Raw genomic sequence first — 57,298 nt, 5'->3', positions numbered from 1 at the left:
GGGATTGATGTTCCAGAGGCGTGGCCAGAGCCAGGGCTCGGCCAGGTATTGGCCCGAGATGTCCCAGAGGGTATCCCCTTTCTGGACGACATAGCTGTCTGGATAACCGGGTTTTAGCGTCAGCTGGTCGGCCATGGCACCACCGGCCAAGGCTGTCGCCAGAGAGGCGAGGATGATTTGCTTCAGATGCATAACACTCCCTGTTACTTCTGCACGCAAAGTGTTGCTGTTTTTTGTCGACGTAAATGACTAGAATTACGTCAATATTGACTGCGTTTATATGAAACTAAAGAAAAAACTATGGCCATTCTAGATGTATTGCGTTTCCCCGATGAGCGCCTGCGTACCGTCGCAGCCCCTGTCGAGACCATTACACCCGAGTTACAACAGATTGTAGATGATATGTTCGAAACCATGTACGCGGAGGAAGGCATAGGCCTGGCCGCGACTCAGGTCGACATTCATCAGCGCATCATCGTCATCGACGTCTCTGAAGACCGTGAGGATCAGCTGGTGCTGATCAACCCGGAGATCCTCGAGCAATCCGGCAGCACCGGCATCGAAGAGGGTTGCCTCTCCGTCCCCGGCAGCCGCGCTCTGGTGCCGCGCGCCGAGTGGGTCAAGGTGCGGGCACTGGATCGTAACGGCAAGCCGTTCGAGCTGGAAGCGGACGATCTGCTCGCTATCTGCATACAGCATGAGATGGATCATCTGGTCGGCAAGCTGTTTGTGGATTACTTGTCCCCGCTCAAACGCCAGCGCATCCGTCAGAAGCTGGAAAAGATGGCTCGTGAAGATCGCAAAGCCCTCTGAGGATCTGCCCCATTGAATAAGCTGAAACTGATTTTTGCCGGTACTCCCGACTTCGCCGCCCGTCACCTGGCGGCGTTGTTGTCTTCCGACCACGAGGTCGTCGCCGTCTATACCCAGCCCGACAAGCCGGCGGGCCGTGGTCAGAAGCTCAGCGCTAGCCCGGTCAAGGAGCTGGCCCTAGCCCACAATCTGCCGGTCTACCAACCCGCGTCCCTGCGCAACGAAGCCGCCCAGGCCGAGCTGGCCGCCCTCGGCGCCGACCTCCTGGTGGTGGTGGCCTACGGCCTGATCCTGCCCAAGGCGGTACTCGACACCCCACGGCTGGGTTGCATCAACGTGCACGGCTCCCTGCTGCCACGCTGGCGCGGCGCGGCTCCTATCCAGCGTGCCATCTGGGCGGGCGATGCCGAAACAGGCGTGACCATCATGCAGATGGATGTGGGGCTGGATACCGGCGCCATGATCCGCAAGGTGAGCTGCCCCATCGCCTTTGATGAGACCTCTGCCAGCCTCTATGACAAGCTGGCCGAGCTGGGACCGCAGGCGCTGGTCGAAACCCTCAACGCCATGGCCGCCGGTGATACCGCCGCCGAGGCGCAGGACGATGCCCTGGCCAACTACGCCCAGAAGCTCTCCAAGGAGGAGGCGCGCATCGACTGGTCCATGGAGGCCGTCGCCATCGAGCGCTGCATTCGCGCCTTTAATCCCTGGCCCATCAGCTGGTTTGAAGTGGCGGAACAGACCATCAAGGTCTGGCAGGCAGAGGTGCTCGAGCAGGAACACGGCCAGACTGCCGGCACTCTGCTCAAGGCCGACAAGCAGGGGATCGACATCGCCACCGGCAAGGGCGTGCTGCGCCTGCTGACCCTGCAACCGCCTGGCAAGAAGGCCATGTCCGTCTCGGATCTGCTCAACTCTCGCCGCGACTGGTTTGCACCCGGCACGCAATTGAATTGAAACAAGCGGGGCCCGGGCCCCGACTTGCGCATCTAAGGTAACTCTATGAAAACACGTGCACAGGCCGCTCTCGTTATTCAACAGGTGCTGGATCAGGGCCAATCCCTCTCCACTGTTCTGCCTGCTGCCCAGGAGAAGGTGGCGCCTCGCGATCGCGCCCTCCTGCAAGAACTCTGCTACGGCACCCTGCGCTGGCTGCCCCGCCTCGACGCGGCGGTGAGCGAGATGATGGACAAGCCGCTCAAGAACAAGAGCCGCATCTTTCACTATCTGATCCTGGTCGGTCTCTATCAGCTCATCTACACCCGCATTCCGGCGCACGCCGCGGTGGCCGAGACCGTCAACGCCGTCAAGCTGCTCAAGGGCACCTCCCTGCGCGGCCTGATCAACGGCGTGCTGCGTAACTTCCAGCGCAGCGCCGAAGTCATACTGCTGCGCATCGACCGCGTCCCCAGCATCCGGCTCGGCCACCCCGAGTGGCTCACCAAGCGGCTGCGTCAGGCCTATCCCGAGGATTGGGAGTTCATCATGGAGGCCAACAACCAGCGCCCCCCCATGTGGATCCGCAATAACGGCCAGCGCCAGAGCCGCGAGCAGATGCTGGCCCGCATGGCCGAGGTCGGCATCAATGCGGTGGCTGGCGAGGAAGGGGACGACTGCATCCTGCTGGAGCGCCCCTGCGACGTGACCAAACTACCCGGCTTCGAGCAGGGCGACTGCTCGGTACAGGACGGTGCCGCCCAGCAAGCCGCCCGCCTGCTCGACCCGCAACCGGGTGAGTGGGTGCTGGATGCCTGCGCCGCCCCCGGTGGCAAGACGGCTCACCTGCTGGAGTTGCAACCCGCCCTCGCCGGCGTCATCGCCGTCGATGCGGACGAGAACCGCCTCAAGCGGGTGCAGGAGAACCTGGATCGCATCGGCATCAAGGCCCGGGTGATCCATGGCGATGCCAGTACGCCGGACCAGTGGTGGCCACAGGGTCAGTTCGATCGCATCCTGCTCGATGCCCCTTGCTCCGCCACCGGCGTCATCCGTCGTCACCCCGACATCAAGTGGTTGCGCCGGGATCAGGACATCCGCGAGCTGGCCGAGCTGCAGCGCCGCATCCTCAACGCCCTCTGGGCCAAGCTGAAGAGCGGCGGCACCCTGCTCTACGCCACCTGCTCGGTGCTGCCGGAAGAGAACCGCGAGCAGATCCGTGCCTTCCTGGCCGACACCAGGGACGCCAGGCTGGTGCCCCTGCACGAGCAGGACACCCCGGCTTGTCCGGGTCGCCAGTTCCTGCCGGGTGAGGCCGAGATGGACGGCTTCTATTATGCCAAGCTGATCAAGCAGTAAGCGGCAACTGTCGAGGCTGTATCCGGGCGCCCTCCCGCTGGCTGGCGCCCTCTCTTCGAAGCAACAGCGTTGAGTAAGATTTCCCTATGCAGATCATCATGTCGGGCATCAGACTGGCTGGCCACCTCAGTAACGGAACAACCTTGGGTAAGATCTCCCTATGAAAATCATCATTCTGGGTGCGGGTCAGGTCGGCGGCACGCTAGCCGAGAACCTCGCGGGTGAAAACAACGACATCACCATAGTCGATACCGACAGCGACCGTCTGCGGGAGCTGCAGGACAAGTTCGATCTGCGGGTGGTGAACGGTCACGGCGCCCACCCCAGGGTGCTGCGCGAAGCGGGCGCCCAGGATGCCGACATGCTGGTGGCGGTCACCAACAGCGACGAGACCAACATGATCGCCTGCCAGGTGGCCTACTCCCTGTTCAACACCCCGAACAAGGTGGCGCGCATTCGCTCCCCGGCCTATCTGGTGGAGCGGGATCGGCTGTTCCTGCCGGAATCCGTGCCGGTGGATCACCTGATCGCCCCCGAGCAGCTGGTGACCGACTACGTGCGCCGGTTGATCGAATACCCGGGTGCGCTGCAGGTGGTGGACTTCGCCGGCGGCAAGGTGGGGCTGGTGGCGGTCAAGGCCTACTACGGCGGCCCCCTGGTGGGCAATGCGCTCTCCACCCTGCGGGATCACATGCCCAACATCGAGACCCGGGTGGCCGCCATCTTCCGTCAGGGCCGCTCCATCCGCCCCCAGGGCACCACCATCATAGAAGCGGATGACGAGGTGTTCTTCGTCGCCGCCGCCGGTCACATCCGCGCCGTGATGTCGGAGCTGCAGCGGCTCGAGAGCCCCTATCGCCGCATCATGATAGTCGGGGGTGGCAACATAGGTGCCGGCCTCGCCCGCCAGCTGGAGAAGCGCTACAGCGTCAAGCTGATCGAGCGCAACCAGAAGCGGGCGGAGCAGCTGTCGGAGCTGCTGGAGAACACCATCGTCTTCTGCGGCGACGCGGCGGATCAGGAGCTGCTGGCAGAGGAGCACATCGATCAGATCGACGTCTTCATCGCGGTGACCAACGAGGACGAGTCCAACATCATGTCGGCCCTGCTCGCCAAGAAGATGGGCGCCAAGAAGACCATGGTGCTGATCCAGCGCAGCGCCTACGTGGATCTGGTGCAGGGCGGCTCCATCGACATCGCCATCTCGCCCCAGCAGGCCACCATCTCGGCCCTGCTGACCCACGTGCGCCGGGCGGATATCGCCAACGTCTACAGCCTGCGCCGCGGCGCGGCCGAGGCCATCGAGGCCATCGCCCACGGGGACGAGAACACCTCCAAGGTGGTGGGCAAGACGGTGGGTGAGCTCAAGCTGCCGCCGGGCACCACCATAGGCGCCGTGGTGCGTGGCGACGAGGTGCTGATCGCCCACGATCGCACCCAGATCCAGCAGGATGACCACGTGGTGATGTTCCTGGTGGACAAGAAGTACATTCCGGAAGTGGAACGTCTGTTCCAGCCAAGTCCCTTCTTCCTGTAACCTGCCCATGCATCAGGCGACAGCACCCAGACCCGGATCTTTCCCCAAGGAATCGTCCGGGTCTTTTGTTAATCAACGATCAGGTTATCTCCGATGATCAAGCTGCGTCCCATCGTCTTCACCCTCGGGCTGGTGCTCTCCAAGCTGGCCCTGTTCATGTGGTTGCCCACCCTGCTGGCGCTGCTCACCGGTTCCGAGGGCTTCGTCGAATTTCTCAAGTCCGTGCTGCTCACCCACGGCGCCGCCCTGCTCTGCCTGCACTACGGGCGCAAGGCGGAATTTCACCTCGGGGTGCGGGAGATGTTCCTGCTCACCACCTCGGTCTGGGTGGTGGCCTGCATCTTCGGCGCCCTGCCCTTCTTCTTCATCAACCACATCGACTTCACCGACGCCTACTTCGAGACCATGTCCGGCGTCACCACCACGGGTTCCACCGTGCTGTCCGGGCTGGACGGCATGGCCCACAGCATCTTGCTGTGGCGCTCCATCCTGCAGTGGCTGGGGGGGGTGGGCTTCATCGTGATGGCGGTGGCCGTGCTGCCCTACCTCAACGTGGGCGGCATGAAGCTGTTCCAGACCGAAAGCTCGGATTGGTCCGACAAGAGCGCACCGCGTGCCAAGACGGTGGCCAACAACATAGTGGTGGTCTACCTGGTGCTCTCCATGCTCTGCTTCCTCGCCTACTGGGTGAGTGGCATGACGCTGTTCGAGGCGGTCAACCACTCCATGACGACGCTGAGCACCGGCGGCTACTCCACCTCGGATCAGTCCATGTCCCACTTCTCCAACTCGGCGCACTGGATCGGCACCCTGTTCATGTTCCTCGGCGGCCTGCCCTTCCTGCTCTACATCCAGAGCCTGAACCGGCGCGACAACAGCCTGCTCAAGGATGCCCAGGTGCAGGGCTTCTTCTGGCTGGTGGTCTGGGTGACCGTCATCGTCACCTTCTATCTCTGGGTCAGGGACATCTACGGCTTCATGGATGCCCTGCGCATCAGCAGCTTCAACATCGTCTCTGTGCTGACCACCACCGGCTTCGGCCTCGGTGACTTCGGCACCTGGGGGCCGCTCACCAGCATCATCTTCATCATTTTGCTGGCGCTCGGCGCCTGCTCCGGCTCCACCGCCGGGGGGCTCAAGATCTTCCGGGTGCAGGTGGCGTTCGCCCTGTTCAAGAAGCAGATGCGCCAGCTGATGCACCCCTCCGCCGTCTTCCCCCAGAAGTACAACGGCCGCCCGGTCAACGACGCCATCATCCGCTCCATGATCTCCTTCGTGCTGGCCTATTTCGCCATCATCTTGCTGATCGCCGCCCTGCTCGCCGCCATCGGCCTGGATCCGCTGACCGCCATCTCCGGCTCCATCACGGCTGTGGCCAACGTGGGTCCCGGCATGGGCCCCATCATAGGACCCAGCACCAACTTCGCCACCCTGCCGGATGCGGCCAAGTGGATCCTCTCCTTCGGCATGCTGCTGGGTCGACTCGAGATCCTGACCGTCGCGGTGATCTTCTTCCCCTCCTTCTGGCGGCAGTAAGGCCGGAGCGGCGGATCCTGATGACCAAAAGGGCAGCCCATGGGCTGCCCTTTCCATCTGCTTTCGACCATCTCAGTCGGCGGAGTCTTCCCGCTCCAGCGCACGGTTGATCAGCGGCTCCGGCAGCGGCTTGGTCACCTCCACTCCCAGCTCGCGAAAGCGCTCGGCCTGGGCGATCAGGTTGCCGCGGCCGTTGACCAGCCGACCCATCGCCTTGTCGTAGCTCTCCTGCGCCTTGTGCAGGCTGCCCCCCATCTGCTGCATCTCCTCCACAAACAGCCGCAGCTTCTCGTACAGCCGCCCGGCCCGCTCGGCGATCTGGCGCGAGTTCTGGTTCTGGCGCTCGTAGCGCCACAGGTTTTCTATGGTGCGCAGCGCCACCATCAGGTTGGTGGGGCTGACCAGCAGGATGTTGTGATCCAGCCCGTAGCGCACCAGGGAGGGGTCGGCCTCCAGCGCGGTCAGGAACGCCGGCTCCACCGCCACGAACATCAGTACATAGTCCAGGGTGCGCACCCCGGGCAGTTGCTGGTAATCCTTGCGACCCAGCTCGCGGATGTGGTTGCGCACCGAGGCGATGTGCTCCTTGAGCGCCACCGCCTTCTCCAGCGCGTCGTCGCTGTTGTACCAGCGCTCGTACGCGGTCAGCGACACCTTGGCATCGATGATGATGTCTTTCTCTTGTGGCAGGTGGACGATCACGTCCGGCTGGTAACGCTTGCCCTTGTCCACCTCGATATTGACCTGGGTGTGGTACTCGTGGCCCTCACGCAGGCCGCATTCGGAGAGGATCCGGGCCAGCACCACCTCGCCCCAGTTGCCCTGCTGCTTGCTGTCGCCCTTGAGGGCCCGGGTGAGCGCCGCGGCCTCCTCGGTCATGCGGGCGTTGAGCTCGGCGAGGCGCTCCAGCTCGAACTTGAGGCTGTGGCGCTGGGCCGTCTCCTGGGCGTGGGTCTCTCCCACCTGACGGCGGAACCCCTCCAGCTGCTCCTTGAGCGGGGTCAGCAACAGATCCAGGCTGTGCTGGTTCAGCTCGCGGAAGTTGCCGGAGTTCTGCTCGAAGATGCGGTTCGCCAGGTTCTCGAACTGCTGGCTGAGGCGGGCCTCGGCCTGCTGCTGCAGTTGCAGCTTCTCGGCGCTGGCGATGCGCTCGCTGCGCAGGGTGGCTTCGGCATCCTTGAGGCGGGCGGTGAGCTTGAGCAGCAGGGTTTGCTGTTGCTCAAGCTTCTGCTGGCCCAGCATCTTCTCGTCCTGCAGCTCGTCGAATCTGTCCTGCAGCGCCTGATGGCGCTCCTCGGTCAGCAGCGTCTCCTCCCGGGCCGCGCGGCGGCCCACCAGCCAGCCGAGGCCCAGGGCGAGCAGACCCGCCAGCAACGCAGGCAACCAGCTCGTCATCGGGATCATCGCCGACTCCGCTGGCGCAGGAAGAGTTCGAGGTAGCGGTTGAGCAGCAGCCAGAGCAGGACATAGATGAGGTAGGCGGCCAGCACCACCCACTTGTGGCTATTGACCCCGGTGTCGAGCTCGGCGAACTCGATACCCTTGATGCGGCAATAGGCCCACATCAGCAACGGGAAGACATAGAGCAGGGAGGCACGCCAGAGAAATAACCACATGTGTATGTTCGACCACGCAAAAAGATCTGCCTAGCTTACACAAGGCCAACCCGGCTTGCGATCCTGCGCCACGCTATTCTCTGGCTTGCCGGCGGAAATCTGGCTAAAATTAACCCCTAATGGGTATTCGGGGTAGGCATGACTCACTTTTTCTGTCGCTGGTTGATGCACGCACTGGGAAGCCCCGCCAAACCGGCCGTGGCTTGCCATGAGGCACGCCCGCCCTGGGCCATCGAAGAATCCCAATACCTCGCCCTCTGCAACCGTTGCGGTGAATGCTTCAAGGCCTGCCCCAACGGCCTGCTCAAACCGGCCTATCAGCCGGAATACGACGGCACCCCCATCGCCGGCACCCCTGTGCTGGATCTCGCCTGCGGCCAGTGCAGCTACTGCGGCAGTTGCGCCAGAGCCTGCCCCACGGGGGCGCTGGATCTGCGGCTCGGCCGCCAGGTGCAGACCCGGGTCAGGATCGAGGCGAGCTGCCAGGCCCGCCAGGGCTTCTACTGCCTGCTGTGCGAGGATGCCTGCCCCCAGCAGGCGATCAAGGCCAGCAGCGAGGGGGTAAGCGTCAACATGGCGGCCTGCGACGGCTGCGGTGCCTGTGGCCTCGCCTGCCTGCACGGCGCCATCACCCTGATCCCGCAACCCTAGCCCGCACAACCCCCGGATGCCAGAAAGCACAGAGGGGCCCTTGGGCCCCTTCATGGTCTGCCTCGGCCTTATGCCATGGCCAGGACGTTGTCTTGCTCTATCCCCAGCAGGTGGCAGAGCCGGGTCGGATCCCGCACCGCATCGGCCAGGGTGTATTCCCCCAGCACCTCGAGGAAGGCATTCATGGCGCGGCGCAGTATGCCCTGGATGCGGCAGCCGCCGGAGAGGCGGCAGTTCTCGCGCTTGCAGTCCACCGGACAGAGCACGTGCTCCATGTCCATCACCACGTCGCGCAGGTTGATGGAGACCGCGGAGCGACCGAGGCGGATGCCGCCGTGCTTGCCACGGATCGTCTCGATGTAACCCTTGATGCCGAGCTGATGCACTATCTTGACCACGTGGTTGCGGGAGATGGCGAAGGTGTCGGCCACCTCGGTGATGGTCGACAGGCGATCTCCCGGCTGGATTGCCAGAAAAGTCAGGGTCCGCAGGGCATAGTCGGTAAATCGTGTCAGTTGCATGGTCGCACTTGCCTCTTACTACAAGCCAGAAATCAGGACGACAACCAGAGGCCAAGGGACGGGGATGGTGCGTGCGCCCGCACAGGATCCGCATCTTGAGCCGAGTCGTGGAGTGACAAGGTTAAGAGCAGCCCGGACGGGTGTCGACGAAGATGTACATAAATCGACACTTTCTTTGATTGATCGCAAACTTGCCGGCTTGGGGTGGGGTTTCGGCCATTTCTGGCGACTAAATCCCACCGGCCGGCGCGGGGTCAAAGACGGGAGAGTAGGGTCGGAACGTCAGCTTCAGTGGGGCTGTCTCAGCCAGTTTTTCAGGGCCTGGGAGGGGATGGAGCTCTCCGACGCCACCGCGAAGGCGCCCCAGTCCACCGCGCACTGCAGGGCATCCTGGATCGCCATGCCACGGGCCAGGCCGTGGATGAGGCCACCGGCGAAGGCATCCCCCGCCCCCGTGGTATCCACCACCGACACCGGCCGCGCCGCGACCCTGATCTCCTCCTCGCCGTGGATGGCCACGGCCCCCGCCTTGCCCTCGGTCAGCACCAGCCACTCCAGCTGCTCCCCCGCCAGGCCGCGGGCATGCAACCAGGGATCGGCCACCTCCGCCAGATCGGCGCGGGAGGCCACCAGCACATGGCAGGGACGGCGGGCCTGGCCGCCCTTGGGGTACTGGGCCACCACGAAGCTCTTGCCGAGCATCTGGCGCATGTAACCTATGATGGCGGTGCCGGGGTAGTTGACGTAGAGGCAATCCACCCCCTCCACCGGCAAGTCGCCGGGCAGATCGGGGCGACGGGGACGGCGCAAGATGGTGCGCTCGCCGGTGGAGTCCACCAGGATCAGCAGTTCGCCGGTCTCGCCACCGAAGCGCTCCACCTGGCTGCAGTCCAGACCATGGCTCGCCGCCTGCTCAAGCAGCCAGTCGCCGGTCTCGTCCAGCCCGATGCGCGAGGCGATGCGCACCTCGTGCCCCGCCCACACCAGGCCGATGCCGGTGTTGGCGGCGCCGCCCCCCAGCCTGCGCCCCTGATCCAGGTACTGCAGACGGGCCCCCGCCACCAGCGGTTCGCCCAGGGAGAGCACATGGTCACAGTTGAGGTTGGCAAGCAGCAGGATGCGGGACATGGGTACCTCTAAGGCAGGAGGGCACAGTCGCATCATCGGCCGGGGCCGATGATGCGAGAGGGTCAGTAGACGGGCAGTTCCACCCCGGTCATCAGCTCGTCGATGCGCGCCTGGGTCGGCTGCTGCATGACGTTCTGGATCACCTCCTTGGTGAGGTGCGGCGAGAAGGAGCTGATGAAGTCATACATGTAGTTCTGCAACAGTATGCTCTTGCTGAAGCAGAGCTGGGCCGGGCAGGGCGCGAACAGGTACTCCAGGTTGATGGCCACCAGGCCGGGGGCATCGGTGTCGTCGGCCACCAGCGACGAGATGATGCCGATGCCGAAGCCCAGCTCCACATAGCGCTTGATGACGCCGGCATCCATCACCGTCATGTAGTAGTTGGGGGTGAGACCGGCGGCCTGGAACACCTGATCCTGCACCTGACGCCCGGTGGCGCCACTCTCGTAGCTGAGGATGGGGTACTGACAGAGCTGCTCCAGGCTCGGCTTCTTCACCTTGGCCAGCGGGTGATCCTGCGGCACCACCAGCGACAGGGTCCAGAGGTAGGCGGGCAGTGCGATCAGCTCCTTGTCGAAGCCGATCTCGTGGGCCACGATGGAAAAATCGGAGTAGCCCTTGCTGATCTGCTCCTTGTTGGCCGACATCACCGGGTGCAGATGGAACGAAATCTTGGGGTACTTCTTGGTGAAATAGGTGACGCTCTTGGGCAGCAGGTAGCGCGCTATGGTGTGGGTGGTGTGGATGTTGAGCGTGCCCACGGTCGGATCCAGGTACTCGCGGGAGATGGCCTTGATCTTGCCCTCGATGTTGAGCATCGCCTCGGCACACCTGATGATCTCCTCGCCCACCGGGGTGATGCGATGCAGGTGCTTGCCGCGGCGCTCGAAGATACGCACCCCCAGCTCGCTCTCCAGCAAGCCGATCTGCTTGCTCACCCCAGGCTGGCTGGTATAGAGCGCATCGGAAGCGACGGAAACATTGAGATTGTGGTCCCGCACCGCGATCAGATACTTCAACTGCTGTAGTTTCAAGGCTTCACCCTCACAGGCTGGCGCGGCTGTCATTGGATGGACAAGGCCGCCACAAATGGCGGCCAGTGTATCATCCGAACTTGGCATATCACCGCTTGATCCTTCATTTTGCTACAAAATCTAGCATCTGCAGGGGTTATATGACAAACGGGGTTCAGCGCACGGCGGGCCCGACCGGCAGCATGCCGAGAAACTGCAGCAGCCACTGCATCATGGTGGCCGAATCCACCTCCCCCTCCAGCGAGGAGAGGCTGCTCTGGTAGTGCTCATCGGGCAGCCGATCCCGTCGCCGCTCGATCAGCGCCCGGTTGTACTCCACCGAGAACTCGGGGTGGCCCTGAATCGCGACTATGTGATCCCCCTGCAGGAACATGAAGTTCGGGCAGAAGTCGTTGCCCGCCAGCAGGGTCGCCCCCGGCGGCAGCTGCTCCACCTGATCCTGGTGGCTGGCCAGGATCCGGATCGTATCCAGCCCAGGCTGCATCCAGGGCTTAGCCTCCTGCATGGGGTGGACGGAGACGCCGAGCCCCCAGCCCTTGGTGGACTTCATCACCTCCCCCCCCAGTGCCTGGGCGATCACCTGATGGCCGAAGCAGATCCCGGCCAGCTTGACGTTCTGATCGTGGGCGCGCCGGATCCAGTCGCGCAGCGCCAGGATCCAGGGCAGATCGCTGTAAGCATCGTGGCGCGAGCCGGTGATGAGCCAGGCATCGCATTCGTTCAGGTCGGCCGGCAGCTCGCCATCGAGCGCCGACCAGACCCGGTATTCCAGCGCCGGGGCCAGCGCCCGGAAGCCCTTGATAAACATCTCGGAGTAAACGGGGCCAAAACTCCCCGCCAAATCGGGGTCCAGCCGGTCACAATCGAGAATTCCCAGTCGCATCTGTCACTCCTTCACAGGGATAGCGGGGCACTCCGGCGGATCCCTCCTCCGGGCCATGCCTGGGCTAGCTACTGCATGGTTGGTCATTTCATGGTCGGCATGGAGAACTCGGCGCCGGCCCGCAGGCTCTGTGGCCAGCGTGCGGTGACTGTCTTCATCCGGGTATAGAAGCGTACCCCATCCGGCCCGTGCATGTTGAGCGGCCCGAAGATGGACCGCTTCCAGCCACCGAAGCTGTGAAACGCCATGGGCACCGGGATGGGTACGTTCACCCCTACCATACCGACCTGAACCCGGGTGGTGAAGTCCCTTGCGGTATCCCCGTCGCAGGTAAAGATGGCGGTGCCGTTGCCGTACTCGTGATCGTTGATGAGCCCGAGCGCGGTTTCATAGTCCGGCGCCCGCACTATGGCGAGCACCGGGCCGAAGATCTCCTCCCGGTAGATGCGCATCTCGGGGGTCACCCGATCGAACAGGCTGCCGCCGATGAAGTAGCCTTCGCCATGACTGACGCCGCGCCCATCCACCCGCAGCTGGGCCCCCTCGGCCACCCCCTGATCCACGTAGCCGCGCACCTTGGCCAGGTGCTCGCGGCTGATGAGCGGCCCCATCTCGTTCTCCGGGCTGGCGCCCAGACCCGGGCCGACCCGCAGCGCCTCCACCAGCGGTGTCAGCTTGGCCACCAGGGTATCGGCGGTGACCTCGCCGACCACCACGGCCACCGAGATCGCCATGCAGCGCTCGCCGGCCGCACCGTAAGCCGCTCCCATCAGGGCGGAGACCGCCTGATCGAGATCCGCATCCGGCATCACCAGCATGTGGTTCTTGGCGCCGCCCAGCGCCTGTACCCGCTTGCCGTGGGCCGAGGCGGTGGCATAGATGTATTCGGCGATGGGGGTGGAGCCGACGAAGGAGACCGCGGCCACCCGCGGATCGGTCAGCAGTACGTCCACCACCTCCTTGTCGCCGTTGACCACGTTGAGCACCCCGTCCGGCAGACCGGCCTGCTTGAGCAGCTCGGCCATCCGCAGGGAGAGCGAGGGATCCTTCTCGGACGGCTTGAGGATGAAGCTGTTGCCGCAGGCCAGCGCCACCGGGAACATCCACAGCGGCACCATGGCCGGGAAGTTGAACGGCGTGATGCCGGCGCAGACCCCCACCGGCTGCATCATGGAGTGGCTGTCCACCCCGCGGCCCACGTTGAGGGAGTGCTCCCCCTTGAGCAGATGAGGGATGCCGCAGGCAAACTCCACCACCTCCAGCCCCCGGATCAGTTCGCCCTGAGCGTCGGAGAACACCTTGCCATGCTCGCGGCTGATGAGCCGGGCCAGCTCGTCGCGATGCTCCTCCATCAGCGCCTTGAAGCGAAACATCACCCGCGCCCGTACCAGCGGCGGGGTCTGGGACCAGTCGGCGAAGGCCTGCTCGGCGATGGCGATGGCCTCGGCGCACTCGGCGGCGGTGCTGAGCACCACCTGACCCTGCTGCTGGCCGGTGGCCGGATCGAAGATGGCGCCGAAGCGCTCGCTGTGGCTCTCTTTCGTCTCACCGCCGATGAAGTTGCTAACCCGGTATGTCATATATCCTCCTTGATGGGTAATTCGTCTCAATCCTGCGGGACGTCATGAGATCGGCGCGCAGGAAGATGGCGCCCGCAGCGCGGGCACCATGCAAAAATAAGGTGAAAAATCAGTCCTGTGCCTGCAGGGCATCCTGCAGCAGGGTGAACAGATCGTCGATCTGGCTGCGCTCTATGATGAGGGGTGGCGACAGGGCGATGATGTCGCCGGTGACGCGGACCAACGCCCCCTTCTCGAAGCAGCGCACGAACACCTCGTAGCCACGCTTGCCCGGTGCATCCGGCATGGATTCCAGCTCGATGCCCGCCACCAGACCGTAGTTGCGCACATCCTTCACATGTTTGCAGCCCTTGAGGGAATGGGCCGCCTCCTCCCAGTAGCCCGCCAGATCGGCGGCGCGATTGAGCAGATTCTCGTTGCGGTAGATCTCCAGGGTCGCCAGACCGGCGGCGGCGGCCACCGGGTGACCGGAGTAGGTATAGCCGTGGAACAGCTCTATGGCCCCCTTGCCCGCCGCTATCATGTCGTCATAGATGTGGTTCTGCACCAGCACGGCCCCCATGGGGATGGCGCCGTTGGTGAGCCCCTTGGCACAGGTGATCATGTCGGGCATGACATCGAACTCCTGGGCGGCGAAGGGGGCACCCAGTCGGCCGAAGCCGGTGATCACCTCGTCGAAGATCAACAGGATGCCGTGCCTGGTGCAGATCTCCCGCAGCCGCTTGAGGTAGCCCTTGGGCGGCATGATGACGCCGGTGCTGCCGGCAATGGGTTCGACGATGACGGCGGCTATGTTGCTGGCATCATGGAGGAAGACGATCTTCTCCAGCTCGTCGGCCAGGCTGAGATCCTCCTCGGGCAGGCCTTTGGTGAAGGCATTCTTGGCGATGTTGAGGGTATGGGGCAGATGATCCACCCCGGTCAGCAGGGAGCCGAACCACTTGCGGTTGCCGGGGATGCCACCGACCGAGATGCCGCCGAAGCCGACGCCGTGATAGCCGCGCTCGCGGCCGATGAGGCGGGTGCGACTACCCTGGCCGCGCGCCCGCTGCCAGGCCAGCGCAATCTTCAGCGCCGTGTCGACGGCCTCAGAGCCGGAGTTGGTATAGAAGACGTGGCCGAATCCCTTGGGGGCTATCTCCACCAGCTGGTTGGCCAGCTCGAACGGCAGAGGGTGGCCCATCTGGAACGTGGGGGCGAAATCGAGATGGGAGATCTGCTGGGAGACCGCCTCGGCAATCTCGCGCCGACCATGGCCCGCGTTGCAACACCAGAGCCCGGCGGTGCCATCCAGTATCTTGCGGCCATCCTCTGAGTGATAATACATCCCCTCTGCCGACTTCAGGATACGCGGCGCCGCCTTGAACTGCTGGTTGGCGGTGAAGGGCATCCAGAAGGCGGACATGTCGGAGGGAGTATTGATGTCGCTTATCGGTTTCATGGTCACCTCATCCTTAAGGCGTTTAGTAACGCTTGGCTTGTGCCTATTAAATTAAACACCTGAATCCATAAAAAAGGGCCATTTATCGCCCCTGCTTGGTGTCACCCTCTTGGGGTGGTATAAGATATTTAACACAATTTTAATAATAGTAAACAGTCAAGGAGTGTCTATCGATGGATATCGGTCACCGCCTCAAGGCGGTTCGCACCAAGGCGGCCCTCTCCCAGCGCGAGCTGGCCAAGCGCTCCGGTGTGACCAACGGCTTTATCTCCCAGATCGAGAAAAATCAGGTGAGCCCGTCCGTGGCCTCGCTGCGCAAGGTGCTGGAAGGCATTCCCATGTCGCTCGCCAGCTTCTTCACCGATGAGACGGAGATGGATTCCGAGGTGATCTTCCGTGCGGACGACATGCCGGATCTCGGCACCCACCCCATCAGCTACCGGCTGGTGGGCCACAGCCGTGCCAACCGCGCCATCGGCATGATGCAGGAGATCCTCCCCCCCGGTGCCGACACCGGCGACGACATGCTGAGCCACGAAGGGGAAGAGTGCGGCATCGTCATCCAGGGCCAGGTCGAGGTGACCGTCGGCGAGCAGATCCACCTGCTGGCGCCGGGGGATGGCTACTACTTCGACAGCCGCACCCCGCACCGTTTCCGCAACGTGGGCGAGCAGGAGTGCGTGCTGATCTCGGCCAACACTCCGGCCAGTTTCTGATGACGGAGCGGCCGCCTTTGGCGGACGGGCGGGCCCACCAGCCCCGGTGATATCCCCCGTTCGTTGCCGGGGGCTGACGGGGGCAAATGTTTAACAAAGTTGTACACATATGATTTACAAGCGGCAGGATGTTTAGCATATTGATACGCGGAGACTATCTTTGCCGGTTCAAGGAGTGAACATGAGTGACCTGACCCTGGCCCAGTGGCAACACAAGGCCGCCCATCTGACCCTGCCCTCGCAAGCCTTTATCGACGGCAGCTACCGGGACGCCGTCAACGGCGCCACCTTCGACTGCATCAACCCGGCCAACGGCCAGCTGCTGACCAAGGTGGCATCCTGCGATGCCGCGGATGCCGAGCTGGCGGTGCAAGCCGCCCGCGCCGCCTTCACCGACAAGCGCTGGAGCGGGCTGGCCCCGAAGCAGCGCAAGCAGATCATGCAGCGCTTCGCCGAGCTGATGCGCCTCAACAAGGTGGAGCTGGCGCTGCTGGAGTCGCTGGACATGGGCAAGCCCATCGGCGACGCCATGGGCTATGACGCCCCCGCTGCCGCCAACTGCATCGCCTGGAACGCCGAGGCCATCGACAAGATCTACGATCAGGTCGCCCCGGTCGAGGAGAGCGCGCTGGCGCTGGTGACCCGCGAGGCGCTCGGGGTAGTGGCCGCCATCGTGCCCTGGAACTTCCCGCTGGTGATGGCCTGCTGGAAGCTGGGACCGGCGCTCGCCACCGGCAACTCCGTCATCCTCAAGCCGTCCGAGAAATCCCCCCTCACCGCCCTGCGCATCGCCGGCATCGCGAAAGAGGCGGGCATCCCGGATGGAGTCTTCAACGTGCTGCCAGGCTTTGGCCACACAGTGGGTGAGGCGCTGGCCATGCACATGGACGTGGACTGCATCACCTTCACCGGCTCCACCAAGATCGGCAAGCATCTGGTTCAGTGCTCCGGCAAATCGAACCTGAAACGCGCCTTCATGGAGTGTGGCGGCAAGAGCCCCAACATCATCATGGCGGACGTGCCGGATCTGGACGCCGCCGCCAAGAGCGCCGTCGGCGCCATCTTCTACAACCAGGGCGAGGTGTGCACCGCAGCCTCCCGCCTGCTGGTGCAAAACAGCATCAAGCCGCAGTTCATGGCGCGGCTGCTGGCCCATGCCCGCGAGTGGATCTCCGCCAATCCGCTCGACCCCGCCACCCGCATCGGCGCCATGGTGGACAACATCCAGCTGGAGCAGGTGCTGCGTTACATCGAGATCGGCCAGCAGGAGGGCGCCAAGCTGCTGCTGGGGGGCCAGCGCACTAATCAGGAGAGCGGTGGCTTCTATATAGCCCCCACGATTTTTGATGAGGTGACGCCGCAGATGCGCATCTTCCGCGAGGAGATCTTCGGCCCCGTGCTGGCGGTGAGCGGCTTCGACACGCTCGAAGAAGCCATAGCGCTCGGCAACGACAGCGACTACGGCCTGGCCGCCGCCATCTGGACTGCGGACCTCAATCAGGCGATCAAGGGCTCCCGCGCCCTGCGTGCCGGCACTGTGTTCGTCAACAACTGGGATGGGGGCGACATGACGATGCCGTTCGGCGGCTTCAAGCAATCCGGCAACGGCCGCGACAAGTCGCTGCACGCGCTGGAGAAGTACACCGAGCTGAAGAGCACCTGGATCCAGCTCGATTAATGTCAGAAATGAGCCGATGTGACGAAAGAGGGGGAGAAATCCCCCTTTTCCATTTTTACCCTTTCATCACCCGCCTCAATCGATATAATCGTCAAATAGACAAGCTGTTAAATATAAAGATAAAAATGCTGTTTTTTCTGGGAAGTGTACTGTTTCTGGTAGTGGGGTTGCCGCTCCTGTTCTTCGTGCTGGGCCAGGGTGAGGCCTATGTGACTTGGGGCCCCTGGATCTCCGCCATCGTACTCATGCTGTGGCTGCTGATGGATGTGGAGAAGATCCGCCGTGGCGGCGGCCGCTGAGCCGGTTCCATGCTGTAAAAATCTCGCCAAGCCTCGTTTATTCACTTCTTTCCCCCCAAAAGTATCGCTACACTGATTTTTTGCGATGTTTTCCAACATCCGACTCTGAAGGTTATCCACATGCAGCAACAAATTCAGCGCCAGGGCGTCATCTATGCCCTGTGTGCCTATACCCTTTGGGGCCTGGCGCCCATCTACTTCAAGACCATTTCCGCCGTCCCGGCCGCCGAGATCCTGACCCATCGCATGATCTGGTCCTGCGTCCTGCTGCTGGTGCTGACCCTGCTCGGCCGCCAGTGGCACAAGGTGCGGGCGGTGCTGCGCCAACCCAAGGTGCTGCTCACCCTGGCCTTCACCTCGGTCACCGTCGGTGGCAACTGGCTGCTGTTCATCTGGGCCATCAACAACGGCCACATGCTGGATGCCAGCCTCGGCTACTACATCAACCCGCTGTTCAACGTGCTGCTCGGCATGCTGTTCCTGAGCGAGCAGTTGCGCCGCCTGCAGTGGTGGGCCGTGGGGCTGGCGGTGATCGGTGTCGCCGTCCAGCTCATCGCCTTCGGCTCCCTGCCCTGGATAGCGCTGGTGCTGGCCTCGAGCTTCGCCATCTACGGCCTGATCCGCAAGAAGCTGGCCCTCGATGCCCTCACCGGCCTGCTGATCGAGACCCTGATCATGCTGCCCCCCGCCGCCATCTACCTGTGGGGATTCGCCGACAGCCCCACCAGCCATCTCACCGAGAATGACTGGCACCTCAACCTGTTGCTGATCGCCGCCGGGGCCGTCACCACGGCGCCGCTGCTCTGCTTTACCGCGGCCGCCACCCGGCTCAAGCTCTCCACCCTGGGTTTCTTCCAATACATAGGCCCCAGCCTGATGTTCATCCTGGCGGTGACCCTGTACGGGGAGTCGCTGGCGCTGGACAAGATGATCACCTTCGGCTGCATCTGGAGCGCGCTGGTGCTGTTCAGCCTGGACGGGCTGCGCAGCGGCAAGCGCCGTCAGGCCGCGGGTTGAGGCCCAGGGTGCGCGGTGGTCGACGCAATAATCTACAAGCCAATCGCCGGCTTTCGGGTTATCAATAGTCGATGAGCGCACCCCAATCCCGCATCCATTACTGGCAATCCCCGCTGCTGCCGGGGGTTGAACTCTCCCACTCCCACCACAGGGAGTTCAGCTATGGCCGCCACGTGCACCTGGACTATCACATCGGTCTGGTGCAGCAGGGTGGCCAGAAGTTCATCCACAAGGGCAGCAGCCACAACCTGGTGCGCGGCGAGCTCTCCACCGTCAACCCGGACGAGATGCACGATGGCCTGAGCCTGCTGCCGGAAGGCTACGAGGTGCGGGTGTTTGCCATCGCCCCCGAACAGCTGGCGCGCTGGCTGCCAGACAACCCTGAGCCCTTCTTCGACAAGGGGCTACAGGCCAGACCCGACCTCTATCAGGGCTTCGCCCGGCTGCACATGTACCTGGATCGCCCCCAGCCGGACGGCCTGCTGGCGGAGAGCCGGTTGCTGGCCCTGCTCGGCGATCTGCTACGGCTGGCACCGGAGCGCCACGCCCTGGCGGATCCCCAGCTGCGCTACCTGCGCGATTATCTGCTGGGTCAGCTGGATCAGCGCCACAGTCTGGAGGATCTGGCCGCCCAGTTCGGGCTGGATCGCTTCGCCTTCCTGCGCCAGTTCAAGAAGAAGACCGGCATGACCCCCTACGCCTGGCTCAAGCGGCTGCGTCTCGAGCGCGGCAAGCTCCTGCTCGCCCGCGGCCTGCCGGTGAGCGAGGTGGCACTGGCGGTCGGTTTCTTCGATCAGAGCCACTTCCACCACGGCTTCCGCCAAGCCTTCGGCCTCACCCCGGCGGACTACCGCCAGCAGATGCAGTCGCTCACAGGCCAGTCGAGCTGACGGCCACCGGCCCGACCGATTACCACCGGAAGATGCTCTCTTTCACAGGCTAAGCAGGCTGACGACCGCCGGCCCGGCCAAATACCACCGGCAGATGCAATCTTTTACAAGCCAGCCCCCGCCCCTATCCCCCATGCTGCCACCTCGTCGTCTTTCCTGGAGTTATGTCATGTTCACCAGCCTGTTTCTGACCATAGGTCTCATCCACCTGATCGCCCTGGCGAGCCCGGGTCCCGACTTCGCGCTGATCCTGCGCACCAGCCTGCACAGACCCACCGCCCTCGGGGCGGCGCTCGGCATAGCGCTCGCCATCCTGCTGCACGCCACCCTCAGCCTGACCGGCATCAGCCTGCTGATCGCCAGCCAACCCTGGCTGTTCATGGCGGTGAAGATAGTGGGTGCCCTCTATCTGGGCTGGCTCGGCTGGGGGGCGATCAAGGCGGCGCGGCAGGTGAGCACGACGCTGGCACTCAGGGCCGGCGGCGAGCTGCAAGGCTGGAACCGGGGGCTGCGGGCCGGGCTCGCCACCAACCTGCTCAACCCCAAGGCGCTGCTGTTCTTCATGGGCCTGCTGGCGGCCATGGTGACACCACAGGTGGACGGCCTGACCCGTGGCCTGCTGATCCTGGAGCTGTTCCTGCTGTCTCTGGCCTGGTTCGGGCTGCTGGCCTGGAGCCTCTCCACCGCGCGGGCCCAACATCTGCTCGGCCGGGTGCAACGACCGCTCAATCTGGTCACCGGCCTGCTGTTTGGCGCCGTCAGTCTCTCCATCCTGGTGGAGCTGGCCGGCGAGGCGAGTGCCTATATCTGAGCCATGCAAACCACGCCAACCGTCGAGCGGGCTGGTGTCGGACTCATTGTGGGATTAGGATGCAGGCCGTCAACTCACCACAATAGTTTAAGGATGCATCGGCATGACTCGAAAATGGTCGCTCCCCATCGTGGCACTCGCGGGGGGAGCGTTACTCTGGCTCGGCAACACCTTTGGTATGAAATGGGCCCTGATGGCCCTGATCGGATTCGGCTTCGGCTTCACCCTCTCCTTCAGTCGCTTCGGCATAGTGTTCGGTTGGCGCGAGATGCTGACCAAGCGCAACAGTTACTATGTGCGGGTTCACCTGCTCACCATCGCCATCGAAATTCTGCTGTTCACCTGCTTCCTCTCCTTCAGTCACGCCCTGTTTGGCGATGCCATGGTGGGCAATGTGATGGCCATCGGCATTCCCTTCATCGTCGGCGCCTTCCTGTTCGGGATCGGCATGCAGCTGGCGGGGGTCTGCGCCACCGGCACCCTCTACTGCTGCGGCGAGGGCCAGCCCCGCTTCTGGCTGGTACTGCTCTGCTACGGCATAGGCACCCTGATCAGCAACCAGTTCCGCCCCACCTTCGACGCCACCTTCTCCAGCCAGGTCGTGCTGGCCAAGGATCTGACCGGCAATATATGGAGCGGCATGTTGCTCAACCTGGCGCTGGTCGCCGTGCTGTTCCTGCTGTTTCGCAAGAGTGAATTGAAGCGCACCGGCGAGATCAAGCCCATCTTCGGCGGCGGCAACCTGTTCTGGCGCGACGGTCGCTTCACCGTGCTGACCGGCGGCATCCTGATCGCCCTGCTCAACTCCGCGGTGGTGGCCCTGCACGGCTCGGCCTGGACCATCACCGGCGCCGTCTATGACATGGCGCTGCGCGGCGCCTCCCTGTTCGGCCTGTTCGAGGGCAACCCGAAATTGGCCCAGCCGCTGTTCACCAACCCCATGGTCGGCATGTTCTGGCTGGGGATCCTGGGGGCGGCGCTGGCTCGCTGTCTCAGCGGGGGCGGCAGCCACACCCCGATCCGCCTCGGCAACAGCCTGGCGGCCATCCTCGGCGGTCTGCTGATGGGGATGGGCGCCATGTACAGCGCCTGCAACCTCGGCGGCTTCTTCGACGGCACTGCCTCCGGCAGCCTGCACGGCTGGGTCTGGATGCTGATGGCCCTCGGCGGCAGCCTGATCGGCATCCGCCTGCGGCCGCTGTTCAAACTCTGATGCAAGCACGGGATGGGGCCGATCTGGATCGGCACCATCCCGCTCTTCCTCGCCAAACGGGTTCCCCCTGCCGGCACTGCCTCCCGATCCCCCTCTCAGCCCAATGCCCTTATCAGCAACAAGAGCGCGAAGCCGGTGAACATCACCGCCGACAGCCGGTTGATCCCCCTGGCGAAGCGATCGCCATAACCCTGCAGCCCCACCCAGCGAAACACCAGGCAGTAGCCACCGTGCACCACCAGCACCACGCCACTGAAGCTCAGCGCCAGCAGCATGCACTGGCCCAGCGCCCCCTGGCGAAAGTCGATGAACTGGGGGAACAGGCTGGTGAAGAAGATGATCGCCTTGGGGTTGAGCAGGCTGATGAGCACCCCCTTGGCGAAGCTGCGCCGACAATCCCGATCCGTGGTCATGCCCACCACGGGGCTGACCCCGCGCTGACGCCAGGAGTTCACCCCCAGGTAGAGCAGATAGAGGGCGCCCCCCAGGGTGAGGATCTGCTGGCCCCCGGCCAGCCAGTGGGTAAACCAGAGCACCGCCAGCGAGGCCAGGGTCGCCACCAGCAGTATCCCCACCGCCACCCCGACGAAGCCGGCGATGGCGTGGCGGGTGCCCCGGGTCAGGGTGTTGCCTATGGTGTAGATCACCGCGGGGCCGGGACTGAGCACAGTCCCCAGGGCGAGCAGCAGGTAGAGGGCGTAATATTCGAGACTCATCGCAGGGCATTCCGTGGTCGATTGGATGCCGCCCAGTATATTGACAGCCTCTTCGCCAGCCAGACATAGTGGCGCTCGGCTTTATAAACCAGGAGTTTAGAGTGGATCGCCTGACCGCCATCGAGATCTTCGTCGAGGTCGCCCGCGCGGGCAGCTTCAGTGCCGTGGCGGATCGCTTCGAGATGACGCCGGCCATGATCGGCAAATACATCAAGTGGCTGGAGGCCAGGGTCGGCTCCCGCCTGCTCAACCGCAACACCCGCCGCCAGAGCCTGACCGAGGCGGGCAGGGAGTACCTCGGCGGTTGCCAGAGCCTGCTGCAACACTATCGGGAGCTGGAGCAGAATACCCAGGCCCACACCGGTCAGGCGGCGGGCAAGATCCGCATCAATGCCCCCATCACCTTCGGCAGCTATCGGCTGACCCCCCTGCTGTGCCGCTTCATGGCGCTGTATCCGCAGATCCGCATCGAGCTGGATCTCTGTGATCGGCTGGTCGATGTGATCGGCGATGGTTTCGATCTCATCTTCCGGGTCGGCACCCCCAAGGACGCCGCCTATATCGCCCGTCCGCTGAGCCACTCGACCTCGGTGTTCTGCGCCTCCCCCCTCTACCTGCAACGCCACGGCACCCCGCTCGAGCTGGCGGATCTGGCCCGCCACCACTGCCTGGGCTTCGCCCCCTGGCTGACCCAGTCCGGTCTGGCCGCGGAGTTTCCCCTCGAGCAGCTGCACCTGTGGGACAGCCCCTTCATCAGCAACCATGGCGGCGCCCTCAAGGTGGCCGCCCTGAACCATGCGGGCATAGTGCTGCAACCGCGCGCCCTGCTGAGCCAGGAGCTGGCCAGCGGCGCCCTGCTGGAAATCCTGCCGGATGCCCTGCCCACCCCGCGCCCCGTCAACATGCTCTACCCCGCCAGGGAGCCCATGCCGCTGCGGCTGCGACTGCTGATCGACTACCTCAGCGAGCATCGCCACGAGCTGGACATAGCGGCCTGACGGCGGGCCGGCCGGCTCACTCCCCGCGCTGTTTCACCCTGCGCAGATAGACATAGCCCTCGCCGGGGCTGCCCCAGCGCTGATGGGCGGCGTTGTCGTAGGCCCTGTCCAGCAGCCTGACGCTGTTGGGACCGATCCAGAGGTATTGCACCAGGGTGCTGGCGCCGCCGAAGTTGGTGGCGCAGCTGCCGACCCTGCTGTGGCCCGCGTATTCTCCGGAGGGTTGGCGGGTCAGCCAGATCTCGCAGCCCTGGCGCAGGGAGAGTTGTTGCGGGGTGAGGGAGTCGAGCAGTTCGGGCTTGCGCCAGGCGCCGGCGAAGTCGATGGCCCTGGGCATGGTCAGCTCGGCCATCAGGATGCGGCCGTCCGGCAGCGGGGAGAAGCGGTAGATGCGCTGGCGAAACGGGCGCACCGCCCGCTCGGTCAGGAATTGCTCGGCGTAGACCCAGCGAAAGCCGCTGTCACCGGGCCAGATCTCCACCAGCCGCAGCTCGGCGCTGGTGAAGCGGCGATCGTAACCGGCCTGCTCCTGACTGGAGAACTCGCCGGTGAACCAGGAGAGCAGCGGCTCCATGCTGGCCTGGCTCGCCAGGGTGGTCGCCGGCGCGGCAACAAAGGGTGTCGGCGCCGCCCACACCAGGCTGGCGTAAAACAACCCGAACAGGGCCGCCATCAGCTGTATCATCGAATCCTTCCGAGTCGCTTGCATGGCGGCGATTATATGAGCGAACGGCGGCAATAACCTCTACCTTGATCAACTCCTTGCAGATCTATCGAAAAATCACTCGGTTAGCGAAAGAAGCTGACGGCAGGGGCCAGCCTCGCCGCCTCAGCCAAGATAGGAGAGCACCGCAAACTCGTTGCCGCCAAATTCGAACGCGGCCACCTCGTGCATGCCCATCTTCTCGTGGGCGCGCAGCGAGGCGATGTTGTCACACCGAATGAAGAGGATCCCCTCTCGCGCCGGCAGTTGGTGCCGCAACGCCGAGAACATGGCCTGCGCCAGGCCCTGGCCCCGCGCCTCGGCGGCCACGCAGATGGGGCCGTACACATAGGCATCGGGCGCCCCCTCATAGACGGAGAACATGACCCTGACCAGGGGCACCTCTATGGTCATGGCCCGCGAGCCGGTCATCAGAAAGCCGGTCACCCGCCCCTCCCGGCGCGCGACTATCAGCGGCATGGCACCCATCATCTCGGCAATCTTGTCCCGCGGCAGACTCGCCGCCAGGGAGCCGCCCCTATCGGCCTGATTCTCGGCCTGCAGCGCCGCTATGCCATCCAGATCGCCCTCGACCGCGCACCCGATCACGACCTCGCTCATATTCACACTCCTGCCAATCTCTGTCTGTGTTGAGGGCCACCCCGCGCCAGCCGGGCTGGGTCGCCGTATCAGCAAGGCCGTATGAGTCGCTTGCATGGCGGCGATTATATGAGCGAACGGCGGCCATCGCCTCCCCCTGCGGCAAATACAGTGGCCGCCACCACCCCCTGATGCCGACCTGGGTGATAGCCGTTTGACCAGGAGGCCGAGGCGGCGTCCGGCCTGCGGCTATGGCGCCTTGACCGCGGATGAAAAGCCGACCCATGCTTGTCCATACCCGAGTCACAAGGAAGTGAGTCTGCCATGAGCCAATCCCGCTTTTCCCCCCTCGATCCCATCTCCCGCCACTCCGAGATCCTGTTCGGCCTGCTGATGGTGCTCACCTTCACCGGCTGCTTCAACGCCCTGGAGGCGGGGCAGGCGGAGGTCAAGGAGCTGCTGATCGCCGGCATCGGCTGCAACATCGCCTGGGGCATGATCGATGCCATCGTCTACCTCATCACCACCCTGGCCGAGCGCGGCCGCTCCCTGCGGCTGCTGCAACAGCTGCGCCTGCTGCCGCAGGGGGAACCGGCGGCCCTGCTGGCGATCCGCGATGCGCTGCCGCAACTGCTGGCCGAGATCAGTCGCGACGAGGAGCTCAGAGGCTGGCAGGCTCGCCTGAACGAGCACCCTACCACGGCGCTGGGCCGCATCTTCTTCTGGAACGATCTGCGCAACACTCTGGGGGTCTTCCTGCTGGTGTTCCTCTCCACCTTCCCCGTGCTGCTGCCGTTCATCTTCCTCGATGACACCGTGCTGGCGCTGCGCCTCTCCCACGCCATCGCCCTGCTGATGCTGATGCTGATCGGTCGTGGCCTGGCCCACTACGCCGGCTCCCCGCGCCCCTGGCTGATCGGCATCCTGTTCGCCGCGGCGGGCGCCGTGATCGTCGTCATCACCATCGCCCTTGGCGGCTAAGCCGCCGCCTCCCATCCCGCCACCATCCCTGCGCCTGTCCTTCTCCCCTCGCTCCCTGGCGGCCAGGGGTGGGGCGGGCACGGCGCCCATGAGCGGCTATCCTTGTGCGGGACCCCAGGAAGAGGAATGAATCATGACGACAGGAACGGTACGACTGCACAGGGTAGTCAAGGCTCCGCCGCTGCGGGTCTATAGAGCCTTCATCGAGGCGGATGCGTTGGCCAAGTGGCTGCCGCCCCACGGCTTCACCTGCCAGGTACACCAGCTAGACGCCAGCGTCGGCGGCACCTTTCGGATGTCGTTCACGAATTTCGGCACCGGCCACGGCCACTCCTTCGGCGGCGAGTACCTCGAGCTGGTGCCAGGTGCGCGCATTCGCTACACGGACAGCTTCGATGACCCCAACCTGCCGGGGGAGATGCGGGTGACCATCAGCCTCAGCCCGGTGCTGTGCGGCACCGACCTCGCCATAGTGCAGGAGGGGATCCCCGCGGTGATCCCGGTGGAGATGTGTTACCTCGGCTGGCAGGAGTCCCTGACCCAGCTGCTCGCCCTGGTCGAGCCCGAGATACCGGGTTAGCCGCGCGGGCGGCGCACCCATATATTTGGCCAAACGGCGACCCAGGGTCGCCGTTTTCTATCTGCCGACCGCCACACATATGGTCCGGCGCTCGACCGGAGGCGGCCCTGCCCGCCGCGCCTGTTGCTCCCCCCAAACGCAGAGAGCCTGCCGACATGGCAGGCTCTCTGGCGAAGGGCTAGGGCGCTTATTGCAGGTTCAGGCCGCCCAGGTAGTCCTTCTTGCCGAGATCGACCCCCGCCTGACGCAGCAGCGCATAGGTCATGGTCAGGTGGAAGTAGAAGTTCGGGATGCCGTACTCATGGACGCAGGTCTTGCCATCCATCCCCTTGCCACCGGCCCAGTAGGGGAAGTAGTGGCCGCTCTCGAAGCGGCCGTAGTCGGCGTCCAGCTTGCTCTGCAGGAAGGCGATGGTCTTTTCGACATGAGTGCGCAGATCCGCCATGGTCTTGGGCTCGTCCCCCATGACCGGCATCTCGCTGTGGCTGGCGGTAGCGACCACGGCGCGGGCCGAGTCACAGCAGATCAGCACCTGTTTGCTTAGCGGCAGCATGTCGACGATGAGGCGCTCGCCGAAGAAGTTGTCCACGTTGAACTTCTTGGCCTCGGCATGGGCGGCGGCCTTGGCCAGGCAGCCGTCGAGGTTGGTCAGCATCTTGATAAACTGGGCGGTAATGTCACGGTTCATGGTGCGTTCTCTAATCGGGTTGAAGGCGGGTGTGCACGAGCGGCCCCCACTATAGCGCATCCGTTTTCCGGTTCGAGCCTGTGGGGATAAAAAGCCCAGGGAGCGAGCGTGATCCGCGACAGGTTATGGCAACCATTGCAGGGGGCTCTAGGTTCGAGGTGTCGCATAGCATCGCCCACCACCGGACGGCACGAGTCACTTGCATAATGGAAGTAAGGACCGTATGGTTACTTCCATTATGCAAGTAACCTGATGACCCCACATGCGCAAGAAGAGTCTGAGTGAACAGCAGTGCCCCATCGCCCGCAGCCTGGATCACGTCGGCGAGTGGTGGAGTCTGCTGATTATCCGCGATGCCATGCATGGCCTGTCGCGCTTCGATGAATTTCAAAAGAGCCTTGGCATCTCCCCCAACATACTGACCCGACGCCTGACCGCCCTGGTCGAGGGGGGCCTGATGGAGAAGCGGCTCTACTCCGAGCGGCCCCCTCGCTATCAATATGCGCTCACCCCCCGCGGCCAGGATCTCAGCGCCGTGCTGATCGCCCTGCTCACCTGGGGCAATAACCACCTGGCGCCCGAGGGGGCCAGCATCCAGCTGAGGGATGCCCAGACGGGCGAGCTGGTCGAGCCCCTGCTGGTGGACAGGCGCACGGGTCAGGAGATTTCACCCTCGCGCCACACCCTGGTGCCGGGACCGGCCGCCAGTGATGGCATGAAGCAGCGTCTGCACCATGCCAATGGCGTGATGAGCAGCGATAACCCTTCGAAACAGGAATCAGAATCATGAGCTCAACTCGCATCGTGGTGACAGGAATGGGAGCGGTGACCCCGCTTGGATATGGGGTGGAAACCGTGTGGCAGCGGCTGTTGGCGGGCCAGTCCGGCTTGCGCCGCCTGCCGGAGGCCTTCACCGAAGGGCTGGCCGCCAAGGTGGGCGCCATGGTGCCCTCCCTGGCCGAAGATCCCGTGGCCGGGTTTGACCCCGATGCCGTGGTATCGACCAAGGAGCAAAAGAAGATGGATCGCTTCATCCTGTTTGCCATTGCCGCGGCCAAGGAGGCCCTGTTGCAAGCCAACTGGGCCCCCAAGACGGCGGCGGAGCAGGAGCGCACCGCCACCATCATCGCCTCGGGCATCGGCGGCTTCCCCGCCATCGTCGAGGCCGTGCGTACCACGGATGAACGGGGACCGCGCCGCCTATCCCCCTTCACCATCCCCTCGTTCCTGGTCAACATGGCGGCGGGCCATGTCTCCATCAACTTCGGCTTCAAAGGGCCGCTCGGGGCGCCGGTCACGGCCTGCGCCGCAGGGGTGCAGGCCATTGGCGACGCCGCCAGACTCATTCGCTGCGGTGAGGCCGACATCGCCATCTGTGGCGGGGCCGAGGCCACCATAGACCGCGTCAGTCTGGGCGGGTTTGCCGCGGCTCGCGCCCTGTCGTCCGCCTATGCCGATGATCCCGAGTCAGCCTCCCGCCCGTTCGATGTCGACCGCGATGGGTTTGTCATGGGCGAAGGGGCCGGGATCCTGGTGATTGAATCCCTGGAACACGCCCTGGCCCGGGGTGCCACCCCCATAGTGGAGCTGGTGGGGTATGGCACCAGTGCCGACGCCTATCACCTCACCGCCGGTCCCGAAGATGGCGACGGCGCACGCCGCGCCATGATGACGGCCCTGGCTCAGGCCGGCATTCAGGCGGCGGATGTCCAGCACCTCAATGCCCATGCCACCTCGACCCCGGTGGGTGACAAGGGAGAGCTGGCCGCCATCAAACGCGTATTTGGCGATGACAACCAGATTGCGGTGACCTCCACCAAGTCAGCCACCGGCCATCTGCTGGGGGCCGCCGGGGGCATAGAGGCCATCTTCACCGCCCTGGCCATTCGCGACCAGAGAGTGCCGGCCACCCGCAACCTGCAGCGCCCCGACCCGCTCGCCGACGGCGTGGACATAGTGCGGGGCGCGGCCCGTGACATGCGGATCGAGCACGCCATCTCCAATGGATTTGGCTTTGGCGGCGTGAATGCCAGCGTGCTGTTCAAGCGCTGGCAGGGGGCCTGATCTCGCCGGCGGGTGAACATCATCATGCTGGCTGAATGGGCGGCGAACTCCCCGCCTGGGCGCTCGCCGACTCTTTCCATCATCTTGGATACCCATCTTTTTGATGAGCACCAACCTCTCTACGACTCGCTCAGAAAGGTGGGTGTCCCAGATTTGTCACCAGCCGCCCCTCTGAATCGCTAGTCCCGCGTCATATCACACCCCGGCATGTCATCCGATGCCGGGCATGACGTTGCCTGAAGGCATTTTGGGACACCCACCTTTTTGACAGCGTCTTACCCCTGTTCTTGACTAAAGGAGTGATAGCAGGAGGTTGCCATGACCATTGCCCGTTCCCGTCAAATCAGTTTGCAAGATACGCCTTACTACCATGTGGTCAGTCGCTGCGTGCGGCGGGCCTTCTTGTGCGGTGAAGATACCCATTCCGGCCAGAGTTATGAGCACAGGCGCCAATGGGTGGTAGACAAGCTGGGACAGTTGTCACGGCTGTTTGCCATCGGCGTCTGCGCCTATGCGGTGATGAACAATCACTATCATCTGGTGCTCAAGGTTGAACGAGATATCGCCACCCGCTGGAGTGAGCAGGAAGTGGCCGAGCGTTGGGCGGCACTGTTTCAGTGGCCCCTGCTGGTGCGGCGCTGGTATCAAGGAGAATCCCTGATTGAACCGGAGCTGATGGTCGTACAACAGCTAATAGCCCAATGGCGTGAGCGGCTGCATTCCATCAGCTGGTTTGTTCGGTTGCTCAATGAAAATCTGGCCCGCCAGGCCAATCAGGAGGATGGTTGCAAGGGCCATTTCTGGGAGGGGCGCTTCAAGAGTCAGGCCCTACTCACCGAGTCAGCCCTGCTGGCCTGCATGGCCTACGTTGACCTCAATCCGATACGGGCAGCGATTGCCGACCGACCCGAAGAGAGCGACTACACCAGCATCAAGCAGCGTCTTGATAACGAACAATCCGCCCCATCTTTACCACCGCTGTTGCTGCCGTTTTCCAGTAAAGGCGAGCCTGATTGCCTGCCCTATGCCTTCATCGACTATCTGGCACTGGTCGACGGGACAGGGCGAGCCATTAGAACAGACAAGCGAGGCCATATTTCGGCTCACCTTGCGCCCATCCTGCAACGGCTGGGCCTTGATGCAACGCAATGGTTGCGACAAGTGACGCTGTTTAAACGGCAAGGCATCAGAGCCGTGGGCGACAGAGCGCATTGCCAACAGTTCGCGCAACACTGCGGCCAGCGGCGATGTCACCAGCCGCAATTTTGAATTGATAGCCCCTGCTTTATAGCCCACCCCGGCATGTCGCCCCATGCCGAGCATGACACTGCCCCAATAAAAGGCTTTAGCGCCAAAACAGCTCTTAGCCAGCCCTGATTCAGAAACGCTCTCGCTTTCCATCCGCCACAACATCGACAGCCAGCTCAGCTACGACTCACTCAGAAAGGTGGGTGTCCCAGATTTTGTCACCTTGTCGCTCCCACTCCGGCCACCGAACCATCCATCACCTCATCACCAGCCTGGCTACGGCTTACTCAAAAAGGTGGGTGTCCCAGATTTTGTTGACCTTTACCAAGACATAAATATTTAATGAATAAATATTTAAATATTCATTATGCGATGCTTGTCTCAAAATTACATTTTGAGGCCTTTAAAGACAGCGGTACTATCGTAGATAGCTAGATGTTTTATAAAGTTAATGTCATGAAGAATTGTAACTGTATCTATGTTTATCAAACGAGACGATAAAGACATATTATATGGAACTAAATGAAAAAGCTATCACCAACCTCAAAGAATACTTTGACCATGTGCATGATTTACTAAAAGATGATTCATGTAGTCTATGGTTTAGAGGTGTCTCTAATGACACATATAAATTAGCACCTTCCTTATTAAGAAATTCTAATGTTACAGATATTGACTCACTGAAACGGATGGAGAAATCGCTCCTTGGTAGGTTTAATGAGAGAAGTGTTCCATATCTCAACAGCCGAGTAGATGATGTCTGGGAGCAGCTATTTTTAATGCAACACCACGGCGTACCCACTCGACTCCTAGACTGGACGGAGAACCCTTCCATTGCATTATTTTTTGCACTCAGTTCAGCTAAAAAAATAAATAATGAATATCCATTTAATTGTGCTGTATGGATTTTAAACCCACAACACCTTAATGCGAAGACCTTTAGCCATTTAGGAACTCAAACCGCGAGTGGCCCTCGCTCTGTCAAAGCAGCAGAGATGAATGGATATAAGCCAGAGTCAATAGACAATGCAATGCCAGCAGCTATTTATGGTGTTCATAATAGTCCAAGGATTGTTGCACAACGAGGTAGCTTCACCATTCAGGGAAACAATTTAACATCACTTGATCAAATGTTCTTAACTGGACAAGATTGGCATGAGATGACCCTGCGAAAAATTATCATACCAAAAGATAACATTGCATCAATACTAGATATGTTAATTTGCATGGGAATTACAGATGCAACAGTCTACCCGGATTTGAATGGCCTGGCATTAGAAATAAAAAGAAATTTTGGATATGAGGTTTAACATGTTTAAAATACAAAAGCATGATGCTAAAACTCTTAGTTGGTGGCATAGACAGAAAGAAAATATCGATTTTTCGCCAACGTATCAGCGTAAGGGCGGTGTATGGAATTTAAGATCTAAAGCATATTTAATTGACTCCATAATAAATGGATTTGACATTCCAAAAATATATCTTGCTGACTTTAGCTATTCTAATAGTGCCCTGAATCAACGGTGTATGCCATATGCGGTTATAGACGGAAAACAGCGATTACAAGCTATATTTGATTTTTTGGATGACAAGATACGTCTATCTAGAAGCATTATTTTCTACAACAACCCGAACATTAACCTTAAAGGGTTGAAATACAGTCAAATAAAATCAAAATACCCTGCCATTGCATACGACATCATAGACCAATTTAACCTAGATGTTGTAAGCGTTGTTACTGATGAAGAAAACAAAATAAATGAACTATTTATTAGACTTAATCAAGGCGCATCCTTAAAAGGTGCTGAAATAAGAAATGCTAGAACAGGACCAATAGCAGATATTGTTCGGAGCATCTGTAACAGTGATCTCTTTATAAAAAGCAAATATAATAAAACTCGCGGACAAGACAAAAACACAGCTGCAAAAATATGTCTTATTTCCGCAAACAAGGCCTTTGTAAATACCAAAAAGCGTGATCTTGATATGCTTTTTGAGAACAGTGACCCTAGCTTAATAGATGACTTATTGACGTTACCTGACACTCTTAACAAAATAGGTGAAAACTTTGAGGATGGAGACATTGGCCTTAAAAGTGAAGCAATAATACCTTTAATATATATGCTATTTGTAAGGCATAATGACAAACCACCTAAAGATGTAGCTAATTTTATTAACGTTTTTTCTGAGAATAGAAAGAACTTCAAATCTAAAGGTGTTGAACAAGAAAAAGTTCCAATAGAATATACTCTTTTCGATAAGTTTATCCGTAATGCTAATGACTCATCCGGTTTAAATGGAGCATTCAATATTTTAGAAAAACTTTATCTAAAGAGCTTAGATAAAACATGATTGCTCGATTAACAAGACATCATCAAGCCTCTGAGCTTATTGATTTAGTAACCAACCCGGCCTAAGCCGGGTTGGTTACATCAAAAAGGCGAGGAGAGTTACAGCGCCTCGAGCCGTGCGTAAGCGGTAACCAGCCACTTGGCGCCGACCTCGTCGAACTGGATCTGCACCCGGCTCTGCTGGCCGACCCCTTCGAAGTTCAGCACTATGCCTTCGCCGAATTTCGGGTGCAGCACCCGCTGGCCGAGCTTGATGCCGCTGGCGTCGAAGCTCTGCTGCACCTCGTTCTGGCTGAAGCGGCCGTACTGGGTGGGTCTGCTCACCTGGGTGCGCAGCCGGATCTCCTCCAGGCACTCGGCGGGCATCTCGCGGATGAAGCGGCTCGGCTTGTGGAACATCTCGCGGCCATAGATGCGGCGGCTCTCGGCATAACAGATGTAGAGCTTCTCCATGGCGCGGGTCATGCCCACGTAGCAGAGGCGGCGCTCCTCCTCGAGCCGGCCCGACTCCTCGGTGGATTGCTGGCTGGGGAACATGCCTTCCTCCACCCCCACCAGCAGCACCAGCGGGAACTCCAGTCCCTTGGCGCTGTGCAAGGTCATCAGCTGCACCGCATCGGCGTATTCGTCCGCCTGATTTTCGCCGGACTCCAGCGCCGCGTGGGCGAGGAAGGCCGACAGATCGCTCATGTCTTCCAGCTCGTCCGGGCGCTGGTATTGACGGCAAGCCGTCACCAGCTCGTCCAGGTTCTCCACCCGCGCCTGGGATTTCTCCCCTTTTTCGGCCAGATACATGGCCTTGAGGCCGGAGTGCTGGATGGCGATGTCCGCCTGCTGATGCAGGGGCAATAGAGAGACCTTCTCCTCCAGCGCGTCGATGAGATCGACGAAGCCGCGCACCGCGTTGCCGGCGCGACCGGTCAGCACCTTGTCATTGAGCAGCACCCGGGCCGACTGCCACAGGTTCAGTCCCTGATCCCGGGCGTTGTTGCGCAGGATCTCCAGGGTGCGATCGCCGATGCCCCGGGTCGGGGTGTTGACGACCCGCTCGAAGCTGGCGTCGTCGCCCCTGTTGTTGATGAGGCGCAGGTAGGCCATGGCGTCCTTGATTTCCTGGCGCTCGAAGAAGCGCAGGCCGCCGTAGATGCGGTACGGCATGGCGTCCTGCATCAGTGCCTCTTCCAGCACCCGGGACTGGGCGTTGGAGCGATAGAGGATGGCGCAGTCGGCCAGCAGTCCCCCCTTCTCCTTCCAGTCCTTGAGCCGGCCGACCACGAAGCGGGCCTCGTCCACCTCGTTGAAGGCGGCGTAGAGGGAGATGGGATCCCCTTCCACCCCCTCGGTCCACAGCTCCTTGCCGAGCCGCTCCGAGTTGTTGGCGATGACGCAGTTGGCGGCCTTGAGGATGTTGGCGGTGGAGCGGTAGTTCTGTTCCAGACGGATGGTCTCGGCGCCCTGGTAATCGGTCAAGAAGCGCTGGATGTTCTCAATCTTGGCGCCGCGCCAGCCGTAGATGGACTGATCATCGTCACCGACGATCATCACCTTGCCGGACTCGCCCGCCAGCATCCGCAGCCAGGCGTACTGGATGCCGTTGGTGTCCTGGAACTCGTCCACCAGGATGTTCTGGAAGCGATCCCGGTAGTGTTCGAGGATGTGCGGCTTGTTCAGCCACAGCTCGTGGGCGCGCAGCAAGAGTTCTGCAAAGTCCACCAGCCCGGAGCGATCGCAGGTCTCCTGATAGGTCTTGTAGATCTGCTGGTAGGTGCGGGTGACGGGATCGCCGTAGAGATCGATGTCGCCGGGGCGCAGGCCTTCGTCTTTCTTGCCGTTGATGTAGCCCATCACGGCGCGCGGCGCCCAGTGCTTCTCGTCCAGATTCAGTGCCTTGAGCACCCGGCGGATGAGACGATACTGGTCGTCGGAGTCGAGGATCTGGAAATCCTGCGGCAGGCCGGCATCCAGATGATGGGCCCGCAGCAGGCGGTGGGCGATGCCGTGGAAGGTGCCGATCCACATGCCGCGCACCCCGTCGCCTATCACCTTCTCGACCCGGCCGCGCATCTCGGCGGCCGCCTTGTTGGTGAAGGTCACCGCTATGATGGAGAAGGGTGAACAACGCTCCACCTGCATCAGCCAGGCGATACGGTGCACCAGCACCCGGGTCTTGCCCGAGCCGGCGCCCGCCAGCACCAGCAGATTGCTGCGAGGGGCCGCGACCGCGTCTCGTTGCTTGTCGTTGAGCCCGTCGAGCAGGGTTGAAACGTCCATCACCACTCCTGTTTATTTATACAGGCGGCGATTATACGGCCTGAGCGGCCAGAGACCAAATCGTCGTGCGGCCGCTCCCGTCACGGGCCGATCGCCCGCCTCCCATGCCACAGATTGGCGCCAATGGAAGCTTCCTTTTTCATCAAGGGAAGAAAACGCTTACTTATAACACCATGAATATAAACAAAAATGTCATTTGAGCCTTATTAATCGCAGCATTTACATCTGAAAACAAGTACAAAAACAAACACTTATAAATCAATTTGCTTATATTTCAAACCGTTAACGCAAACGTTTTTCCTTTATGATCCCCTTGACCCACACGATGGCTCACTTACAGTTAGCCGGCGTGCTTTATGACCTGCTGATAACAGGTTGTGGACCCTCACATAACAATCAAGGATACGATCGTGACTAAAGTGCTCAAGCTGGCCACCGTGGCCGCCCTCACCCTCGCTGCCCTGTCCGCCCAGGCAGCCTCCGATCCCGCCGTCATCTATGATACCGCCGGCAAATTCGACAAATCCTTCAACGAAGCCGTGTTCCGTAATGGCGTCGAAGTCTACAACAAGGACAAAGGCGTCAAGGTCAAGGAGTTCGAACCCCAGAACGAAGCCCAGCGTGAGCAGGGTCTGCGCCGTCTGGCCAGCCGTGGCAACAGCCCCATCGTCGCCGTCGGCTTCAACATGGGTTCCGCGGTAGAGAAAGTCGCCACCGAATTCCCGAAAACCCAGTTCACCATCATCGACATGGTGGTCGACAAGCCGAACGTACAGTCCCTCATCTTCAAGGAGCATGAAGGCTCCTTCCTGGTGGGTGCGCTGGCAGCCATCGCCTCCAAGAGCGGCAAGGTCGGCTTCGTGGGCGGCATGGACATCCCGCTGATCCGCAAATTCCAGTGCGGCTACGAGCAGGGTGCCAAGTACATCAATCCGAAGATCGACGTGTACCAGAACATGACCGGCTCTACCCCGGCCGCCTTTGCTGACCCGGCCAAGGGTGCCGAGCTGGCCAAGTCCCAGTTCGCCAAGGGCGCCGACGTGGTCTATGCCGCCGCCGGCGGTACCGGTATCGGTGTCTACCAGGCTGCCAAAGATGAAGGCAAGCTGGCCATCGGCGTGGATTCCAACCAGAACCACCTGCAACCTGGCACCATGCTGACCTCCATGGTCAAGGATGTTGGCCTGGCCGCTTACAAGTCCTGGGATGACGCCGCCAAGGGCAGCTGGAAGCCGGGTATCCAGACCCTGGGTCTGGCCGAAGGCGGGGTGGATTGGGCACTCGACAAAGACAACGAGAAGCTGATCACCCCGGACATGAAGGCCAAGGTTGACGCCATCAAGGCCGACATCATCTCCGGCAAGATCAAGGTGCACGACTACATGAGTGACAACTCCTGCAAATACTGAGTCACCGCTACTACTCTCAATCCAAGATGACCGGCCCGTACACGGGCCGGTTTTTAGTCTCTAATTCATGACCCGCAAGGACTGCATCATGGACCAGACAGATCGCTATGCCATCGAATTAAGAGGTATCGATAAGCGGTTCGGCGAAGTGTACGCCAACAAGCAGATCGACCTTCAGGTTCAAAAAGGCAGTATTCACGGCATCGTCGGCGAAAATGGCGCCGGCAAGTCGACCCTGATGAGCATCATCTACGGTTTCTACCACGCCGATAAGGGCGAGATGCTGATCGACGGTAAACCGTTCAAACCCCATGGCTCACAAGATGCGATCGGCGCAGGCGTGGGCATGGTGCACCAGCACTTCATGCTGGTGAACAATTTCAGCGTGCTGGAGAACGTCATCCTCGGCGCGGAAAACGGCTGGCACCTTGGCCAGAGCCTGGCGGCGGCCGAGAAGCTGCTCGGCGAGCTGGCGCGGGACTATGGTCTCGAGGTGCCGCTGCACGAGAAGGTCGAGGATCTGCCGGTGGGCCTGCAACAGCGGGTCGAGATCCTCAAGGCGCTCTATCGCGGCGCCCGCATCCTGATCCTCGACGAGCCGACCGGGGTGCTGACCCCGCAAGAGGCGGATCACCTGTTCGAGGTGCTCAAGAAGCTGCGGGATCAGGGCGCGACCATCATCCTCATCACCCACAAGCTGCGGGAGATCCTGGCCATCACGGATCAGGTCTCCATCATGCGCCGGGGCGAGATGGTGGCCCACGTCGCCACCAAGGATACCGACAAGGAGCAGCTGGCCGAGCTGATGGTGGGCCGCAAGGTGCGCCTCAAGGTCGACAAGGGCGAAGCCCAGCCGGGCGCGGCCAAGCTCAAGGTCGAAGGCCTCAGCTACATCGATGACAACAAGGTGGAGCGGGTCAAGTCCGTCAGCTTCGAGGTGCGGGCCGGTGAAGTGGTCGGCATCGCCGGCGTCTCCGGCAACGGCCAGTCCGAACTGCTCAGCCTGCTCGGCGGCATCCTCCAGCCGAGCAAGGGCAGCTTCACCATCACCGGCGGCGGCAAGGCCCATGAGGTGAACGTGGCACAGCCGGCCGATCCCGAGATGGTGCGCAACTTCGGTCTCGGCCATATCCCGGAAGATCGCCACAAGATGGGGCTCATCAATCGCTTCGAGGCGAAAGAGGCCTTCATCCTCGGCTATCACCGCCGCCCCCAGTACAACAGGGGCTGGCTGCAGAACAAGGAGGCGATCCTGCAGGATTGCCAGGCCAAGATGGACAAGTGGGACGTGCGCCCGCCCCATCCCGACCACAAGACCGCCAACTTCTCCGGTGGCAACCAGCAGAAGCTGGTGATCGCCCGCGAGGTGGAGCAGAACCCGGATGTGTTGCTGATCGGTCAGCCGACCCGGGGCGTCGACATCGGCGCCATCGAGTACATCCACCAGCAGATCATCGCCATGCGCGACAAGGGCAAGGCCGTGCTGCTGGTGTCGGTGGAGCTGGACGAGATCATGAGCCTGTCTGACCGGATCCTGGTCATCGCCGATGGTCGCATCGTCGGCGAGCTGGACGGCGCCAAGGCGGACGAACGCACCATAGGGTTGATGATGGCTAACATAGTCCCAGACGAGATTGCCAAGGAGGCTCGCCCATGAGCCAGACACGTATTCCTGCCTGGATTTCCGTGGGCGTGCTGCCCGCGATCAATATACTGCTGGCCTTCCTGGTGTCGGCCATCCTGTTCTATTACCTCGACATCAACCCGCTCGATGCCGCAGACATCATGTGGTACGGCGCCTTCGGCACCGGCGAGGGAATAGGCTTCACCCTCTACTACGCGACCGGCTTCATCTTCACCGGTCTGGCGGTGGCGGTGGCCTTCCACGCCGGTCTGTTCAACATCGGCGGTGAGGGCCAGGCCTATATCGGCGGCCTCGGCGTGGGACTGGTCTGTCTGCTGCTCGGCGACGTGCTGCCGTTTGCGCTGCTGCTGCCGCTCGCCATCATCGCCGGTGGCCTGTTCGGCGCGGCCTGGGCCTTCATCCCGGCCTGGCTGCAAGCCAAGCGCGGCAGCCACATCGTCATCACCACCATCATGTTCAACTTCATCGCCGCCTCGCTGATGGCTTACCTGCTGGTCGATGTGTTCAAGCCGCCAGGATCCATGGCCACCGAGAGCAAGGTGTTCGCCGTGGCGAGCTGGCTGCCGAAGATCAGCGAGCTGGCGGCCGGTTTCGGTGTGGCGATGCCGAACAGCCCGCTCAACATCAGTTTCGTCTGGGCGTTGATCTGTGCCGTGCTGGTGTGGGTCTTCATCTGGCATACCCGCTGGGGTTACGAGATCCGCTCGGTCGGCGCCAGCCAGAGCGCCTCCGCCTACGCGGGCATCTCCTATCCCAAGGTGGTGATCCTGGCCATGGTGATCTCCGGCATGCTGGCGGGCTTCTTCGCCCTCAACGTGCTGCAGGGTGAGCTGCACCAGATCAAGCTCAACTTCGTGGAAGGCTTCGGCTTCACCGGCATCGCGGTGGCCCTGATGGGGCGCAACCACCCGGTCGGCGTCATCATCGCCAGCCTGCTGTTCGGCTTCCTCTATCAGGGCGGCGCCGAGCTCAGCTTCGAGTTCGGGGTGGATCGCAACATAGTGGTGGTGCTGCAGGGTCTGGTGATCCTGTTCTGCGGCGCGCTTGAGCACATGCTGCGTCCGCGCATCGAGCAGTGCTATCTGGCATTTGCCAACCGCTCAACCGCGCAAGTCAAAGGAGCCTGACCATGTTCGAAACCCTGATATTGATGCTGGATGCGACCATTCGCACCGCGCCACCGTTGATCCTGGCTGCCATGGCCGGGATGTTCTGCGAGCGATCCGGGGTGGTCAACATCGCGCTGGAAGGCAAGCTGCTGGCGGCGGCGTTCGCCAGCGGTGCAGCGGCGGCGGTCTCCGGCTCGGCCTGGATCGGGCTAGGCGCCGGGGTCGGTGTCTCAGTCCTGTTCGCCTTGCTGCACGGCTTCGCCACCATCACCCACCGCGGCGATCAGGTGGTGAGCGGCATGGCCATCAACATACTGGCGGCCGGTCTGACCGTTACCCTTGGCCGTTACTGGTTCGATCAGGGCGGCCAGACTCCGGCGCTGTCCGGCGCTTCGCGCTTCGCCCCCATCGATCTGCCCTATGCCAAGGAGCTGTATGACGTGCCTGTCGTCGGCCAGCTCTACAGCGAACTGCTGAGCGGTCACTCTCTGCTGGAGTACGTGGCGTTCGCCGCCGTGCCCCTGGCCTGGTGGGTGCTGTTCCGCACCCGCTTCGGCCTGCGTCTGCGCGCCGTGGGCGAGGCACCGGCCGCGGTCGATACCGCCGGCATCTCAGTGGTGCGGATGCGCTACACAGCGCTGATGATCGGCGGCCTGCTTGCCGGCATCGGTGGCACCTACCTGGCCGTGGCCCAGACCGCACAGTTCATCCCCAACATGAGCGCGGGCAAGGGCTTTATGGCGCTGGCGGCGCTGGTCTTTGGCAAGTGGAAGCCCTGGAGCGCCATGGCGGCCTGTCTGCTGTTCGGCTTCCTCGACGCCGTCGCCATCCGGCTGCAAGGGGTCAGCATCGGCGATTTCCCGATCCCGGTGCAGGCCATAGAGGCGCTGCCCTACGTGCTGACCGTGTTCCTGCTGGCCGGTTTCATCGGCAAGGCGGTGGCGCCCAAGGCGCTCGGCACCCCCTACGTCAAGGAACGGGAATAGCGGCGCATGGCGTCATCCAACAGAAGGCCCACGCAAGTGGGCCTTTTCTTTTTCGGGCGGCGGACTCAGCCGATGGGCCGCACCAGCACGGGCTGGGCGGGATCGCTCAGCCGCTCGGCCAGATAGTCCACCAGCAGCCGCACCTTGGGGGAGAGGTGGCGGTTGTGGGGATAGAGCGCCCAGATCCCCTCCTGTGGCGCCCGCAGCTCGGGCAACAGCTCGATCAGCTCCCCCCTGGCGAGGTGCTCGCTGACGTAGTAGTCCGGCAGCTGGATGATGCCTATCCCCTTCAGGGCCGCGTCCAACAGGGCGTGGCCGCTGTTGCACTGCAGCAGGCCGCGCACCCGCACGCTGTGGGGCTGCCCGTTGAGGGTGAAGTGCCACTCATCGCCATTGCCTGCCAGGCAGCGGTGGCGGGACAGCTCGGAGAGGCTGTTGGGCATGCCGTGCCGCACCGTGTAGGCCGGCGAGGCGCACACATAGGGCACCCGTTGCGCCAGCTTGCGCGCCACCAGGCTCGAATCCTTGAGATGGCCGAGCCGGATCGCCAGATCGAACCCCTCGTGCACCAGATCCAGCAGCTGGTTGGTGAGGTTGAGGGTCACCTCCAGCTGGGGGAAGCGCACCATGAAGTCGTTCACCAGCGGCGCTATGCGGCTCTCGCCATAGGAGACCGGGGCCGTGATGCGCAGCAGCCCCTGCGGCTGGGCCTGGTGCTGGCCGAGGGCCAGCTCCGCCTCATACAGGTTGTCGAGCAGCTGGCGGCAGTGGCGGTAATAGATCTCGCCCAGCTCGGTGAGCCGCACCTGACGGGTGGTGCGCAGCAGCAGCTTGGCCTGCAGCCGATCTTCCAGCTGCGCCACCTGCCGGCTGACCTGGGCCACCGACACCCCCAGCTTGCGCGCCGCCGGGGTAAAACCACCCTGCTCCGCCACGCTGACAAATTCACAAACGCCTTCCCAGCCGAACATTATTACCTATGTGTAAAAGTGATTTGAGATTTAGCCTTATTATCACCAAATCGGCGGGAAACTACACTCAACGTCCGAACCCTTTTCCGTTCACCCATTCAACAAGAGGACGTCATCCATGGCACAGGTTCAGAGCATCAAGTGTAAGGCCGCCATCGCCTGGGGCCCGGGCCAGCCCCTCACCATCGAAGAGATCGAGGTGATGCCGCCCCAGGCCGGTGAGGTGCGGGTGCGGATCAAAGCCACCGGCGTCTGCCACACCGATGCCTTCACGCTGTCCGGTGAAGATCCGGAAGGGGTCTTCCCCTGCATCCTGGGTCATGAGGGCGGTGGCATCGTCGAGTCCATCGGCGAGGGCGTCACCAGCGTCAAGGTGGGGGATCACGTCATCCCGCTCTACACCCCGGAATGCGGCGAGTGCAAGTTCTGCAAGTCCGGCAAGACCAACCTGTGCCAGAAGATCCGCGCCACTCAGGGCAAGGGGCTGATGCCGGACGGCACCACCCGCTTCTCCAAGGACGGTCAGCCCATCTATCACTACATGGGCACCTCCACCTTCAGCGAATACACTGTGCTGCCCGAGATCTCCATCGCCAAGGTGGACCCGGCCGCCCCGCTGGAAGAGGTGTGCCTGCTCGGCTGCGGCGTCACCACCGGCATCGGCGCCGTGATGAACACCGCCAAGGTGAAGGAGGGTGAGAGCGTCGCCATCTTCGGGCTCGGGGGCATAGGCCTCTCCGCCGTGATCGGCGCCCGCCTGGCCAAGGCCGGCCGCATCATCGCCATCGACATCAACGAGAGCAAGTTCGAGCTGGCCCGCAAACTCGGCGCCACCGACTGCATCAACCCGAACGACTATGACAAGCCCATCCAGGAGGTGATCGTCGAGATGACCGACGGCGGCGTCGACTTCTCGTTCGAGTGCATCGGCAACGTCAAGGTGATGCGCGCGGCGCTGGAGTGCTGCCACAAGGGCTGGGGCGAGTCGGTCATCATAGGCGTCGCCGGTGCCGGCCAGGAGATCAGCACCCGTCCGTTCCAGCTGGTCACCGGCCGGGTATGGCGCGGCAGTGCCTTCGGTGGGGTACGCGGTCGCAGCGAGCTGCCGAGCTATGTGCAGCGCTACATGCAGGGGGAGTTCCGCCTCGACGACTTCATCACCCACACCATGTCGCTTGAGCGGATCAACGAGGCGTTCGAGCTGATGCACGAAGGCAAGAGCATCCGCACCGTCATCCACTACTGAGCCATGACAGCCCCGCCCGCCAACGGGCCGGCGGGGCCAGGAGTCCTTCGATGAATCTGGACATCATCAGCAGCAACAAAAGCTTCGGCGGCTGGCACAAGCAGTATCGCCACCGCTCTGACCTGCTCGATTGCGAGATGCGCTTCGCCGTCTATCTGCCCCCCCAGGCCCTGACCGGCCAGAAGGTGCCCGTGCTCTACTGGCTCTCCGGCCTCACCTGCACCGATGAGAACTTTATGCAGAAGGCCGGTGCCCAGCGCATCGCCGCCGAACTGGGCATCGCCCTGGTGGCGCCGGACACCAGCCCGCGCGGTGACGGCATCGCGGACGACCCCGGCTACGATCTCGGCATGGGGGCGGGCTTCTACGTCAATGCGACCGTCAGCCCCTGGCGCGACCACTACCAGATGTACGACTACGTCACCCGCGAGCTGCCCGAACTCATCGAGACCCACTTCCCGGTCTCGACCCGGCGCGCCATCAGCGGCCACTCCATGGGGGGACACGGAGCCCTGATCGCCGCCCTGCGCGAGCCCGGCCGCTATCGCTCGGTGTCGGCGTTCAGCCCCATCAGCCACCCGAGCCGCTGCCCCTGGGGCCAGAAGGCGCTCGGCGCCTATCTCGGCAACAACCCCCTGCTGTGGCAGGAGTGGGATGCCTGCCAGCTGCTGCGCCACCACGAACCAACCCCTCTGCCGACCCTGGTGGACGTGGGGTTGGACGATCCCTTCCTGGACGAGCAGCTCGGCATCGATGCCCTGGCCGAGATAGCGGCGACCAAGGCCTGGCCGCTGGAGCTCAACCGCCACGCCGGCTATGACCACAGCTACTACTTCGTGGCGAGCTTCATCGAGGCGCACCTGCGCTTCCACGCCCGTCACCTCGGCGAACAGCTCTAACCGCGCTCGCGGGTCGGCAAGAGTCGAGGCCCGGCTTGGCCAAGGAACAGGAATCAAGGATGAATCTCTTTACCGCACTGCTGGCCACGCCGGATCGCTTCGAGCAGCTGTTTGCTCAGGTGCCCGGCGACCGCCTGAACTGGGAGCCCGCCAACTGGGCCGGCATCCCCTCTGAGCGCTTCTCGGCCCAGGGGCACCTCTGCCATCTGTTGGACATAGAGACGCTGGGTTATCAGCTGCGCTTCCGGCGCACCCTGACTGAGACGCTGCCCCTGCTGGCCTCCCTCGATGGCTATCAGCTGGCGCAGGATAACGACTACCCACGGCAGGATCCCGCCGTGCAGCTGGTCCGGTTTCGTGCCGCCCGAACCCAGACGGTCGACTGGCTCAGCGCCCTGCCTGCTTCGGCCTGGCGCCGACGGGCCCACTATGGCAGCTATGGCGAGGTGACGCTGGATGGGCTGGTGCGCCTGCTCGCCAGCCATGACCACCAGCATCTCGCCGGCATGCAATGGCTGTTGATGCGACTCAATGCGGATCTGGGGCTGCAGATCCCACTGGAATGAAGCCGCCTCCGTGACGGCGCCCCATAAAAAAAGGCCCTTTCAGGGCCTTTTTCTCGTGCCGTGCTCAGCTCCCCTCGCGGGTGACCGAGCCTGAGCCCGCGACCCGCTGCTCGACCTTGGGATCGCCCCAGTAGGCGATGCTACCGGAGCCGGCGATGTTGATATTGAGCCGCTCCTTGGCTCTAACCTCCACGTCGCCACTACCGGCGATATTGACCTCGGCCTCGCCGCTCTCCAGCCGGCTGCCCTGCACATCACCGGTGCCGGCGATGTTCAGCTCGAGCGTTCGGACTGTGCCGGATCCCAGATCCAGTCCGCCCGAGCCGGCGATATTGCCCTCTAGGCTGTCCAGCTCCAGCCGCTGGGCCTGGATACCGCCGGAACCGGCCAGTGACAGCACCAACTTGTCGCCCTTGAAGTGACCTATCTCCCCCTGGCTGTTGCCCGCCAGGGCCAGCTCGCGCAACCTGGGCAGGGTGATGGTCAGCTCCAGCGGCTCGGTGGGGGCGAGCTTATAGCCATCCTCGACCTCGATCTCCAGCTGGTTGCCGCGCTCGGTGACGCTGAGCAGCGGCAGCAAGTTCTCCTGCCCTCTGATGCTCAGCCCCGGCTCGTCACCGGCCAGGATCCTTATGGTCGCCGGCACCATGGCCGCGACCCTGTCTATCTCGCCGAGCGGCTGCCGCTGTTCGATGACGGCTCCCGTCCCCACCACCTCGGTATCCTCCTGCCAGCTGCATCCACTCAGCAGCCCCAGGATCAATGCCATCCCCATCATCCGTGTCATGCCACATTCCTCGTTGTCATTGGTCACATCCCATGTCTCGGTCTCTCAAAATGGCAAACTCCATGCCACATCATCAACCCTATGATTTACATCGATATCTATGGCTGAGGCGGCATGCTGACCAATAAACAGAGAGTCATTTAGACCACAAGTTGGTCAGACTGACCAGCCCCAGTCGGGGTGGCGGCTCCCGGTTGACCGCACCTCACGGGGGCCACTACGCTGATAGGCCATGGAAGTTTTCTGTTGTGCCACCGGTCTGTTGAGCCAATAGTAATAGCCTGTTGCCCATGCGGCCCGCCATGGCGGCCTTGTCGCCATCACTGTCATGTCAGTCTTCACTGCCAACGAGGAGTCAAAGCGTGACCCAAGCCAGCCACCAGTTCGCCAGCACCAGCGGCCTGCCTGCCCCGACCCGCACCCCGCTGCTGACCGGTGAGGATCCCGAGCTGAAACGGCGCGAGCTGCTCGACTACTTCTGCCAGACCTTCGCACTCTACGACAGCCTGTTCGACTGCCTGGCCGAGGAGCGCGCCTGGTTCAACAAGGCGATCCCGCTGCGTCACCCGCTCATCTTCTACTACGGCCACACCGCCGCCTTCTTCATCAACAAGTTGCTGGCGGCCCGCCTGATCGACAGTCGCATCGACCCCCGTATCGAGGCCATGGTCGCCATCGGGGTGGATGAGATGAGCTGGGACGATCTGGACGAGACCCACTACGACTGGCCCGGGGTGGCCGAGCTGCGACACTACCGCGCCAAGGTGCGCGCCCGGGTGATCGACTTCATCCAGCAGATGCCACTGACCCTGCCCATCGACTGGCAGAGCCCGGCCTGGGTCATCCTGATGGGGACAGAGCACGAGCGCATCCACCTCGAGACCTCCAGCGTGCTGATCCGCCAGCTGCCGCTGGCCTGGGTGCGATCCCAGCCCCAGTGGCCCAGCTGCGGCGAGGCCTGCCATCGCATCGACGAGGTGCCCCTCAACGATCTGCTGCCGGTGGCGGCGGGGCGGGTACGCCTCGGCAAGCAGGACGCCACCTACGGCTGGGACAACGAATACGGCGAACGCCACATCGAGATCCCTTCCTTCCAGGCCAGCCGCATGCTGGTGAGCAATGCCGAATACCTCGCGTTCGTCCAAGCCGGTGGTTACCGCCAGCAGGCCTGGTGGGATGACGAAGGCTGGGGCTGGTGCCAGTATGCCAAAGCGCAGATGCCCAGCTTCTGGCTCGGCTCCCCGGCCGAGCCCGAGCAGCTGCAACTGCGGCTGATGACCGAGCGGGTGGCCATGCCCTGGGACTGGCCGGTCGAGGTGAATCAGCTGGAGGCCGCCGCCTTCTGTCGCTGGAAGGCGGCCCAGACCGGCCTGCCCATCCAGCTGCCGAGCGAGGCGGAGTGGGCGCTGCTGCGCGAGTCGCTGGCGGGGGATCAGCCGGACTGGATCGAGGCACCCGGCAACCTCAACCTGGCGCGCTTCGCCTCCCCCTGCCCGGTGGATGCCTGCCCGCAGGCCGGCTTCTTCGATCTGGTGGGCAACGTCTGGCAATGGACCAGCACCGCCATCGATGGCTTCGACGGCTTTCGGGTGCACCCGCTCTACGATGACTTCTCCACCCCCACCTTCGATGGCAAGCACAGCCTCATCAAGGGCGGCAGTTGGGCAAGCACCGGCAACGAGGCGCTCAAGTCGTCCCGTTACGCCTTCCGCCGCCACTTCTTCCAGCATGCGGGCTTCCGCTATCTGGTCTCCCGCTATCAGGAAGCCATCACAGTGAATCCTTACGAAACCGACACCCTAGTGGCGCAGTATCTCGACTTCCAGTACGGTCCGACCCACTTCGGGGTGGCCAACTACGCCAAGACCCTGGCCGATCTGGCCGGCGAGCTGTGCGGCAACCACCAGCGGGCGCTGGACATCGGCTGCGCCACCGGCCGCGCCAGTTTCGAGCTGGCCCGCCACTTCCAGCACGTGGACGGGGTCGACTACTCGGCCCGCTTCATCGACGTGGCGCTCTCCCTCGCCAGCCAGGACAGCTTCCGCTACGCCATGCCGGTGGAGGGGGAACTGGTGGAGTATTGCGAGGCGCGGCTGTCGAGTCACGACCTCGGGCCTGCGCAAGCGGATCGCATCCACTTCAGCCAGGGGGATGCCTGCAACCTCAAGCCCAAGTACGACCACTACGATCTGGTGCTCGCCTCCAACCTGATCGACCGGCTGCGGGAGCCCGCCCGCTTCCTGCGGGACATTGCCCCGCGGCTGCGCAGCGGCGGCCTGCTGCTGCTCACCAGCCCCTACACCTGGCTGACCGACTACACCCCCAAGGCGAACTGGCTCGGCGGCATCCGGGAAAATGGCGAGGCCCTGTCCACCCATCAGGCGCTGCAACGGCTGCTGGCGGCGGAATTCGAGGAGCTGTGCCCACCCCGGGACGTCCCCTTCGTCATCCGCGAGACCGCCCGCAAGTACCAGCACACGGTGGCGCAGCTGACCGTCTGGCGCAAACGCTGAGGGCGCCCAGCCGGGGAATGCAAAGAGGGAGGCCCATGGCCTCCCTCTTTTTTCACCGCGACAAGGTCAAAGCTCCTGGTCGGGGACCAGGGGCTGGACCCCCTGCTCGTGATAGCGGCGCGCCAGCACGGCGCACACCATCAGCTGGATCTGGTGGAAGATCATCAGCGGCAGCACCATGACCCCGACGCTGGCGGCCGGGAACATGACGTTGGCCATGGGCACCCCGTTGGCCAGGCTCTTCTTGGAGCCGCAGAAGACGATGGTGATCTCGTCCGCCTTGTCGAAGCCGAGCCGACGGCTGATCCAGACGTTCCAGCCCAGCACCAGCGCCAGCAGCACGCAGCTGAGCAGCACTATGCTGGCCAGATCGTACCAGCCGACCTGGTGCCAGATACCCTGCACCACCGCCTCGCTGAAGGCCACATAGACCACCAGCAGGATGGAGCTCTGATCCAGCTTGCCGATCAGCGGCCTGTGGCTGTCGACCCAGCGGCCGAGCAGCGGCCGTGACAGATGACCCAGCACGAACGGCAGCATCAGCTGCACCATGATGGCCTGGATGGAGTGCCAGGTGTCTATGCCTTCCCCCTGCACGTTGATCATCATGCCCACCAGCACCGGCGAGAGGAATATGCCGAGGATGCTGGAGGCCGAGGCGCTGCACACCGCCGCCGACACATTGCCCCCCGCCATGGAGGTGAAGGCGATGGCCGACTGCACGGTGGCGGGCAGCGCGCAGAGATAGAGGAAACCGAGGTAGATGGCCGGGCTCAGCCATTGCGGCACCAGCGGGCTGAGCAAGAGCCCCAGCAGCGGGAACAGCAGGAAGGTGCTGAGCATTACCACCAGGTGCAACCGCCAGTGGCCCAGCCCCGCCAGCAGGCTCTGGCGCGACAGCTTGGCGCCGTGCATAAAGAACAGCATGGCCACCGCCAGCTTGGTCAGCAGCGCGAACCAGATCGCAACCTGCCCCTCGCAGGGGAAGAGGGAGGCCAGGGTGACCACCAGGATAAGCACAGAGGTAAAGGGATCCAGACGCACGAGCGGTCTCCATCAGCAAACGGACCCCGCCCTCGCGAGGAGGTCGGGACCAGGGACGACAGGCAGCAGAGCGGGAGATGTCTGGCACCTCCCGTCGAAACGGACCCAGCTTACCCCGATAACGGGGAGGCGCAAAGTTGAGGGAGACCGCCGAAATTAAACGCCTTCGGCTTGCTGCTGAGCGAGCGGGCACAGCCAGGCTCGCCACCAGGCGCAGATGGCACAAAAAAACGGGTGGCCCCTGGGCCACCCGTACTGTTTGAAAACCGCGGTGCGGTGTTACTTGGCCAGGGTGGCACCCTGGCCAGGGGCCTTGTTGCCGGCGGCCAGCTTGCGGGCCTGACGCTTCTCGAAGCGGGAGATCCACCAGTAGGCCAGCGCCGAGAACACCGCCGTCATGAAGACGTTGATGAAGAAGGCGCGCACCAGATCCACCCCGGTCGGGAAGGCGGAGGCGCTCATGCTGATCACGAAGATGGCGATCAGCACAGACACCACGCTCATGCCGAACCCACGCGAGCCCATGCGAAACTCGCGGGGGGTGTCGTCGTGTTTCCAGCGGAACACGAAGTAGGCCACCATGATGAAGATGGGGGGCAGCATGGCGGTGCCCGCGGTGAGGTTGATGGCGGTGTTCATCATCTGCTGCACCGATTCGGAGCCGAAGCCGTTGACCACCAGCATCACGAACACGAACACGAACTGCCACCAGGCGGCGCGTACCGGCACCCCATGCTCGTTGAGCTGGGTGGTCTTCTCCCCATAGACGCCCTGGGGGATCTCGGAGAAGTGGATCTTCACCGGCGCCGAGGTCCACATCATCATGGAGCCGAACATGGCGATGAACAGCACCACCCCGACCGCCCGGCCGACCAGCGCCTCCGACAGCTGGAAGTACTGCGCCATGCCGGTGAAGATCTCCACCATGCCGCCGGCGTAGGTGAGGCTCTCCCGCGGCACGAAGACGTTGACCAGCACCGAGCCGATGGCATACATGGCACCGATGATCACACCGGCGGTGATGATCACCCTGATGAAGGACTTCTGGCCGCCCTTGACGTCATTGAGGTAGGCCGCCGCCGTCTCGGCGCCACCGGCCGCCTGGAAGATCCAGCACATGATGCCGAGCGTCGCCCAGTTGATGGTGGGGGTCATGGCAGCCAGGGTGATGGGCTGGGCCGGCACGTGATCGCCCCCCAGCGCCATCAGCGCCCCCAGCACATAGATGGCGAACAGGGCGAACACCCCGTAGGCCACCAGTTCGGCAATCTTGCCGAGCCAGGTCGCTCCCTTGGTGGAGATATGGGTCGCCGCCGCGAACAGCGCGATGGAGATGACCGAGGTCACCATGGGGGAGAAAGTATATTCATACCCCAGCATGGCGTAGGAGGCGTAGGCGATGACGTTCGGCAGCAGGGAGACGAACCAGAACAGGTTAACGAACCAGTAGAGGAAGGAGCCGAGGTAGGCCATCCGGGTGCCGAGCGGCTTCTTGAGCCAGTCATACATGCCCGATTCCGAGTGCTTGTTCGCCGAGACGAACTCGGAAATGATGAACACGAAGGGGATGAAATAGACGATGGTGGCCAGCAGGAAAACAGGGGCCGAGCTCAGCCCCAGCTCGATGTTGTTGTTGACGATGTTGCGCACGTTGAACACGGCGGCAAAGGTCATCGACAACAGGGCAAACTTGCCTATGGTGCCGCGTACTGATTCAGACATATTGTCCTCCGGTGGATTCACGCCCCTTCGCATGAGGGCGCCATGACTCTGAATGTGTTCGACTCCAGCCTGCTGGCCGGGCCGTTTACTCTCTTGTTATTGTTGGCCTGGGCACCGCAAGCTGGCCCGGGCTGGCGTCATCCCGCCCTCACACTATCGGGGTGCCCGGCGCCATCGACACTTTGGGTTGCAACAGCACGCTCTGGCTCTCGTCCGGGGTCTCGGCGCAGAGCAACATGCACTCGGATCGCTCGCCGCGCATCTTGGTCGGCTTGAGGTTGGTCAGCACCACCACCTCGCTGCCCATCAGCTCCTCTTCGCTGTAATGGGGCACCAGACTGGTGACCGTCTGCAGCGGCCGCTCGCCACCCACGTCGATCTGGACGATATAGAGTTTGTCGGCCCCGGGATGGCGCACCACCTCCAGCACCCTGCCCACCTTCATCTCGACCCGTTTGAATTCGGCAAACTCGATCGTCTCGCTCATTCCATTCTCCTCATGCTCTGTGGTTCAACCGGTAACGGGTGGCCGCCGCCACCCGGTTTCTCTCTTTCTTGGCCACTCGGGCCGGTTTGCTCTGGGGATCAGGGCGCCTGGATGAACACCTGAGCGGCCGGCTGGGCTTCTTTTGCGCGCGCCGCCTCGCTCAGGGAGGCTTCGTATCTGTTGTATTTCCACCAGGCAAAGCCCAGGAAGATCACTATCCCGCCCACGTTGTAGAAGACGATGGTCATGATGTCGGCGCCGGTCGGGAAGGTGGAGGCGAGGAAGCCAACCGAGAAGATGGCGATCAGCACCGAGACCACGGCGATCCCCGTGGTACGTGAGCCCATCTTGAAATCCCGTGGCAGGTGATCCAGCTTCAGGCGCAGGTTCAGGTAGGCCAGCATGATGAACAGCGGTGGCAGCATGGAGGCTGCCGCCGTCATGTTGATCACCGTATTCATCAGGTCCTGGGCCGTGTTGGAGCCCAGGGTCGGGATCAGCATCAGGGGCAGCACTATCAGGTACTGGATCCAGGCCGCGCGGGCCGGCACGCCGTTTTCGTTCAGCTCGACCGTCTTCTTGCCGAAGATGCCGGCCGGGATCTCGGAGAAGAAGATCTTCACCGGGGTGGCGGTCCACATCAGCAGGGAACCGAACATGGCGGTGAAGGAGACCAGCCCCACGAAGCGGTTCATCAAGATGGCGGGCAGACCAAAGTAGGAGGCCAGCCCTTCGAATACCTGCACCGAGCCGCCGGTATATTTCAGAGTGCCGCTCGGTACGAAGACGTTGATCAGCAGGGAGGCGACGGAGTAGAGCACGCCGATAAAGATCCCGGCGATGATGATCACCTTCACGAAGGATTTGGAGCCGCCCTTGACGTCATTCACGTAGACGGCGACCGATTCCGCGCCACCGGCCGCCATGAAGATCCAGGTAGTGATACCCAGGAAGGCCCAGCTGAAGTCCGGGATCATCGCCTCTACCGTGATGGGGTCCGCCGGCTGTACACCACCGATCAAGGCCGCACCCGCCAGCAGAATGTAAGAGAGGGTCAGCAGCAGCATCAGGGAAGAGGTCACCGAGGTGATGGGACCGAGCATCTTGGCGCCGTTGGTGGAGACATAGGTGGCAAAGGCGAACAGCACCATGCTCAGACCCGTGGTGGCCAGCGGGGTGAGTATGTATTCGTAGCCCAGGAAGGCATAAGAGGCGTAGGCAATCACCCGCGGCAACAGCGAGGTGAAGAAGAACAGGTTCACGAACCAGTAGGTGTAGGCTGAGATGAAGGCCCAACGACCGCCGAGGGAGCTCTTCACCCAGGCATAGACGCCGGCTTCGGAGTTTTTATTCAGTGACACGAATTCCGCGATGATGAGGCAGAACGGAATAAAGTAAAAAATGGTGGCCAGAAAGAACATCGGGCCTGACGCCAGACCGATTTCAATGTTGTTGTTGATGACATTGTTAAAGCTGAATACGGCCGCAAAGGTGAGCGACAGCAACCCGAACTTACCTATCGTATTCCGTTTGGAATCAGACATCGTGCATCTCCAGACCTGCAGTTATTGTCTGCCAAAGGGCGGGGCATGAGGTGTAGGGTGGCCCCGCCCTTCCGGCTTTTATCAGTGCAAAAACAGCGGCTTGTTATTTGTTTTTGAAGTAGCCGCCTTCGATGGTCACCTTGATGATCAGCTTGCGCACAGACCCATCGCCGACGAAGCGATAGGCCTCGTCATTCTCGAAGATCACCAGCTGACCGTTGCCGACCCGCTGGCGCTGTTGTACCTCGCCGGCCAGCCACTCGCGGTCAGTGGTGTCGTCGTAGGCCTGCTCGCTCTGCAGTTCGCCCTTGGCGGCCCACTCCACCGTCTCCTCTCCCTCGAGGTAGTAGTGGATGTCGAAGTAGCGGCGCTGTCCCTCGAACAGGGCGGTGGCCGGGCTGGCCCCCTCCTGCAGGCGGTAGGTGAGGGAGTCACCGATGGAGTGGCAGACGCCGGGCTTGAGGTTCGGCAGGTTGTCGATGGCCTCCACGCAGCGGCCCCACTTCTTGCCCTCCCGGTAGATGTTTTTGAACAGGGTCAGGTTGTCCAGGGTGATCATGCGAGCGTCCTCCCGCCGTTGATGCTGAGATCGATCCCGGCCAGCGCGGCCGGGTTGAGGTTGCCGCGGGCGATGGGCAACAGGGTCAGGCCGAAGCTGAATGGCTCGAAGCGCACCCGCCAGGAGTCCAGCACCTCGGATCCCCAGGAGTTGGAGCCCAGCCCCAGCACCCTGTGATCCAGGTTGAGGGTGAGATGACCGCAGGGCTCCAGCTCGTTGATGTGCTGGGCGGCGTGGATATGTTCCCAGCTGTAGGGCCAGACGCTCAGGTTGATGGGGGCATCCGGTCGCACGTAGAGGCCGGCGCCGTGGCGGTTGCTCAGGGTCGCCCAGCGCACCTGCTGGCGGTTGCCGTTGTCCTGCGGGAAGGGGTAGTGCTCCCACATCTCGGCCACAGTGCTCTGGAAGCAGTCGATCCAGTTGCTCTGGCGGCTGTCCTGGTAGTTCTCCCCCGGCCCCATGCCAAAGTAGTGCACCCGATCGAGGTCCTGGCGGATCCCCAGCTCGAAGCCGATCTTGGGAATGATGTCGTCATAACCGCCATAAGGCTGGCCGCTGAGGGCCACATGCAGCTGGCCGTTCGGGCTCAGGGTGTAGACGTAGCGGCAGCGCATGCCGAAATCGAACACCGGCGGCGCGATCAGGCTCTCCACCGTCACCTCGACCGCCTCACCCAGCTGACGCCAGCTCAGCGTGCGGAAGTGCTCCTGCATGATCTGCAGGTGGTTCGGGTGCCACAGGCTCTCGTACTCCTGCTTGTGGTTGTCGATCATCGGCTTGAAGAAGGTGAGGCGCGGCGCCCGCTCAATCAGCTCCATGCCATCCTGCTGCCAGCTCACCAGCTTGCCGTCGAGGCGGGAGAAGCGCAGGGCGAAGCCGCTGCCGGTCAGGGTCAGCGCGAGCCGCTCGTCGGCGATCTGCAGCGCCGTGGCGTTGGGGTTGGCAAAGGGCTGCAGCTGGCGAGTCGACTCCTTGAGCCGGAACTGGTACTGGCCGAGTTCATGACCCGCCGGGCTATGGCGGGTGGCGCTGGCCTTGATGACCCTCAGCTGGACGAAGGCCTCCCGACCGTCGAGGGATGGCAGATCAAGCTGCAGCGGGGTGATGGCACCGGGGGCAATACCCTCCAGCCGGAGCTGCTGGCTGGCCAGCAGATCGCCTTCGGCCTTCACCTCGATCAGCAGGCGGATGTCGTCCAGGTTCGAGAACCAATAGCGGTTCTCCAGCTCCAGCCGGCCGCTGGCCGCATCCAGGGCGCGGATCTTGACCGGGCAGATCACCTGCTTGTATTCGCGCAGGCCAGGCCCCGGGGTCTGATCCGGATAGATGAGGCCATCCATGCAGAAGTTGTAGTTGTTGGGGTAGTCGCCGTAGTCACCGCCGTACTTGTAGACGGCGCGACCCTGCTCGTCCTGGTCCAGGATGCCGTGATCGCACCACTCCCAGATGTAGTGGCCCTGAATGTGGGGATGACGATCGAACACCTGCTGGTATTCGCTGAGGCCGCCCGGGCCGTTGCCCATGGCGTGGGCGTATTCGCAGAGGATGCGTGGCTTGTCCATCGGGAACTCGCCGAAACAGTTCATCTGGGAGACGCGGGAATACATGGTGCTGACCACATCCACCACCTCGGCGTCGCGATCCTCCTCGTAGTGCACCAGCCGGGTTGGGTCGAGCGCCTTGCAGCGCCGGTACATGGCCCTGATGTTGCAGCCGTAGCCGGACTCGTTGCCCAGGGACCAGATGATGATGGAGGGGTGGTTCTTCTGGGCGTGGACGTGGCGCTCGATCCTGTCCACGAACACCGGCTCCCAGGACGGGTCATCGGTGATGCGGCTCAGATCGCCGACGTTGGCAAAGCCGTGGGTCTCCACGTCGGTCTCCGCCATCACGAACAGGCCGTACTGGTCGCACAGCTCGTAGAAGCGCGGGTCATTCGGGTAGTGGGCGGTGCGCACCGAGTTGAGGTTGTGCTGCTTCATCAGCACTATGTCGCGCTCCACCCGATCCATGCCGACGGCCCGGCTCTTGAGGTGATCGTTGTCGTGGCGGTTCACCCCGTGCAGCTTGAGGTAGCGACCGTTGACGTAGAAAAGCCCGTCCTTGACGGTGATTTCGCGCACCCCGACCCGCTGGGGGATCACCTCCAGCAGCTCACCTCGCTCGTTATAGAGCGACAGCTGCAGCTGGTAGAGGTAAGGATCTTCGGCGTTCCACAGATGGGGGTTCGCCAGATCCAGGCTGAAGCGGCAGTCGAGCTTGCCATCTATGGTCAGGCTGTCGAGCGCGCCGCTGGCGATCTCGCTCCCCTGATCCAGCAGGGACCAGACCAGCCGGTGATCCCGAGCCGACTCGCCGAGATTCTCAAGCGCGATGTCGCAGCTCAGGGTGGCGCTCTGGTTGTCGTCGGCCAGCGCTGTCTGGATGAAGAAGTCCTGTACATGGACGGCTGTCTTGCCCACCAGGTAGACGTCGCGGAAGATCCCCGCCATCCACCACATGTCCTGATCTTCGATGTAGGTTGAATCCGCCCACTGCATCACCCGCACCGACAGCAGGTTCTCGCCGGTTTGGGCATAGGCGCTGATGTCGAACTCGGCGGTCAGGCGGCTGCCCTTGCTGAAGCCCACATACTGACCGTTCACATAGACCTCGAAGTAGGTCTCGACCCCGTCGAACTTGATGATCACTTGCTCGCCCACCCAGGCCGGGCTCAGCGTGAAGCCACGCTGGTAGGCGCCGGTGGGGTTGTTGCTCGGCACGAAGGGCACATCGATGGGGAAGGGAAAACCTTCGTCTGTGTATTGCAGATGGCCGTGGCCTTCCATCTGCCACATGTTGGGCACCGTGATCTGACCCCAGTCGCTCATGGGGCTGTGATAGAAGGCCTCCGGCACCTGCAGGGGATGCTCGAAGTAATGAAACTGCCACTGGCCGCTCAAGGAGAGGAAGCGACGGCTTAGCTCCCGCTGCTGGGTGGCGGCCGCAGAGCTGTCGGCATAAGAGAAGAAGTAGGCACGGGGTGCCAGTCTGTGTTCACCAACGAATTGAACGTTTTCCCAGTTATTCACATGTCCTCCCGGAACAAGGCAAGGTAGCTGGGTAAACTCTAGATAAACATTTACTAAATATCAGATGATAATCGGTAAAGTTTTAACCTGATCACATAAGATAGCCCAATTTGTGAGCGGGATCAGAAGCAGGAGATAAAAGAGGGGGCTGTCTGCCTGAATGGCATAGATATTGGCGGGGTCAGCAAGAGATAGATGTATAGTATTTAAAAACAAATACTTAAGTGTTTTTCTTAATGGTAGGAGTCAATGCAGGAGGGAGGAAGGTCGTTGCTCCATAGGGATATGGAGCAACAGGGGAAGGATAATTTTACTAAAACTACCGAGTGGTGCCGCGCAGGGTCAGTCGGCTGGGAACCAGCACCCGCAACGGCACTTCCCGCTCGTCGCGCAGCCGCTCGACCAACAGATTGACCCCCTGGGAGCCCATCAACTCGGAGTGGATCCGAACCGTGGAGAGCGGCGGGAAGGTAAACTTGGCAGTCGGAATGTCGTTCACACTGATCAGCTCGATCTGCAGGGGAATGGCCAGCCCCTTCTCATGGATCGCCCGCAGCACGCCGATGGCGATGGAGTCAGAGGCCACGAACAGGGCACGGGGCCAGTCGCCGGCCAACATCTCCTTCGCCAGCCGATAGCCGGAGGCGCTGGAGAAATCGCCGCGATAGAGGTCGCTCTCCCGCACCACCCCCAGCCGCTGCCCGTAATCGAGGAAGGCGAGCTCCCGCAGATCCGGTGCCTCGTCCTGACCACCGATGTAGCCGATGCGGCCATGCCCCTGGGCGATGAAGAAGTCCACCACCTGCTGGCTGATCAACGCCAGATCCACGTCCACCGAATCGAACTCCCCCTCGGAGCGGCAATCCACAAACACCAGCTGGGCAGAAAGAGAATACAGCGCAGCGAGGCGCTCCGGCGGCAGATGGCCGATAACCAGGATGCCGTCGACGGCGGAGAGCTCACGCCCTTCGGCACCGTTGTAGAAATGGGTCAGCTCGATGTTGAGGCGGGCACACTGGGTCTCGATGCCGTAGCGGATGGCGAGATAATAGGGGTCGTTGACCTCGGTGCTCTGCGGGTAGGCGTAGACCGCCAGAAAGTGCAGCTTGCTCTTGTGCACCCCCTTGCGGGCGCTGCTGGTCTTGTACTCCAGTCGCTCGGCAATCTCGAAGATCTTCTGCCTGGTCTCTTCCTTGACGCTCAGCGTCGGATCCTCATTGAGCACCCGTGACACCGTGGCCTGGGAAACCCCCGCCTCCAGCGCTATTTCCTTCAATGTGGCCATGCATACTCCTCTGGCGATGACTCGCGACAATACCAGTCCAAGAGTAACGGGCAACATGCTGACAGCCCAGCATTTTTACTAAAAGAAACCCATCAGAACAGGAAAAAACACCAAAGCAAAAAGGCCTCCCGCATGGGAGGCCTCTTCTAAATAGGTGCCTGACAGTGTCCTACTCTCGCATGGCGAATGCCACACTACCATCGGCGCTACCGCGTTTCACTTCTGAGTTCGGCATGGGATCAGGTGGTTCCACGGCGCTATTGCCGTCAGGCAAAAGCTGTATCACTAACTTAAAACTGGTGCTGATACCCAGAGTCGAACTGGGGACCTCATCCTTACCAAGGATGCGCTCTACCAACTGAGCCATATCAGCACACTAACCGGTAAAGAACACACTGTGTGCGTTATCTAAATCTGTTGTCCGCAACAACCTGACGTCATTGCACGACCAATCACATCGCTGTGACCGTAATTGGGTGCCTGGCAGTGTCCTACTCTCGCATGGCGAATGCCACACTACCATCGGCGCTACCGCGTTTCACTTCTGAGTTCGGCATGGGATCAGGTGGTTCCACGGCGCTATGGCCGCCAGGCAA

The 57,298-nt window shown here is 62.3% G+C and carries 52 protein-coding genes, 1 tRNA gene and 2 rRNA genes (1 of these 55 cut by a window edge); 29 read left to right on the top strand and 26 right to left on the bottom strand.

The genetic code is table 11. The annotated features are described in order from the left end of the window. Positions 1-192 carry the 5' end (the start) of a LysM peptidoglycan-binding domain-containing protein gene (locus KW821_RS18670; protein ID WP_218292508.1) on the bottom strand. It extends 897 nt beyond the left edge of the window, so 192 of the gene's 1,089 nt are visible here — the first part of the coding sequence; the start codon lies at positions 190-192; its stop codon lies off the left edge, out of view. Positions 193-300: 108 nt separating this feature from the next. Here KW821_RS18670 and def point away from each other — a divergent pair, with 108 nt between their 5' ends. From def to KW821_RS18645, 5 genes are all read left to right on the top strand, one after another. After that, positions 301-813, top strand: coding sequence for a peptide deformylase (def, locus tag KW821_RS18665; RefSeq protein ID WP_218292507.1), 513 nt, complete (start codon positions 301-303; stop codon positions 811-813). A 12-nt stretch (positions 814-825) separates the two neighbouring features. Next, on the top strand, positions 826-1,770 hold the full coding sequence (gene fmt, locus KW821_RS18660) for a methionyl-tRNA formyltransferase (RefSeq protein ID WP_218292506.1): 945 nt from the start codon (positions 826-828) through the stop codon (positions 1,768-1,770). Between the two features lie 45 nt (positions 1,771-1,815). Continuing rightward, positions 1,816-3,108 (top strand): 16S rRNA (cytosine(967)-C(5))-methyltransferase RsmB, encoded by a 1,293-nt coding sequence (gene rsmB / locus KW821_RS18655; RefSeq protein ID WP_218292505.1) that lies wholly within the window; start codon positions 1,816-1,818, stop codon positions 3,106-3,108. Between the two features lie 160 nt (positions 3,109-3,268). Beyond that, a complete protein-coding gene (gene trkA / locus KW821_RS18650) occupies positions 3,269-4,645 on the top strand; it encodes a Trk system potassium transporter TrkA (RefSeq protein WP_042652919.1) in 1,377 nt (458 codons plus the stop codon). Positions 4,646-4,738: 93 nt separating this feature from the next. Beyond that, complete coding sequence (locus KW821_RS18645) at positions 4,739-6,181, top strand: TrkH family potassium uptake protein (protein WP_218292504.1); 1,443 nt, start codon at positions 4,739-4,741, stop codon at positions 6,179-6,181. A gap of 72 nt (positions 6,182-6,253) precedes the next feature. Here the strand turns inward: KW821_RS18645 and rmuC are convergent, their stop codons facing one another. Both rmuC and KW821_RS18635 read right to left on the bottom strand, forming a co-directional pair. Further along, positions 6,254-7,585, bottom strand: a complete 1,332-nt coding sequence (rmuC, locus tag KW821_RS18640; protein WP_218292503.1) for a DNA recombination protein RmuC — start codon at positions 7,583-7,585, stop codon at positions 6,254-6,256. Beyond that, positions 7,582-7,797, bottom strand: a complete 216-nt coding sequence (locus tag KW821_RS18635) for a hypothetical protein (protein WP_042652922.1) — start codon at positions 7,795-7,797, stop codon at positions 7,582-7,584. The genes rmuC and KW821_RS18635 overlap by 4 nt, the downstream gene beginning before the upstream one ends. A gap of 138 nt (positions 7,798-7,935) precedes the next feature. On the opposite strand from KW821_RS18635, the gene KW821_RS18630 reads away from it, so the two are divergent. Further along, positions 7,936-8,448, top strand: coding sequence for a ferredoxin-type protein NapF (locus tag KW821_RS18630; protein WP_218292502.1), 513 nt, complete (start codon positions 7,936-7,938; stop codon positions 8,446-8,448). Between the two features lie 68 nt (positions 8,449-8,516). Here KW821_RS18630 and KW821_RS18625 read toward each other — a convergent pair whose 3' ends face one another. The 6 genes from KW821_RS18625 to KW821_RS18600 all read right to left on the bottom strand — a co-directional run bounded on the left by KW821_RS18625 (position 8,517) and on the right by KW821_RS18600 (position 15,035). Further along, on the bottom strand, positions 8,517-8,969 hold the full coding sequence (locus KW821_RS18625) for an Rrf2 family transcriptional regulator (protein WP_042652924.1): 453 nt from the start codon (positions 8,967-8,969) through the stop codon (positions 8,517-8,519). 288 nt (positions 8,970-9,257) lie between these two features. Next, positions 9,258-10,097 (bottom strand): PfkB family carbohydrate kinase, encoded by an 840-nt coding sequence (locus KW821_RS18620; protein WP_218292501.1) that lies wholly within the window; start codon positions 10,095-10,097, stop codon positions 9,258-9,260. Between the two features lie 62 nt (positions 10,098-10,159). After that, positions 10,160-11,131, bottom strand: a complete 972-nt coding sequence (locus KW821_RS18615) for a LysR substrate-binding domain-containing protein (protein WP_042652926.1) — start codon at positions 11,129-11,131, stop codon at positions 10,160-10,162. Positions 11,132-11,285: 154 nt separating this feature from the next. Next, positions 11,286-12,014, bottom strand: coding sequence for a glutamine amidotransferase (locus tag KW821_RS18610; protein ID WP_042652927.1), 729 nt, complete (start codon positions 12,012-12,014; stop codon positions 11,286-11,288). A gap of 83 nt (positions 12,015-12,097) precedes the next feature. Then, positions 12,098-13,594, bottom strand: a complete 1,497-nt coding sequence (locus tag KW821_RS18605) for a CoA-acylating methylmalonate-semialdehyde dehydrogenase (protein ID WP_218292500.1) — start codon at positions 13,592-13,594, stop codon at positions 12,098-12,100. Between the two features lie 109 nt (positions 13,595-13,703). Continuing rightward, entirely contained in the window at positions 13,704-15,035 is a 1,332-nt protein-coding gene (locus tag KW821_RS18600) for an aspartate aminotransferase family protein (RefSeq protein WP_218292499.1), read from the bottom strand. A gap of 173 nt (positions 15,036-15,208) precedes the next feature. On the opposite strand from KW821_RS18600, the gene KW821_RS18595 reads away from it, so the two are divergent. The 7 genes from KW821_RS18595 (at position 15,209) to KW821_RS18565 (ending at position 21,659) form a co-directional block, all read left to right on the top strand. Next, positions 15,209-15,751, top strand: coding sequence for a cupin domain-containing protein (locus tag KW821_RS18595; protein WP_042652930.1), 543 nt, complete (start codon positions 15,209-15,211; stop codon positions 15,749-15,751). Between the two features lie 181 nt (positions 15,752-15,932). Then, the gene (locus KW821_RS18590) at positions 15,933-17,429 is read left to right on the top strand and encodes an aldehyde dehydrogenase (RefSeq protein WP_218292498.1); all 1,497 of its coding nucleotides are present in this window, start codon (positions 15,933-15,935) and stop codon (positions 17,427-17,429) included. Positions 17,430-17,554: 125 nt separating this feature from the next. After that, on the top strand, positions 17,555-17,728 hold the full coding sequence (locus KW821_RS18585; protein WP_170176021.1) for a hypothetical protein: 174 nt from the start codon (positions 17,555-17,557) through the stop codon (positions 17,726-17,728). 120 nt (positions 17,729-17,848) lie between these two features. Beyond that, entirely contained in the window at positions 17,849-18,745 is an 897-nt protein-coding gene (gene rarD, locus KW821_RS18580; protein WP_042652932.1) for an EamA family transporter RarD, read from the top strand. Positions 18,746-18,816: 71 nt separating this feature from the next. Further along, entirely contained in the window at positions 18,817-19,635 is an 819-nt protein-coding gene (locus KW821_RS18575; protein WP_042652933.1) for an AraC family transcriptional regulator, read from the top strand. A gap of 169 nt (positions 19,636-19,804) precedes the next feature. After that, entirely contained in the window at positions 19,805-20,446 is a 642-nt protein-coding gene (locus KW821_RS18570; protein WP_218292497.1) for a LysE family translocator, read from the top strand. A gap of 103 nt (positions 20,447-20,549) precedes the next feature. Then, the gene (locus tag KW821_RS18565; protein WP_232018886.1) at positions 20,550-21,659 is read left to right on the top strand and encodes a YeeE/YedE thiosulfate transporter family protein; all 1,110 of its coding nucleotides are present in this window, start codon (positions 20,550-20,552) and stop codon (positions 21,657-21,659) included. Positions 21,660-21,754: 95 nt separating this feature from the next. On the opposite strand, the gene KW821_RS18560 is transcribed toward KW821_RS18565, so the two are convergent. Further along, a complete protein-coding gene (locus tag KW821_RS18560) occupies positions 21,755-22,375 on the bottom strand; it encodes a LysE family translocator (RefSeq protein WP_218292496.1) in 621 nt (206 codons plus the stop codon). Positions 22,376-22,476: 101 nt separating this feature from the next. Here KW821_RS18560 and KW821_RS18555 point away from each other — a divergent pair, with 101 nt between their 5' ends. Beyond that, positions 22,477-23,373, top strand: a complete 897-nt coding sequence (locus tag KW821_RS18555) for a LysR family transcriptional regulator (RefSeq protein WP_218292495.1) — start codon at positions 22,477-22,479, stop codon at positions 23,371-23,373. A gap of 16 nt (positions 23,374-23,389) precedes the next feature. Here KW821_RS18555 and KW821_RS18550 read toward each other — a convergent pair whose 3' ends face one another. After that, a complete protein-coding gene (locus KW821_RS18550) occupies positions 23,390-24,058 on the bottom strand; it encodes a chromophore lyase CpcT/CpeT (protein WP_218292494.1) in 669 nt (222 codons plus the stop codon). A 144-nt stretch (positions 24,059-24,202) separates the two neighbouring features. Continuing rightward, a complete protein-coding gene (locus KW821_RS18545) occupies positions 24,203-24,697 on the bottom strand; it encodes a GNAT family N-acetyltransferase (RefSeq protein ID WP_218292493.1) in 495 nt (164 codons plus the stop codon). Positions 24,698-25,000: 303 nt separating this feature from the next. Here KW821_RS18545 and KW821_RS18540 point away from each other — a divergent pair, with 303 nt between their 5' ends. After that, positions 25,001-25,657, top strand: a complete 657-nt coding sequence (locus tag KW821_RS18540) for a hypothetical protein (RefSeq protein ID WP_042652938.1) — start codon at positions 25,001-25,003, stop codon at positions 25,655-25,657. A gap of 133 nt (positions 25,658-25,790) precedes the next feature. Beyond that, positions 25,791-26,237 carry an SRPBCC family protein gene (locus KW821_RS18535; protein ID WP_218292492.1) on the top strand — a complete coding sequence of 149 codons (447 nt, stop codon included), beginning with the start codon at positions 25,791-25,793 and terminating at the stop codon, positions 26,235-26,237. A gap of 187 nt (positions 26,238-26,424) precedes the next feature. On the opposite strand, the gene KW821_RS18530 is transcribed toward KW821_RS18535, so the two are convergent. Beyond that, a complete protein-coding gene (locus KW821_RS18530; protein ID WP_218292491.1) occupies positions 26,425-26,925 on the bottom strand; it encodes a DUF1993 domain-containing protein in 501 nt (166 codons plus the stop codon). Between the two features lie 262 nt (positions 26,926-27,187). Between KW821_RS18530 and KW821_RS18525 the strand changes: the two genes are divergently transcribed. The 5 genes from KW821_RS18525 to KW821_RS18505 all read left to right on the top strand — a co-directional run bounded on the left by KW821_RS18525 (position 27,188) and on the right by KW821_RS18505 (position 32,589). After that, positions 27,188-27,715: a helix-turn-helix domain-containing protein gene (locus KW821_RS18525; protein ID WP_218292490.1), complete on the top strand. Its 528-nt coding sequence runs from the start codon at positions 27,188-27,190 to the stop codon at positions 27,713-27,715. Beyond that, positions 27,712-28,989: a beta-ketoacyl-ACP synthase II gene (fabF, locus tag KW821_RS18520; RefSeq protein ID WP_218292489.1), complete on the top strand. Its 1,278-nt coding sequence runs from the start codon at positions 27,712-27,714 to the stop codon at positions 28,987-28,989. The genes KW821_RS18525 and fabF overlap by 4 nt, the downstream gene beginning before the upstream one ends. Before the next feature lie 318 nt (positions 28,990-29,307). Continuing rightward, a complete protein-coding gene (locus KW821_RS18515) occupies positions 29,308-30,258 on the top strand; it encodes a transposase (protein ID WP_218292488.1) in 951 nt (316 codons plus the stop codon). 491 nt (positions 30,259-30,749) lie between these two features. Continuing rightward, positions 30,750-31,547: an FRG domain-containing protein gene (locus tag KW821_RS18510; RefSeq protein WP_218292487.1), complete on the top strand. Its 798-nt coding sequence runs from the start codon at positions 30,750-30,752 to the stop codon at positions 31,545-31,547. A gap of 1 nt (position 31,548) precedes the next feature. Then, positions 31,549-32,589, top strand: a complete 1,041-nt coding sequence (locus tag KW821_RS18505; protein ID WP_218292486.1) for a DUF262 domain-containing protein — start codon at positions 31,549-31,551, stop codon at positions 32,587-32,589. Positions 32,590-32,687: 98 nt separating this feature from the next. On the opposite strand, the gene uvrD is transcribed toward KW821_RS18505, so the two are convergent. Beyond that, complete coding sequence (gene uvrD, locus KW821_RS18500; RefSeq protein ID WP_042652943.1) at positions 32,688-34,859, bottom strand: DNA helicase II; 2,172 nt, start codon at positions 34,857-34,859, stop codon at positions 32,688-32,690. A gap of 410 nt (positions 34,860-35,269) precedes the next feature. Between uvrD and KW821_RS18495 the strand changes: the two genes are divergently transcribed. From KW821_RS18495 to KW821_RS18480, 4 genes are all read left to right on the top strand, one after another. After that, on the top strand, positions 35,270-36,268 hold the full coding sequence (locus tag KW821_RS18495; protein WP_218292485.1) for a BMP family ABC transporter substrate-binding protein: 999 nt from the start codon (positions 35,270-35,272) through the stop codon (positions 36,266-36,268). A gap of 88 nt (positions 36,269-36,356) precedes the next feature. Further along, a complete protein-coding gene (locus tag KW821_RS18490; protein WP_218292484.1) occupies positions 36,357-37,925 on the top strand; it encodes an ABC transporter ATP-binding protein in 1,569 nt (522 codons plus the stop codon). Then, on the top strand, positions 37,922-39,040 hold the full coding sequence (locus KW821_RS18485) for an ABC transporter permease (RefSeq protein WP_042652945.1): 1,119 nt from the start codon (positions 37,922-37,924) through the stop codon (positions 39,038-39,040). The genes KW821_RS18490 and KW821_RS18485 overlap by 4 nt, the downstream gene beginning before the upstream one ends. Positions 39,041-39,042: 2 nt before the next feature. Then, positions 39,043-40,008 carry an ABC transporter permease gene (locus KW821_RS18480; protein ID WP_042652946.1) on the top strand — a complete coding sequence of 322 codons (966 nt, stop codon included), beginning with the start codon at positions 39,043-39,045 and terminating at the stop codon, positions 40,006-40,008. 65 nt (positions 40,009-40,073) lie between these two features. Here KW821_RS18480 and KW821_RS18475 read toward each other — a convergent pair whose 3' ends face one another. Next, the gene (locus tag KW821_RS18475) at positions 40,074-40,979 is read right to left on the bottom strand and encodes a LysR substrate-binding domain-containing protein (RefSeq protein ID WP_042652947.1); all 906 of its coding nucleotides are present in this window, start codon (positions 40,977-40,979) and stop codon (positions 40,074-40,076) included. Positions 40,980-41,097: 118 nt separating this feature from the next. Between KW821_RS18475 and KW821_RS18470 the strand changes: the two genes are divergently transcribed. The 3 genes from KW821_RS18470 to KW821_RS18460 are packed head-to-tail and all read left to right on the top strand — an operon-like array spanning position 41,098 to position 43,690. After that, a complete protein-coding gene (locus tag KW821_RS18470) occupies positions 41,098-42,225 on the top strand; it encodes an S-(hydroxymethyl)glutathione dehydrogenase/class III alcohol dehydrogenase (protein WP_218292483.1) in 1,128 nt (375 codons plus the stop codon). A gap of 50 nt (positions 42,226-42,275) precedes the next feature. Continuing rightward, positions 42,276-43,124, top strand: a complete 849-nt coding sequence (fghA, locus tag KW821_RS18465; RefSeq protein WP_218292482.1) for an S-formylglutathione hydrolase — start codon at positions 42,276-42,278, stop codon at positions 43,122-43,124. Between the two features lie 59 nt (positions 43,125-43,183). Continuing rightward, entirely contained in the window at positions 43,184-43,690 is a 507-nt protein-coding gene (locus KW821_RS18460) for a DinB family protein (protein WP_218292481.1), read from the top strand. Positions 43,691-43,754: 64 nt separating this feature from the next. Here the strand turns inward: KW821_RS18460 and KW821_RS18455 are convergent, their stop codons facing one another. Further along, positions 43,755-44,477 carry a head GIN domain-containing protein gene (locus KW821_RS18455; protein WP_218292480.1) on the bottom strand — a complete coding sequence of 241 codons (723 nt, stop codon included), beginning with the start codon at positions 44,475-44,477 and terminating at the stop codon, positions 43,755-43,757. Between the two features lie 362 nt (positions 44,478-44,839). On the opposite strand from KW821_RS18455, the gene ovoA reads away from it, so the two are divergent. Next, positions 44,840-46,990, top strand: a complete 2,151-nt coding sequence (gene ovoA / locus KW821_RS18450; protein WP_218292479.1) for a 5-histidylcysteine sulfoxide synthase — start codon at positions 44,840-44,842, stop codon at positions 46,988-46,990. Positions 46,991-47,056: 66 nt separating this feature from the next. On the opposite strand, the gene KW821_RS18445 is transcribed toward ovoA, so the two are convergent. The 10 genes from KW821_RS18445 to rrf (KW821_RS18400) form a co-directional block, all read right to left on the bottom strand. Further along, entirely contained in the window at positions 47,057-48,034 is a 978-nt protein-coding gene (locus KW821_RS18445) for a bile acid:sodium symporter family protein (RefSeq protein ID WP_218292478.1), read from the bottom strand. A 279-nt stretch (positions 48,035-48,313) separates the two neighbouring features. Further along, positions 48,314-49,756, bottom strand: coding sequence for an amino acid permease (locus KW821_RS18440; protein WP_218292477.1), 1,443 nt, complete (start codon positions 49,754-49,756; stop codon positions 48,314-48,316). Positions 49,757-49,904: 148 nt separating this feature from the next. Beyond that, the gene (locus KW821_RS18435; protein WP_218292476.1) at positions 49,905-50,243 is read right to left on the bottom strand and encodes a tRNA-binding protein; all 339 of its coding nucleotides are present in this window, start codon (positions 50,241-50,243) and stop codon (positions 49,905-49,907) included. Positions 50,244-50,341: 98 nt separating this feature from the next. After that, positions 50,342-51,787, bottom strand: coding sequence for an amino acid permease (locus KW821_RS18430; protein ID WP_218292475.1), 1,446 nt, complete (start codon positions 51,785-51,787; stop codon positions 50,342-50,344). A gap of 103 nt (positions 51,788-51,890) precedes the next feature. Beyond that, entirely contained in the window at positions 51,891-52,346 is a 456-nt protein-coding gene (locus KW821_RS18425) for a beta-galactosidase subunit beta (RefSeq protein ID WP_218292474.1), read from the bottom strand. Next, complete coding sequence (gene ebgA / locus KW821_RS18420) at positions 52,343-55,417, bottom strand: beta-galactosidase subunit alpha (protein WP_218292473.1); 3,075 nt, start codon at positions 55,415-55,417, stop codon at positions 52,343-52,345. The genes KW821_RS18425 and ebgA overlap by 4 nt, the downstream gene beginning before the upstream one ends. A 319-nt stretch (positions 55,418-55,736) precedes the next feature. Then, complete coding sequence (gene ebgR / locus KW821_RS18415; RefSeq protein WP_042652959.1) at positions 55,737-56,702, bottom strand: transcriptional regulator EbgR; 966 nt, start codon at positions 56,700-56,702, stop codon at positions 55,737-55,739. A 156-nt stretch (positions 56,703-56,858) separates the two neighbouring features. Then, positions 56,859-56,973: ribosomal RNA gene (gene rrf / locus KW821_RS18410) — 5S ribosomal RNA — on the bottom strand. A gap of 26 nt (positions 56,974-56,999) precedes the next feature. Continuing rightward, positions 57,000-57,075 (bottom strand) — tRNA-Thr (locus KW821_RS18405). Between the two features lie 105 nt (positions 57,076-57,180). Next, positions 57,181-57,295, bottom strand: a 5S ribosomal RNA gene (gene rrf / locus KW821_RS18400). Between the last annotated feature and the right edge of the window lie 3 nt (positions 57,296-57,298).

Source organism: Aeromonas sp. sif2416, from assembly GCF_019218665.1.
GTDB lineage: Bacteria > Pseudomonadota > Gammaproteobacteria > Enterobacterales > Aeromonadaceae > Aeromonas > Aeromonas encheleia.
The sequence above is the reverse complement of the archived record's forward strand: the minus strand, read 5'-3'. Positions and strand labels throughout refer to the sequence as shown.

Bases quoted from the DNA above. Each gene is read 5' to 3' on its own strand.
- KW821_RS18460 (WP_218292481.1), top strand. From the start codon at position 43,184: ATGAATCTCTTTACCGCACTGCTGGCCACGCCGGATCGCTTCGAGCAG.
- KW821_RS18560 (WP_218292496.1), bottom strand. From the start codon at position 22,375: ATGAGTCTCGAATATTACGCCCTCTACCTGCTGCTCGCCCTGGGGACT.
- KW821_RS18475 (WP_042652947.1), bottom strand. From the start codon at position 40,979: ATGTTCGGCTGGGAAGGCGTTTGTGAATTTGTCAGCGTGGCGGAGCAG.
- KW821_RS18595 (WP_042652930.1), top strand. From the start codon at position 15,209: ATGGATATCGGTCACCGCCTCAAGGCGGTTCGCACCAAGGCGGCCCTC.
- KW821_RS18620 (WP_218292501.1), bottom strand. From the start codon at position 10,097: ATGTCCCGCATCCTGCTGCTTGCCAACCTCAACTGTGACCATGTGCTC.
- rarD (WP_042652932.1), top strand. From the start codon at position 17,849: ATGCAGCAACAAATTCAGCGCCAGGGCGTCATCTATGCCCTGTGTGCC.
- KW821_RS18540 (WP_042652938.1), top strand. From the start codon at position 25,001: ATGAGCCAATCCCGCTTTTCCCCCCTCGATCCCATCTCCCGCCACTCC.
- KW821_RS18435 (WP_218292476.1), bottom strand. From the start codon at position 50,243: ATGAGCGAGACGATCGAGTTTGCCGAATTCAAACGGGTCGAGATGAAG.
- ebgR (WP_042652959.1), bottom strand. From the start codon at position 56,702: ATGGCCACATTGAAGGAAATAGCGCTGGAGGCGGGGGTTTCCCAGGCC.
- KW821_RS18525 (WP_218292490.1), top strand. From the start codon at position 27,188: ATGCGCAAGAAGAGTCTGAGTGAACAGCAGTGCCCCATCGCCCGCAGC.
- KW821_RS18570 (WP_218292497.1), top strand. From the start codon at position 19,805: ATGTTCACCAGCCTGTTTCTGACCATAGGTCTCATCCACCTGATCGCC.
- KW821_RS18610 (WP_042652927.1), bottom strand. From the start codon at position 12,014: ATGCGACTGGGAATTCTCGATTGTGACCGGCTGGACCCCGATTTGGCG.
- KW821_RS18480 (WP_042652946.1), top strand. From the start codon at position 39,043: ATGTTCGAAACCCTGATATTGATGCTGGATGCGACCATTCGCACCGCG.
- KW821_RS18550 (WP_218292494.1), bottom strand. From the start codon at position 24,058: ATGATACAGCTGATGGCGGCCCTGTTCGGGTTGTTTTACGCCAGCCTG.
- KW821_RS18600 (WP_218292499.1), bottom strand. From the start codon at position 15,035: ATGAAACCGATAAGCGACATCAATACTCCCTCCGACATGTCCGCCTTC.
- KW821_RS18510 (WP_218292487.1), top strand. From the start codon at position 30,750: ATGGAACTAAATGAAAAAGCTATCACCAACCTCAAAGAATACTTTGAC.
- KW821_RS18515 (WP_218292488.1), top strand. From the start codon at position 29,308: ATGACCATTGCCCGTTCCCGTCAAATCAGTTTGCAAGATACGCCTTAC.
- KW821_RS18645 (WP_218292504.1), top strand. From the start codon at position 4,739: ATGATCAAGCTGCGTCCCATCGTCTTCACCCTCGGGCTGGTGCTCTCC.
- fabF (WP_218292489.1), top strand. From the start codon at position 27,712: ATGAGCTCAACTCGCATCGTGGTGACAGGAATGGGAGCGGTGACCCCG.
- KW821_RS18585 (WP_170176021.1), top strand. From the start codon at position 17,555: ATGCTGTTTTTTCTGGGAAGTGTACTGTTTCTGGTAGTGGGGTTGCCG.
- KW821_RS18440 (WP_218292477.1), bottom strand. From the start codon at position 49,756: ATGTCTGAATCAGTACGCGGCACCATAGGCAAGTTTGCCCTGTTGTCG.
- KW821_RS18425 (WP_218292474.1), bottom strand. From the start codon at position 52,346: ATGATCACCCTGGACAACCTGACCCTGTTCAAAAACATCTACCGGGAG.
- KW821_RS18455 (WP_218292480.1), bottom strand. From the start codon at position 44,477: ATGACACGGATGATGGGGATGGCATTGATCCTGGGGCTGCTGAGTGGA.
- KW821_RS18565 (WP_232018886.1), top strand. From the start codon at position 20,550: ATGACTCGAAAATGGTCGCTCCCCATCGTGGCACTCGCGGGGGGAGCG.
- KW821_RS18530 (WP_218292491.1), bottom strand. From the start codon at position 26,925: ATGAACCGTGACATTACCGCCCAGTTTATCAAGATGCTGACCAACCTC.
- KW821_RS18630 (WP_218292502.1), top strand. From the start codon at position 7,936: ATGACTCACTTTTTCTGTCGCTGGTTGATGCACGCACTGGGAAGCCCC.
- def (WP_218292507.1), top strand. From the start codon at position 301: ATGGCCATTCTAGATGTATTGCGTTTCCCCGATGAGCGCCTGCGTACC.
- KW821_RS18545 (WP_218292493.1), bottom strand. From the start codon at position 24,697: ATGAGCGAGGTCGTGATCGGGTGCGCGGTCGAGGGCGATCTGGATGGC.
- KW821_RS18605 (WP_218292500.1), bottom strand. From the start codon at position 13,594: ATGACATACCGGGTTAGCAACTTCATCGGCGGTGAGACGAAAGAGAGC.
- KW821_RS18625 (WP_042652924.1), bottom strand. From the start codon at position 8,969: ATGCAACTGACACGATTTACCGACTATGCCCTGCGGACCCTGACTTTT.
- KW821_RS18590 (WP_218292498.1), top strand. From the start codon at position 15,933: ATGAGTGACCTGACCCTGGCCCAGTGGCAACACAAGGCCGCCCATCTG.
- uvrD (WP_042652943.1), bottom strand. From the start codon at position 34,859: ATGGACGTTTCAACCCTGCTCGACGGGCTCAACGACAAGCAACGAGAC.
- KW821_RS18575 (WP_042652933.1), top strand. From the start codon at position 18,817: ATGAGCGCACCCCAATCCCGCATCCATTACTGGCAATCCCCGCTGCTG.
- rmuC (WP_218292503.1), bottom strand. From the start codon at position 7,585: ATGATCCCGATGACGAGCTGGTTGCCTGCGTTGCTGGCGGGTCTGCTC.
- trkA (WP_042652919.1), top strand. From the start codon at position 3,269: ATGAAAATCATCATTCTGGGTGCGGGTCAGGTCGGCGGCACGCTAGCC.
- rsmB (WP_218292505.1), top strand. From the start codon at position 1,816: ATGAAAACACGTGCACAGGCCGCTCTCGTTATTCAACAGGTGCTGGAT.
- KW821_RS18430 (WP_218292475.1), bottom strand. From the start codon at position 51,787: ATGTCTGATTCCAAACGGAATACGATAGGTAAGTTCGGGTTGCTGTCG.
- KW821_RS18490 (WP_218292484.1), top strand. From the start codon at position 36,357: ATGGACCAGACAGATCGCTATGCCATCGAATTAAGAGGTATCGATAAG.
- KW821_RS18635 (WP_042652922.1), bottom strand. From the start codon at position 7,797: ATGTGGTTATTTCTCTGGCGTGCCTCCCTGCTCTATGTCTTCCCGTTG.
- KW821_RS18485 (WP_042652945.1), top strand. From the start codon at position 37,922: ATGAGCCAGACACGTATTCCTGCCTGGATTTCCGTGGGCGTGCTGCCC.
- KW821_RS18505 (WP_218292486.1), top strand. From the start codon at position 31,549: ATGTTTAAAATACAAAAGCATGATGCTAAAACTCTTAGTTGGTGGCAT.
- KW821_RS18470 (WP_218292483.1), top strand. From the start codon at position 41,098: ATGGCACAGGTTCAGAGCATCAAGTGTAAGGCCGCCATCGCCTGGGGC.
- fghA (WP_218292482.1), top strand. From the start codon at position 42,276: ATGAATCTGGACATCATCAGCAGCAACAAAAGCTTCGGCGGCTGGCAC.
- KW821_RS18535 (WP_218292492.1), top strand. From the start codon at position 25,791: ATGACGACAGGAACGGTACGACTGCACAGGGTAGTCAAGGCTCCGCCG.